The organism is Vibrio sp. 03_296, assembly GCF_002265885.1.
Map to the genome: position 1 here is coordinate 1 of NZ_NPKW01000007.1, position 57,671 is coordinate 57,671.

The 57,671-nt window shown below is 46.3% G+C and carries 53 protein-coding genes and 1 pseudogene (1 of these 54 running past the window's edge); 37 read left to right on the forward strand and 17 right to left on the reverse strand.

Annotated elements, in window-relative coordinates; translation table 11 throughout:
* Positions 1-254: pseudogene (locus CIK04_RS00195) on the forward strand (IS4 family transposase); the annotation flags it as partial.
* Positions 255-294: 40 nt separating this feature from the next.
* On the opposite strand, the gene CIK04_RS00200 reads toward CIK04_RS00195, so the two are convergent.
* The 3 genes from CIK04_RS00200 to nagA form a co-directional block, all read right to left on the reverse strand.
* Complete coding sequence (locus CIK04_RS00200) at positions 295-1,887, reverse strand: cation:proton antiporter family protein (protein ID WP_039541617.1); 1,593 nt, start codon at positions 1,885-1,887, stop codon at positions 295-297.
* Positions 1,888-1,976: 89 nt separating this feature from the next.
* Complete coding sequence (locus CIK04_RS00205; protein ID WP_011149784.1) at positions 1,977-3,191, reverse strand: ROK family protein; 1,215 nt, start codon at positions 3,189-3,191, stop codon at positions 1,977-1,979.
* Between the two features lie 2 nt (positions 3,192-3,193).
* Entirely contained in the window at positions 3,194-4,330 is a 1,137-nt protein-coding gene (gene nagA, locus CIK04_RS00210; RefSeq protein ID WP_039548883.1) for an N-acetylglucosamine-6-phosphate deacetylase, read from the reverse strand.
* Positions 4,331-4,821: 491 nt separating this feature from the next.
* Here nagA and nagE point away from each other — a divergent pair, with 491 nt between their 5' ends.
* Both nagE and glnS read left to right on the forward strand, forming a co-directional pair.
* Positions 4,822-6,393 (forward strand): N-acetylglucosamine-specific PTS transporter subunit IIBC, encoded by a 1,572-nt coding sequence (nagE, locus tag CIK04_RS00215; RefSeq protein WP_017421027.1) that lies wholly within the window; start codon positions 4,822-4,824, stop codon positions 6,391-6,393.
* 224 nt (positions 6,394-6,617) lie between these two features.
* Complete coding sequence (glnS, locus tag CIK04_RS00220; protein WP_045629213.1) at positions 6,618-8,288, forward strand: glutamine--tRNA ligase; 1,671 nt, start codon at positions 6,618-6,620, stop codon at positions 8,286-8,288.
* Positions 8,289-8,394: 106 nt separating this feature from the next.
* On the opposite strand, the gene fcrX is transcribed toward glnS, so the two are convergent.
* Positions 8,395-8,844: a ferric iron uptake transcriptional regulator FcrX gene (gene fcrX / locus CIK04_RS00225; RefSeq protein ID WP_026050458.1), complete on the reverse strand. Its 450-nt coding sequence runs from the start codon at positions 8,842-8,844 to the stop codon at positions 8,395-8,397.
* A 195-nt stretch (positions 8,845-9,039) separates the two neighbouring features.
* On the opposite strand from fcrX, the gene CIK04_RS00230 reads away from it, so the two are divergent.
* A complete protein-coding gene (locus CIK04_RS00230; protein ID WP_011078291.1) occupies positions 9,040-9,537 on the forward strand; it encodes a DUF4442 domain-containing protein in 498 nt (165 codons plus the stop codon).
* 28 nt (positions 9,538-9,565) lie between these two features.
* Here CIK04_RS00230 and fldA read toward each other — a convergent pair whose 3' ends face one another.
* From fldA to CIK04_RS00245, 3 genes are all read right to left on the reverse strand, one after another.
* Positions 9,566-10,099 carry a flavodoxin FldA gene (gene fldA / locus CIK04_RS00235; RefSeq protein ID WP_011149787.1) on the reverse strand — a complete coding sequence of 178 codons (534 nt, stop codon included), beginning with the start codon at positions 10,097-10,099 and terminating at the stop codon, positions 9,566-9,568.
* Positions 10,100-10,147: 48 nt separating this feature from the next.
* Positions 10,148-10,369: a DUF2788 domain-containing protein gene (locus CIK04_RS00240; RefSeq protein ID WP_011078289.1), complete on the reverse strand. Its 222-nt coding sequence runs from the start codon at positions 10,367-10,369 to the stop codon at positions 10,148-10,150.
* Positions 10,370-10,482: 113 nt separating this feature from the next.
* Entirely contained in the window at positions 10,483-11,250 is a 768-nt protein-coding gene (locus CIK04_RS00245) for an alpha/beta fold hydrolase (RefSeq protein ID WP_097353218.1), read from the reverse strand.
* 92 nt (positions 11,251-11,342) lie between these two features.
* On the opposite strand from CIK04_RS00245, the gene seqA reads away from it, so the two are divergent.
* From seqA to CIK04_RS00275, 6 genes are all read left to right on the forward strand, one after another.
* Positions 11,343-11,876, forward strand: coding sequence for a replication initiation negative regulator SeqA (seqA, locus tag CIK04_RS00250; protein ID WP_017421023.1), 534 nt, complete (start codon positions 11,343-11,345; stop codon positions 11,874-11,876).
* A gap of 90 nt (positions 11,877-11,966) precedes the next feature.
* Positions 11,967-13,613, forward strand: coding sequence for a phosphoglucomutase (alpha-D-glucose-1,6-bisphosphate-dependent) (gene pgm / locus CIK04_RS00255; protein ID WP_026050457.1), 1,647 nt, complete (start codon positions 11,967-11,969; stop codon positions 13,611-13,613).
* A 409-nt stretch (positions 13,614-14,022) separates the two neighbouring features.
* Entirely contained in the window at positions 14,023-14,691 is a 669-nt protein-coding gene (locus CIK04_RS00260) for a transcriptional regulator (RefSeq protein ID WP_045608473.1), read from the forward strand.
* 22 nt (positions 14,692-14,713) lie between these two features.
* Positions 14,714-15,097: a RidA family protein gene (locus CIK04_RS00265; protein WP_017788841.1), complete on the forward strand. Its 384-nt coding sequence runs from the start codon at positions 14,714-14,716 to the stop codon at positions 15,095-15,097.
* Positions 15,098-15,136: 39 nt separating this feature from the next.
* On the forward strand, positions 15,137-16,543 hold the full coding sequence (locus CIK04_RS00270) for a cation:dicarboxylate symporter family transporter (RefSeq protein ID WP_017421019.1): 1,407 nt from the start codon (positions 15,137-15,139) through the stop codon (positions 16,541-16,543).
* 76 nt (positions 16,544-16,619) lie between these two features.
* Positions 16,620-17,942, forward strand: coding sequence for a CoA-disulfide reductase (locus CIK04_RS00275; RefSeq protein WP_039541607.1), 1,323 nt, complete (start codon positions 16,620-16,622; stop codon positions 17,940-17,942).
* 35 nt (positions 17,943-17,977) lie between these two features.
* Here the strand turns inward: CIK04_RS00275 and CIK04_RS00280 are convergent, their stop codons facing one another.
* Positions 17,978-18,739: a DUF1853 family protein gene (locus tag CIK04_RS00280; protein ID WP_080721844.1), complete on the reverse strand. Its 762-nt coding sequence runs from the start codon at positions 18,737-18,739 to the stop codon at positions 17,978-17,980.
* Positions 18,740-18,821: 82 nt separating this feature from the next.
* Here CIK04_RS00280 and CIK04_RS00285 point away from each other — a divergent pair, with 82 nt between their 5' ends.
* Positions 18,822-19,580: a Nif3-like dinuclear metal center hexameric protein gene (locus CIK04_RS00285; protein WP_026130428.1), complete on the forward strand. Its 759-nt coding sequence runs from the start codon at positions 18,822-18,824 to the stop codon at positions 19,578-19,580.
* 77 nt (positions 19,581-19,657) lie between these two features.
* Here CIK04_RS00285 and CIK04_RS00290 read toward each other — a convergent pair whose 3' ends face one another.
* Positions 19,658-20,947 (reverse strand): citrate synthase, encoded by a 1,290-nt coding sequence (locus CIK04_RS00290; RefSeq protein WP_017421015.1) that lies wholly within the window; start codon positions 20,945-20,947, stop codon positions 19,658-19,660.
* Between the two features lie 395 nt (positions 20,948-21,342).
* On the opposite strand from CIK04_RS00290, the gene sdhC reads away from it, so the two are divergent.
* From sdhC to sucD, 8 genes are all read left to right on the forward strand, one after another.
* Positions 21,343-21,735: a succinate dehydrogenase cytochrome b556 subunit gene (sdhC, locus tag CIK04_RS00295; RefSeq protein WP_011078278.1), complete on the forward strand. Its 393-nt coding sequence runs from the start codon at positions 21,343-21,345 to the stop codon at positions 21,733-21,735.
* The gene (sdhD, locus tag CIK04_RS00300; protein ID WP_011078277.1) at positions 21,729-22,073 is read left to right on the forward strand and encodes a succinate dehydrogenase, hydrophobic membrane anchor protein; all 345 of its coding nucleotides are present in this window, start codon (positions 21,729-21,731) and stop codon (positions 22,071-22,073) included. Before sdhC ends, sdhD begins: the two co-directional genes overlap by 7 nt.
* On the forward strand, positions 22,074-23,840 hold the full coding sequence (sdhA, locus tag CIK04_RS00305; protein ID WP_011078276.1) for a succinate dehydrogenase flavoprotein subunit: 1,767 nt from the start codon (positions 22,074-22,076) through the stop codon (positions 23,838-23,840).
* Positions 23,841-23,854: 14 nt separating this feature from the next.
* Positions 23,855-24,565, forward strand: a complete 711-nt coding sequence (locus CIK04_RS00310; RefSeq protein ID WP_011078275.1) for a succinate dehydrogenase iron-sulfur subunit — start codon at positions 23,855-23,857, stop codon at positions 24,563-24,565.
* 101 nt (positions 24,566-24,666) lie between these two features.
* Complete coding sequence (gene sucA, locus CIK04_RS00315) at positions 24,667-27,492, forward strand: 2-oxoglutarate dehydrogenase E1 component (RefSeq protein WP_039447756.1); 2,826 nt, start codon at positions 24,667-24,669, stop codon at positions 27,490-27,492.
* 28 nt (positions 27,493-27,520) lie between these two features.
* Entirely contained in the window at positions 27,521-28,732 is a 1,212-nt protein-coding gene (gene odhB / locus CIK04_RS00320) for a 2-oxoglutarate dehydrogenase complex dihydrolipoyllysine-residue succinyltransferase (RefSeq protein WP_038939419.1), read from the forward strand.
* A 190-nt stretch (positions 28,733-28,922) separates the two neighbouring features.
* Positions 28,923-30,089, forward strand: a complete 1,167-nt coding sequence (sucC, locus tag CIK04_RS00325; protein ID WP_017421012.1) for an ADP-forming succinate--CoA ligase subunit beta — start codon at positions 28,923-28,925, stop codon at positions 30,087-30,089.
* Positions 30,089-30,961 (forward strand): succinate--CoA ligase subunit alpha, encoded by an 873-nt coding sequence (sucD, locus tag CIK04_RS00330; RefSeq protein ID WP_017421011.1) that lies wholly within the window; start codon positions 30,089-30,091, stop codon positions 30,959-30,961. The genes sucC and sucD overlap by 1 nt, the downstream gene beginning before the upstream one ends.
* A gap of 81 nt (positions 30,962-31,042) precedes the next feature.
* On the opposite strand, the gene znuB is transcribed toward sucD, so the two are convergent.
* Complete coding sequence (gene znuB, locus CIK04_RS00335; RefSeq protein ID WP_017421010.1) at positions 31,043-31,828, reverse strand: zinc ABC transporter permease subunit ZnuB; 786 nt, start codon at positions 31,826-31,828, stop codon at positions 31,043-31,045.
* On the reverse strand, positions 31,821-32,606 hold the full coding sequence (znuC, locus tag CIK04_RS00340; protein ID WP_097353219.1) for a zinc ABC transporter ATP-binding protein ZnuC: 786 nt from the start codon (positions 32,604-32,606) through the stop codon (positions 31,821-31,823). The genes znuB and znuC overlap by 8 nt, the downstream gene beginning before the upstream one ends.
* 81 nt (positions 32,607-32,687) lie before the next feature.
* On the opposite strand from znuC, the gene znuA reads away from it, so the two are divergent.
* The 5 genes from znuA to CIK04_RS00365 all read left to right on the forward strand — a co-directional run bounded on the left by znuA (position 32,688) and on the right by CIK04_RS00365 (position 40,653).
* Positions 32,688-33,563, forward strand: coding sequence for a zinc ABC transporter substrate-binding protein ZnuA (znuA, locus tag CIK04_RS00345; protein ID WP_097353220.1), 876 nt, complete (start codon positions 32,688-32,690; stop codon positions 33,561-33,563).
* 170 nt (positions 33,564-33,733) lie between these two features.
* On the forward strand, positions 33,734-37,138 hold the full coding sequence (locus CIK04_RS00350) for an AraC family transcriptional regulator (RefSeq protein ID WP_097353221.1): 3,405 nt from the start codon (positions 33,734-33,736) through the stop codon (positions 37,136-37,138).
* 784 nt (positions 37,139-37,922) lie between these two features.
* The gene (locus tag CIK04_RS00355) at positions 37,923-38,150 is read left to right on the forward strand and encodes a FeoA family protein (protein ID WP_017421006.1); all 228 of its coding nucleotides are present in this window, start codon (positions 37,923-37,925) and stop codon (positions 38,148-38,150) included.
* Positions 38,150-40,426 carry a Fe(2+) transporter permease subunit FeoB gene (gene feoB / locus CIK04_RS00360; RefSeq protein ID WP_097353222.1) on the forward strand — a complete coding sequence of 759 codons (2,277 nt, stop codon included), beginning with the start codon at positions 38,150-38,152 and terminating at the stop codon, positions 40,424-40,426. Before CIK04_RS00355 ends, feoB begins: the two co-directional genes overlap by 1 nt.
* The gene (locus tag CIK04_RS00365) at positions 40,423-40,653 is read left to right on the forward strand and encodes a FeoC-like transcriptional regulator (protein WP_011149800.1); all 231 of its coding nucleotides are present in this window, start codon (positions 40,423-40,425) and stop codon (positions 40,651-40,653) included. The genes feoB and CIK04_RS00365 overlap by 4 nt, the downstream gene beginning before the upstream one ends.
* A 108-nt stretch (positions 40,654-40,761) precedes the next feature.
* Here CIK04_RS00365 and CIK04_RS00370 read toward each other — a convergent pair whose 3' ends face one another.
* Positions 40,762-41,190, reverse strand: a complete 429-nt coding sequence (locus CIK04_RS00370; RefSeq protein WP_038968899.1) for an HIT domain-containing protein — start codon at positions 41,188-41,190, stop codon at positions 40,762-40,764.
* Between the two features lie 169 nt (positions 41,191-41,359).
* A complete protein-coding gene (argS, locus tag CIK04_RS00375) occupies positions 41,360-43,093 on the reverse strand; it encodes an arginine--tRNA ligase (protein ID WP_045594585.1) in 1,734 nt (577 codons plus the stop codon).
* A 220-nt stretch (positions 43,094-43,313) separates the two neighbouring features.
* Here argS and CIK04_RS00380 point away from each other — a divergent pair, with 220 nt between their 5' ends.
* Positions 43,314-43,910 carry a VOC family protein gene (locus CIK04_RS00380; RefSeq protein ID WP_039447776.1) on the forward strand — a complete coding sequence of 199 codons (597 nt, stop codon included), beginning with the start codon at positions 43,314-43,316 and terminating at the stop codon, positions 43,908-43,910.
* A 61-nt stretch (positions 43,911-43,971) separates the two neighbouring features.
* Here CIK04_RS00380 and purU read toward each other — a convergent pair whose 3' ends face one another.
* A complete protein-coding gene (gene purU / locus CIK04_RS00385; protein ID WP_017421001.1) occupies positions 43,972-44,805 on the reverse strand; it encodes a formyltetrahydrofolate deformylase in 834 nt (277 codons plus the stop codon).
* Positions 44,806-45,000: 195 nt separating this feature from the next.
* Between purU and CIK04_RS00390 the strand changes: the two genes are divergently transcribed.
* The 8 genes from CIK04_RS00390 to rnd all read left to right on the forward strand — a co-directional run bounded on the left by CIK04_RS00390 (position 45,001) and on the right by rnd (position 52,723).
* Positions 45,001-45,201 (forward strand): hypothetical protein, encoded by a 201-nt coding sequence (locus CIK04_RS00390; RefSeq protein WP_026050452.1) that lies wholly within the window; start codon positions 45,001-45,003, stop codon positions 45,199-45,201.
* 97 nt (positions 45,202-45,298) lie between these two features.
* Positions 45,299-47,218 carry an ATP-dependent DNA helicase gene (locus tag CIK04_RS00395; protein WP_097353223.1) on the forward strand — a complete coding sequence of 640 codons (1,920 nt, stop codon included), beginning with the start codon at positions 45,299-45,301 and terminating at the stop codon, positions 47,216-47,218.
* A complete protein-coding gene (tsaB, locus tag CIK04_RS00400; protein WP_038939428.1) occupies positions 47,219-47,920 on the forward strand; it encodes a tRNA (adenosine(37)-N6)-threonylcarbamoyltransferase complex dimerization subunit type 1 TsaB in 702 nt (233 codons plus the stop codon). It abuts the gene before it with no gap.
* A 25-nt stretch (positions 47,921-47,945) separates the two neighbouring features.
* The gene (locus tag CIK04_RS00405) at positions 47,946-48,251 is read left to right on the forward strand and encodes a hypothetical protein (RefSeq protein ID WP_011149807.1); all 306 of its coding nucleotides are present in this window, start codon (positions 47,946-47,948) and stop codon (positions 48,249-48,251) included.
* A 41-nt stretch (positions 48,252-48,292) separates the two neighbouring features.
* Positions 48,293-48,847, forward strand: coding sequence for a Slp family lipoprotein (locus CIK04_RS00410; RefSeq protein WP_011078255.1), 555 nt, complete (start codon positions 48,293-48,295; stop codon positions 48,845-48,847).
* Complete coding sequence (locus CIK04_RS00415) at positions 48,847-49,701, forward strand: alpha/beta fold hydrolase (RefSeq protein WP_097353224.1); 855 nt, start codon at positions 48,847-48,849, stop codon at positions 49,699-49,701. Before CIK04_RS00410 ends, CIK04_RS00415 begins: the two co-directional genes overlap by 1 nt.
* A 121-nt stretch (positions 49,702-49,822) precedes the next feature.
* Positions 49,823-51,520 (forward strand): long-chain-fatty-acid--CoA ligase FadD, encoded by a 1,698-nt coding sequence (fadD, locus tag CIK04_RS00420; RefSeq protein ID WP_097353225.1) that lies wholly within the window; start codon positions 49,823-49,825, stop codon positions 51,518-51,520.
* Between the two features lie 87 nt (positions 51,521-51,607).
* Positions 51,608-52,723, forward strand: coding sequence for a ribonuclease D (gene rnd / locus CIK04_RS00425; protein ID WP_127891379.1), 1,116 nt, complete (start codon positions 51,608-51,610; stop codon positions 52,721-52,723).
* Between the two features lie 82 nt (positions 52,724-52,805).
* Here the strand turns inward: rnd and minE are convergent, their stop codons facing one another.
* From minE to minC, 3 genes are read right to left on the reverse strand one after another with little or no spacing between them, the layout of a single operon-like run.
* Complete coding sequence (gene minE, locus CIK04_RS00430) at positions 52,806-53,069, reverse strand: cell division topological specificity factor MinE (RefSeq protein WP_017420993.1); 264 nt, start codon at positions 53,067-53,069, stop codon at positions 52,806-52,808.
* A gap of 2 nt (positions 53,070-53,071) precedes the next feature.
* Positions 53,072-53,884 carry a septum site-determining protein MinD gene (minD, locus tag CIK04_RS00435; protein WP_011149811.1) on the reverse strand — a complete coding sequence of 271 codons (813 nt, stop codon included), beginning with the start codon at positions 53,882-53,884 and terminating at the stop codon, positions 53,072-53,074.
* Between the two features lie 22 nt (positions 53,885-53,906).
* Positions 53,907-54,569 carry a septum site-determining protein MinC gene (gene minC, locus CIK04_RS00440; RefSeq protein WP_097353226.1) on the reverse strand — a complete coding sequence of 221 codons (663 nt, stop codon included), beginning with the start codon at positions 54,567-54,569 and terminating at the stop codon, positions 53,907-53,909.
* A gap of 175 nt (positions 54,570-54,744) precedes the next feature.
* On the opposite strand from minC, the gene CIK04_RS00445 reads away from it, so the two are divergent.
* From CIK04_RS00445 to CIK04_RS00460, 4 genes are all read left to right on the forward strand, one after another.
* Complete coding sequence (locus CIK04_RS00445) at positions 54,745-55,026, forward strand: YcgL domain-containing protein (protein WP_017420991.1); 282 nt, start codon at positions 54,745-54,747, stop codon at positions 55,024-55,026.
* A gap of 51 nt (positions 55,027-55,077) precedes the next feature.
* On the forward strand, positions 55,078-56,049 hold the full coding sequence (locus tag CIK04_RS00450) for a lytic transglycosylase domain-containing protein (RefSeq protein ID WP_017420990.1): 972 nt from the start codon (positions 55,078-55,080) through the stop codon (positions 56,047-56,049).
* A gap of 45 nt (positions 56,050-56,094) precedes the next feature.
* Positions 56,095-57,039, forward strand: a complete 945-nt coding sequence (locus tag CIK04_RS00455; RefSeq protein WP_017420989.1) for a LysR family transcriptional regulator — start codon at positions 56,095-56,097, stop codon at positions 57,037-57,039.
* A 224-nt stretch (positions 57,040-57,263) separates the two neighbouring features.
* Positions 57,264-57,671 carry the start of a NupC/NupG family nucleoside CNT transporter gene (locus tag CIK04_RS00460; RefSeq protein WP_017420988.1) on the forward strand. Its footprint extends 792 nt past the window's final position, so only the first 408 of its 1,200 coding nucleotides appear in the window; it begins with the start codon at positions 57,264-57,266; the stop codon falls past the right edge of the window.

Genomic DNA, 57,671 nt, shown 5'->3' on the forward strand with positions numbered 1-57,671 from the left:
GTCAAGCGGCCGTAGCACATGGTCGAATGGCCAATGAAATCAGTTTTAAATACGCTTGTCAGTTCATCGCTAGTCAACTGAAAGTAATGAGCAAAGCGGTATCTCCAGGTAATACACCGAAGCGTCTAAAAAGTCTGCGCGGAGACTTATCCATCCTTTTTATAGACAAACGCCCTAAGCCAAATCGGCCTAGGGCGGTAAAAATATCAAAGACCCGATATCCTGTTAATCGCAAGGCAGCTCCTCTTAAGTGAACTACATTGCAGGTTTGTGGGCCTTTAATGGGGGATATGCTTAATTTGAGGGGGGAGCAAACTGAGGTCGAAGTTGTTCACACACATGGCGCGCAAAGCCGCTGCCCGCTTCGTTATAAATATTAAAGGCAGCGTGTACGCCACTGTTAGTGAGCATCTCTAATTGGTCAGTGTATTCGGCAATCGCGGCAATTTGTCCTTGGTAGTTGCGACGTTTGAGCTGCTCAAGCGCGGTTTGATTACCTTGGTGGTGAGGCATGGCTAGTAAAACCAGCTTCACATTCGCGGTATCAAGAATGCGCTCCCAAAAGTCAGGGTCAGTGGCATCTCCTGCAATAACGTTTCTACCTTCTTCTCGATGATGCTGCGCAGCTTCTTCTCTCACTTCTACGCCTAAGCTGATTTTGCCGTAACGAGCGCGCAGTTCATCATAAGCCCCTGTTCCGATACGGCCCATACCTAGGATCAAGACTTGCGCGTTGCCTGGGTTGATCAACTGATCACGCTGATTGAGCTTTTCTGCGGCGGTTTCTTGCAGCCACTTTCCAGAGTGTTGATAGATTTGGTGGCCCATCTTGCTCAATGGCGCCGCAAGAATAAAAGAAAGTGAGACCGCAACAGCAAGGGCGACCAAAATATCACTCGGCATCCATCCCATTTTATAAGCTAAGCCGCCAACAATAAGGCCAAACTCACTGTAGTTAAACAGTGTCAACGATGCGAGCAAGGACGTGCGCACACGAAACTTAAAGTGATTGATGGTTAGGAAGTAAAGAAGGCCTTTCAGTGGCAGTAAGAGCAGGATGAGTAGTGCCAAAGAGACGCCAGTTAAACTGAGCGAGGCCGATAAACCGATATTGAGGAAGAAGCAGACGAGGAAAAGCTCCTTCATGTTAAATAGGGATTTGGCGAGCTCCGAGGATTTGCGGTGACCAGCTAATAACATACCCAGCACGAGCGCGCCAAGGTCTGGTTTCATACCGACAAGTTCAAATAACCCTGCCCCTGCGACAAGTGCGAAGAAGATACCAAACAGAACCAGCATTTCTCCGTGACCAACCCAGTCAAGAATCTTGTAGAAAAGAGGGCGTAACAAGGGCAAGGCGAATAGAGCAATGGCGTACCAATGGGGCAATTTCCCGGTTGAGGCGGTGAGGAATACCACGGCGAAGATATCTTGCATGATCAAAATACCAATCGCTAACGTGCCGTAAGTGGCGTTCATTTCGCCTTTTTCTTGTAATGATTTCACGGCAAAAACGGTACTGGAGAAGGAGAGTGCGAAGGCAAGCAAGACTAGGTGGCCAGTTTCCATCTCTGCCAGAGAAGAAATCCCGAGAAATTTTAGTCCAACAAACGCTGCGGTAAACAGTAATGTCGACAGAAGGTTATGAGCGGTCGCTCCTGCCCATATCTCTTTAGAGAGTAGGGTTTTGATTTCCAGTTTTAAACCAATGGTAAAGAGCAGTAGTGTCACCCCAAGATCGGCGAGTGTGGTGATCGTTAGATTACTTTCAAAACCAAATGCATGCAGCGCAAAACCCGCAAGCAGAAAACCGACAAGTGGAGGTAAGTTGCACTTTAGTGCTAAAAAGCCCGCCACAAAAGCGGTGGTTATCAAAATTATTTCCATGGTGCGCGCGTGACTTCCTTCAGATGTAAAAAGGGCTGTGTAAACACAGCCCAATTGTAACCTATGTAACTGGTTGATTGACAGGTGCTTTATTCACCCAACAACTTTTGTAACAAAACACCATTGAGCATAGCGCGTTTAATCATGGCAAACGCGCCCATCGTTGGCTGTTTATCGATCTGCGATGCGACAATAGGCAGTTGATTATGGAAGGTTTTTAGTGATTGGTTTTCAACATTACGTTGAATCGCAGGGAAAACAATGTCTTTTGCTGCAGTAATATCACCAGCGATGACAATTTTTTGTGGGTTAAACAAGTTAATGGTGATCGCAATCGCTTTGCCTAGCTGGTTGCCCACTCGAACTAAGCTTTGTTGCGCCAGTTCATCGCCTTCGAGAGCGTGGTTACAGACGTCCTGGATGGTAATGTGGTCCAGTTTTGCTAGTGATGACTCATAACCTTGCGCGATCAGTTTTTTCACACGCTGAATAATTGCTGGGTTTGCTGCTACGGTTTCAAGGCAGCCGAAATTACCACATTGGCATTGTTCACCAAGAGGATCGATTTGAATGTGGCCAATCTCACCAACGTTGCGGTTGAAGCCAAGGAATACTTGACCATTGACGATGATGCCGGCACCGGTACCGCGGTGAACACTGACGAGAATCGAGTCTTGGCAATCTTGACTTGCTCCAAAATAGTGTTCAGCTAACGCCATGCCACGCACGTCGTTACCAACGAAACATTCAATACCAAATTTTTCACGAATGATTTCGCCTAAAGCGAGTTTATCGATATCCGTGTTAGGCATGTACTCGACCACACCAGTTGTCGGGTTAACAAGGCCTGGGAGCGTAATGCCGATAGCGATAAGTTGATCAATTTTATCTTGGCTGCGACTAATAAAGTCTTTCAGCAAAGCAGTCAGACCTTGCTGCAGATCGGATTGGTTGGTGTAACGAAAATCGTGCTGATCTTGTGCTAACGCCGTTCCACCTAAATCGTAGAGGCAAAATTGCACGTAGTCGCGACCAAGACGCACAGCAACAGAGTGGAAGGGTTTGACCTCTGTTGTTAACGAGATTGCACGGCGACCGCCTGTGGAAGCTTGTTGTGCAACCTCTTTGATCAATCCCCGTTCAAGGAGTTGGCGGGTGATTTTTGTGACACTGGCAGGTGCCAGTTGACTGACATCTGCCACTTGTATGCGGGAGATAGGTCCTTGTTGATCAATCAATCTGTATACAGCTGCGCTGTTCAGTTGCTTTACTAAGTCTACGTTGCCTATCTGTCCGCCATTCATTCTTAATTTTGCTCGTATTGTCCGTTAACAACCGTCGCTTTAACATTGAAGTCTCGATCGAAAATGGTCAGGTTAGCGATGTAACCTTTCTTAATTCGGCCTAGGTAACCATCCACACCAATTGCTTTAGCAGGGTAGAGTGTTGCCATACGCAGAGCTTCGTCTAAAGCGATTCCGACATGTTCAACCGTATTTTCGACCGCTTCGATCATCGTCAACGCTGAACCGCCCAATGTGCCATTCTCATCAACACATTTGCCATCACGGTAATATACTTTCTTACCAACAAAAATAAAGTAATCCATGTTAGCGCCTGCAGGAGCTGTGGCATCGGTCACTAATACTAGCTTCTCGCCTTTGATCTTGTGCGCAATTCTGATGTTTGCATAATCAACATGGAAACCATCAGCAATGATCCCAGCATAAACATCAGGAGTGTCATAAATTGCACCCACGACACCTGGCTCGCGACCAACCATTGGTGTCATCGCATTGAAAAGGTGAGTGGCAAAGGTGATGCCCGCTTCAAAGCCTTTTCTTGCCTCTGCGTAAGTCGCGTTCGTGTGGCCGATAGACACAACGATGCCCGCATTACGCAGCTTTTCAATATGTTCAGGAGCGTTCAACTCTGGAGCCAGTGTCACTTTGGCTACGACGTCCGCGTTTTCGCAGATAAAGTCAACCATGCTGGTGTCAGAAGGACGGATATAGTCGACACTGTGAATGCCTTTTTTCATCACATTCAGATAGGGACCTTCGAGATGCAAGCCAAGTGATTGGTTTTTGTACTTAGCATGGTACTCGCGTGCTGCCGTGATTGCGGCACGCATGTCGGCATCAGAAGAAGTGATCAGAGTTGGCAGAAAGCTTGTACAGCCTGATTTCAAGTTGGCTTCATGCATAATTTGCATCGTTTCTGCAGTGATTTCGTCGTTCAGCATCACGCCACCACAGCCATTCAACTGTAGGTCGATAAAACCAGGGCTAACGTTAGCGCCTGCAAGATCTTTTACTTCGATTCCTGAAGGTAGATCCGCTGCAGGTACAATCGATGTGATCAAATCATTTTCGATGATGAGAGCGTGTTCAGAAAGAACATCACTTCCTGTATAAATTTTACAGTTAGTTAGCGCGTACATGTTCAGCTAATCCTTATCAAATGAGATTTAAATTCGTTTCATTTACGGATCCTTAGACAGCAATTCATCCAAAATATTGGATACTTAGTTTGTGTCGCTGAATTAGACCGTAAAGGCGGTACAGCAAGCATTGGCAAGATAAACTCTAAGCAACGTAAGATGCTGAAAATTATTTGTTTTTATAGTTAATTAAGTGATCTTAAAAGCCCTTTTAGCGTTTTACTTCAATCAACAAGGGCAAAAAACGTTATTCATTTATCACTAAAAGTCTGAGAATTTTATCGCCAATTCACCATTTTTTTGAATGATAAAATAAGTTTTATGATCTCGCTAGCAAAAACCTTTGGGAAGGGCAAAATCTGGTGATTATGATCACAAACAAAGAGCTTTTAATTTGCGGAGCAAAATTAATGTCATAAACTGGAAAAGACTAAATTGGACGACTAAAAAAAGTCTTCCGAAAAATGAAAATCCTATAGGGGGAACTTAAGGTGAATATTCTTGGATACGCGCAAAAGTTAGGTAAAGCACTTATGCTTCCTATCGCAACGCTACCAGTTGCGGCGCTCTTACTACGTTTGGGTCAAGGTGACCTGTTGGATATCCCATTCATGGCGCAAGCTGGTGGTGCTATCTTTGGTCAACTTCCTCTTCTTTTCGGTCTTGGTATTGCGATTGGTCTTTCTAAAGACGGTCAAGGTGCTGCAGGTCTAGCAGGTGCAGTGGCGTACTTTGTACTAACTGCAACGGCAACAACAATTGATGCTTCTATCAACATGTCGTTCTTCGGCGGTATCATCGGTGGTATCATTGCTGGTCACTCATACAACGCTTTCCATGCTACACGTCTTCCTGAGTGGTTGGCATTCTTCTCTGGCAAACGTCTAGTGCCTATTATGGCAGGTCTATTCTCACTGGTTGCTGGTGCAGTTGCTGGTGTGGTTTGGCCTTCAATCCAAGGCGGTCTTGATGCTCTAGCACACGCTGTATCGACTTCTGGTGCTGTAGGTCAATTCGTTTACGGTACTCTAAACCGTGCACTAATTCCTGTTGGTCTTCACCACGTTCTTAACTCATACTTCTGGTTTGGTATGGGTACGTGTCAAGAGATCCTAGTAACAGGTGCTCAATCAGCTGGTCAAGCTCTACCGGCTCTACAACAGCTTTGTGTAGACCCAGCACTAGCGAAAACTCTTGTTGCTGGTCAAACTCACACATTTGAGTTTGCTAACGCTGTAACTCCTGAAATCACAGCAACAGTGAAAGAAGTAACTGAAACAGTGAAATCTGGTGACCTACACCGCTTCTTCGGTGGTGACAAAGGCGCTGGCGTATTCATGAACGGCTTCTTCCCTGTGATGATGTTTGGTCTACCTGGTGCTGCTCTAGCGATGTACCTAGCAGCTCCAGCAGAAAAACGTAGCCAAGTTGGTGGTGCACTGTTCTCTGTAGCGTTCTGTTCATTCCTAACCGGTATCACAGAGCCACTAGAATTCATGTTCGTGTTCCTAGCTCCAGCACTATACGCTCTACACGCTGTGTTCACTGGTCTAGCACTAGTTGTAGCAAACATGTTCGGCACACTACATGGCTTTGGTTTCTCAGCAGGTCTAATCGACTTCCTATTGAACTGGGGTCTAGCAACTAAGCCATTCGTACTGCTACTAATCGGTCTAGCTTTCGGTGCTCTATACTTCTTCACTTTCTTCTTCGCAATCCGCGCATTCAACCTGAAATCGCCAGGTCGTGAAGATGATGATTCTGAAACAACTGCGCCTTCTGGTGATGCAAAGAGTGGTGATCTAGCTCGTCAATACCTAAAAGCACTAGGCGGTCATGAGAATCTTACATCAATCGATGCATGTATAACTCGCCTACGTCTAACGCTTAAAGACCGCTCTGTTGCTGACGAAGCAGTACTTAAGAAACTGGGTGCTAAAGGTGTGGTTAAGCTTGGCGAAAACAACCTACAAGTTATCCTTGGTCCTCTAGCTGAAATCGTTGCTGGTGAAATGAAAGCAATTGGTGTCAACGAAGACCTATCAGAAGTGAAACTGCCTTAATAGCCATCACTCTGAATGATATGAAAGCCTCCTTCGGGAGGCTTTTTCTGTTTTGGCACTCTATCTTGGTCTTTTCAGACAAATAATCCCATTTAAACGCGAGATCTTATTGTCTAATGGTACAGAATTGTGGATCATTAACGACAGTTTGCTCTGAAGTCGCGTTGACGTTTCAGAGCTAAGTTTTCTCTGAACAATACTAAAACAAACTTGAGGTGCTTTAGATGAGTGAAGCTGATGCTCGTCCATCAAACTTTATTCGTCAGATCATTGATAAAGATCTGGCGGATGGCAAACACACGAGTGTGCATACACGATTCCCACCGGAGCCAAACGGCTACCTACACATCGGCCATGCAAAATCGATCTGTTTGAACTTTGGTATTGCTCAGGACTATCAGGGTAAGTGTAATCTTCGTTTCGACGATACCAACCCTGAGAAAGAAGACATCGAATACGTTGAGTCGATCAAAAATGATGTGAGCTGGTTAGGCTTTGAATGGGATGATGAGATCTGTTACTCATCGAACTATTTCGACAAGCTTTACGAGTATGCAGTGGAACTGATTAACAAAGGCTTAGCGTACGTTGATGAGCTAAGTCCAGAGCAGATCCGTGAGTACCGTGGTACGTTGACTGCGCCAGGTAAGCCTAGCCCTTATCGCGATCGTTCTGCGGAAGAAAACCTTGCGCTGTTTGAAAAAATGCGCGATGGCGGTTTTGAAGAAGGTAAAGCGTGTCTTCGTGCGAAGATTGACATGGCGTCGTCGTTCATTGTTATGCGCGATCCTGTTCTTTACCGCGTGCGTTTTGCGTCTCACCACCAGACTGGTGACAAATGGTGCATTTACCCAATGTACGACTTTACGCACTGTATTTCAGATGCGTTAGAAGGCATTACGCACTCAATTTGTACTCTTGAGTTTATGGACAACCGTCGCTTGTACGATTGGGTTCTCGACAACATCACTATTGATTGTCGTCCTCATCAATACGAGTTTAGCCGTCTGAACCTTGAATACACGGTGATGTCTAAGCGTAAGCTCAACCAGTTGGTGACTGAGAAGTTGGTTAATGGTTGGGATGACCCACGTATGCCGACTATCTCTGGTTTACGCCGTCGCGGTTTTACACCAGCATCAATTCGCGAGTTTTGTAAGCGTATCGGTGTGACGAAGCAAGAAAACATGATCGAGTTTAGTTCATTGGAATCTTGCATCCGTGATGATTTGAATGAAAATGCCCCTCGCGCGATGGCGGTGTTGGATCCGGTTAAGCTAGTGATTGAAAACTTCCCGGCAGGCGAACTAGAAAATCTGACGGTTGCTAACCATCCAAATAAACCAGAAATGGGTGAGCGTGAAGTGCCGTTTAGCCGTGAAATCTGGATCGAGCGTGAAGATTTCCGCGAAGAAGCAAACAAGAAGTACAAACGCTTGGTTCTTGGCAGCGAAGTGCGTCTGCGTGGCGCGTATGTGATTAAAGCTGAGCGTGTTGAGAAAGACGACGAAGGTAATATCACGACCATCTTCTGTACTTACGATTCAGAGACTTTGGGTGTTAACCCTGCGGATGGCCGTAAAGTACGTGGTGTGATTCATTGGGTATCGGCGGATAAAGGTGTTCCTGCTGAAATTCGTCTATACGATCGTCTGTTCACGGTACCAAATCCAGCAGCGGCAGATGACTTTGCTTCAACCATCAATCCGGAATCTTTGACGGTGATGAATGGCTTTGTTGAGCCAAGCTTAGTGGAAGCAGAAGCTGAAAAAGGCTATCAGTTTGAGCGTATGGGTTACTTCTGTGCGGATTCTAAAGACTCCTCTAAAGAGCATTTGGTTTTCAACCGCACTGTAGGTCTACGTGATACTTGGGCGAAGATTGAAGCGAAATAAGCGCTATTAAGCTAAGAAAAAACCCAACTCATTGAGTTGGGTTTTTTTATTGGCGCAACAAAAAGCCAGCAATATGCTGGCCTTTAAAAACTATCGAGCGTCGATATCAGCTCTTACGTTTATGCGCGTCTGGATTACCTTTGCATGAGCCATCGCCACACTTGCCGTAAAGGTAGAGGCTGTGGTTTGTCAGTTGAACATTATAAGCGGCGGCGATTTCTTTTTGGCGCTCTTCAATAATGTCATCCGAAAACTCAATAACTTCACCGCAGTCGAGACAAACTAGGTGATCATGGTGATGTTGAGTTGAAAGTTCAAATACCGATTTACCGCCTTCAAAGTGGTGGCGAGTAACAATACCGGCATCATCAAACTGGTTCAACACTCGATATACTGTCGCAAGGCCAATCTCTTCGCCAAGATCAATCAGCTTCTTATAAAGGTCTTCAGCACTGATGTGTTGGCAATCCGGTTGCTGTAGTACTTCTAAAATTTTCAGCCTTGGAAGGGTAACTTTAAGACCAGCATCCTTTAGCGCTTGGTTATTGTCTGACATATACTTTCCCGTTGATGATCTGCCGCGATTAACAGAATTCAATATTCTGAACATTATAGGTTAACCAGAGATAACAATAAACCACGAACTTCAAAGGGTTACTATATTCTTTTTGTAAATTCGCGTTAGGTCGCTTATATTGCTCATCTGACCAGTTACAATTTAATAACAATTTGCAAAGAGAGCTAGGAAGGCATGAACAAGCAACTCGCGAAGATCTACAAACCGGGAATGGTTAAGTTCGCTTTAAACATTTGGCCTCCATTTTGGGGGGCGGGAATTCGCATTTTACGTATAAGTGATGATTTCCGTACGGTTGAAATGAGACTGAAATTGCGCTGGTGGAACAAAAACGCCAATCGTACTCAGTATGGCGGGAGTATTTTCTCTTTAACGGATCCAGTTTATTCATTAATGCTGATGGGGATCTTGGGGGAGGAGTACTATGTCTGGGACAAGGAAGCCAGCATTAACTTTATTCAACCTGGAAAAAGTGATCTCTTTGCTAAGTTTGAGATCTGCCAATCGGTGTTAGATGAGATTTACTCCGTGACAAAGAGAGGGGAGAAGTGCTTTCCTGAGTTTGTCATCCATGTCAAAGATGCACAAGGGAATGTGGTTTCGGAAGTTCAGCGTAAGTTGTATGTACGCAAAAAACCGCAATATCGAGAAGAAGTCATCGTGACAAACTAAAAAAACCTCCCGAAGGAGGTTTTCATCATTAGTCTTCAAGCTCTGCTAGGCACATTTCTTCGTAGATTTGTTCAACCCAGTTTTTCACACGCTCTTCAGTGAGTTCTGGTTGGCGATCTTCATCAATGCATAAACCGACGAATAGGCTGTCATCACCAGCAACTAAGGCTTTTGACGCTTCGAACTCATAGCTCTCAGTTGAAGTGTGACCTAGGATGGTGCCACCTTTTGCTTCTACGATATCGCGAACTGTGCCCATTGCGTCACAGAAATATTCTGCGTAGTCCTCTTGGTCGCCACAACCAAAAATGGCCACTAGTTTAGTCGAGAAATCGATTTTCTCTAACTCTGGGAAAAAGTCATCCCAATCACACTGAGCTTCACCGTAGTACCAAGTTGGGATGCCTAAAAGCAGCAGGTCGAAGTTGTCGATATCTTCTTTACTACTTTTTGCGATGTCTTGTACGTGAACGAGTTTTTTACCTAGTTGCTTTTGAATCATCTTAGCAACGGCTTCGGTGTTGCCTGTGTCGCTGCCGAAGAAGATACCTACACTTGCCATAGAGTTTATACCTTTAATAATGTCTGTTGTTGGCACGGATGCTGTGGTTTAACCCAGCCCTGTGCCTTCCCAGCTAAGCTGAATAATACCTTTTGCGATAAAACCGGCACAGCCAAGGAAGAGCACTAGCCACACAATACGACGACCAAATACCGGAACATTTCCCTGGTTTAATACGTCTTTTATCGCCATACCAATAAGAAAGAAGATAGACGCAAAAAGAAGATCGAGTCCAATCGATTCCAGCATGTTCATGTAGTCGTAGAGCATAGTGTTCCTTTCATGCCAATTTAGCTTGCGCGCACTATATCACTCTTACGCCATAAAGTTAATGCACACAAAGTGGGGATATCCCAATAAAACTTGGCGATTTTTCGTATTTGTTAACTAGAAATGAATTTTCTGATCGCACGAAGAACTTCTGCTGGTTTTTCAGCGTGTAGCCAATGCCCAGTACCAGCGATAACGTGCGCTTTTACTCGACTAAACTGCTGCTGAACCAAGCTTTGATGCTCTGTCGTCAAATAGTCAGAATCGCCTCCTTTGACAAACAAGGTGGGAATGTTGGTCTGCTCTATCGGTATCCAACCTAATATTGAATCGTAGTTAGCGATCAGGGCGTCGACATTGAATCGCCATGCCAAATGATTGCCTTCTTTGTGCAACGACTTGGCAAGAAACTGTCGTACGCCATCGAGTTCAATGTGGTGCGCGAGTAATTGCAACGCCTCAAGGCGTGATGTTGGCTTCTGTTCCATCACCGCGTGCAGTCCGTTAAAAACATTATCATGACGCCTTTGTTGGTACGCGACGGGGGCCATGTCTAACACGATCAACTGAGTGACGAGATTAGGCGCGAGATTGGCCATTTTCATCGCGACTTTTCCACCCATTGAATGGCCGATGACAATCGCTTTATCGATACCTAATGTGCTTAGCGTGTCGATAACATCTTGAGCCATGAGCTTGTAATCGTGTTGTTGAGACTTAAAAGATAAGCCATGGTTACGGAGGTCTAAGCTGATGACACGATGATCTTGTGAGAGATCTCGTGCGAGTAGACCTAAGTTACTTAAACTGCCGAACAAGCCGTGTAGCAAAACAATGGCTTGACCGTCACCTTCGAGTTTGTAATTGAGCAATGCTGACATTTTATCTTGTTCGTGATGGGTTTAACGTGGAGTATCCGCGAGGATCTCGTTATAATCCCCCAGAGTTTAAACATTGAGATTGTGAAAAGCGAATGAAAACAATTGAGGTTGATGAGGATCTATACCGTTACATTGCTAGTCAAACCCAGCATATTGGCGAAAGTGCATCGGATATTTTGCGCCGCCTATTGAATGTGGATGGACGTCAGACTGTTGCCCCTATTACGATAGAACCGAAAGGCATCGTAGTAAGCAAAGATGCAGGCAAAGACACTCAACTTGATGGCGTAAAAGAGATGCGCTCACTATTAATTTCTGATGAGTTTGCCTCATTAAAGAAAGCCATCGATCGATTTATGCTTGTGCTGAGCACGCTACATCGCATCAACCCTGAGTCGTTTACTCAAGCGACAAAAGTGAAAGGTCGTAAGCGTGTTTATTTCGCTGACAATGAGGCGACATTGCTAGAAAATGGCAATACGACGAAACCAAAATCCATTCCAGGCACGGGTTTTTGGGTCATCACCAATAACAACACTAGCCGTAAGAGGCAAATGGTCGAGCAAGTGATGGTACATATGGAATTCCAGCCTGATTTAATTGAAAAAGTAACAGGTTCAATTTAAGAAACCTGATAGAAGCCTCATAATGCGCAAGATTATGCCGATATTATGAGGCTTTTTTGTTTGAGTATATTTTAAGAAAGGATGTCATTAATGGCTATGCACCCTCGTGCAGGGCAGAAAGCTCTGCAAGAAGATCTTCACAATATCCCAGCACTCGTTGCTAATTATTTCCTCCTTCAACCCGATCCGACAAACTCAGCACACAAAGTAGAGTTTGGTACGTCAGGGCATCGCGGTTGTGCGGATAAATCCACTTTTAACGAACATCATATTTTAGCGATTGCTCAAGCGGTGGCTGAAGTACGTGCGGAGCAAGGTACAACGGGTCCTCTTTTTGTGGGTAAGGATACGCATGCGTTGTCTGAGCCAGCGTTTTCTACCGTTGTTGAAGTGCTGATTGCCAATGGTGTGACGGTGATTGTACAAGAACAAAATGGCTATACCCCAACTCCGGGTATTTCCCATGCGATCCTGACATACAACTTACAACACGAAGAAAAAGCAGACGGTATTGTGATCACTCCGTCTCATAACCCACCACAAGATGGCGGTATCAAATACAACCCGACTCATGGTGGCCCCGCTGAAGGTGAGCTAACTCAGCGAATTGAGAATCGTGCAAACGTACTCATCGCAGAGGGGTTGCAAGGTGTTAAGCGTATGCCGTTGGCGCAAGCGAAAGCGTCATCGCTATTTGTAGAGCAAGATCTGGTCAAACCTTATGTTGATGATTTGGTGAATGTGATCGATATGGCTGCCATCCAAAAAGCAGGCCTGAAACTGGGTGTCGATCCTCTCGGCGGCAGTGGCATTGATTATTGGCGTCAGATTGGTAAAGCATACAATTTAGATCTTACTTTAGTGAGTGAAGCCATTGACCCTTCTTTCCAGTTTATGTCATTGGATAAAGATGGTGTGGTTCGTATGGACTGTTCTTCTCCCTATGCAATGGCAGGATTGCTGGCGCTAAAAGATCAGTATGATCTCGCGTTTGGTAATGACCCAGATTACGATCGCCATGGTATTGTCACGCCAAAAGGCTTGATGAATCCGAACCACTTTTTAGCTGTTTGCATTGATTACCTATACCGTCATCGTCAAGGTTGGGCTGCGGATGTGGCTGTGGGTAAAACCCTAGTTTCTAGCGCCATGATTGACCGAGTGGTAGCCGATCTTGGTCGTGAGCTATGTGAAGTACCGGTTGGCTTCAAATGGTTTGTGGATGGGTTGTACAACGGTAAGTTTGGCTTTGGTGGTGAAGAGAGTGCTGGAGCCTCATTCTTGCGCCAAGATGGTACACCATGGTCGACAGACAAAGATGGCATCATTCTTTGTTTACTGGCTGCGGAAATCACCGCAGTGACCGGTAAAAACCCGCAGCAATATTACGACGAGCTGGCGGCTAAACATGGTGAGTCTCAGTACAGCCGAATCCAAGCGGTTGCCAATGGTCCTCAGAAAGAGGTACTGAAGAAGCTCTCTGCTGAAATGGTTAAGGCAGAAACCTTGGCTGGTGATGAGATTACCGCGAGACTGACCCATGCGCCTGGTAATGGCGCAGCGATTGGTGGTCTAAAAGTGACAACAGCGAACGGTTGGTTTGCTGCGCGTCCATCGGGTACTGAAGATATCTACAAGATCTATTGTGAGAGCTTCAAAGGCGCAGAACACCTCAAACAAATCGAGTTGGAAGCGCAAGAGATTGTCAATCAAGTCTTCGCCGAAGCAGGTCTATAATTCTTTACTGCTGATAATCGATTTCTAATGATAATTAAAATCCCAAACACAGCGTTTGGGATTTTTTATTGTCGGAATAAAATTAAATTCATATAGCGAATGCATTTGTTTTATTTATTCTCGCTGTTTATTTTAATGATTTTGTCGAAATTGAGTTAGATCATTAAATAATGAAACTCTGCTCTGTTTCGATTAAAATTTTTAAACCATGATTAAGTTTAAAAAATTAAACGACTATTGGTTGTAATTGGTGATTTTGCTCGAGAATAATCCACGTTAATTCAGATTAAATTTGATTCAGATCGCTTTTAATTTGTCCAACTTAAGTTTAAAAATGTCTACTCATACTTGTTGGAGTAACTCTAAAGGAGTATTTTTTTGTCATTGAGTTTAAATATGTAAACTGACGATGATGAGTGTAAAACAAGTACGATTTACTAACGAAGACAGAGAAGCGCTGAAAAGCTACTACCGCCTTGCTGATACGATTGCAGATCTCATCGGTCCTCACTGTGAAGTGGTTATTCATTCTTTTGAAAGTCTTGAAAACTCTGTGGTTAAAATCGTCAATGGTCATCATACAGGACGAAAAATCGGTTCACCAATTACCGACCTTGGGCTTCGTATGTGGAGTCGTTTTGAAAAAACGGGAGAAGTGTCACCAAAGAGTTATTTCACCAACTCGGCGGACGGTTCGTTACTAAAATCGACAACATGTGTGCTTGATGGGCCAAATAAAAAACCTATTGGTATGTTATGTATCAATATGAATCTTTCTTTTCCGTTTCCTGAGATCATCAAAACCTTACTTCCTCAATGTACGTCGGCTAATTCGTTGGTTCATGAAAATTTCAGTAATAACGCGAATGACGTTATTCAACAAGCACTCGCGTCAGCAATAAGTGAAATCGAGAGCAACACATCCGTTACGGCAAAAGGTCGTAATAAAGCCATTGTTCGTCATCTTTTTGAAAATGGTATTTTTGAACTAAAAGAGACGACGACACAGATATCAGAAAGCTTGGGGATTAGTCGCCAAGCTATTTATAAATTTATTCGAGAATTCAAATCAGAGTAGTTCGTTAATTAAGGAGTTTAACGTGAAAGAAATTATATCTACATCAGCGGCACCAGCGGCCATTGGCCCATATTCGCAAGGAACTATTTATGGAGATTTGGTTTACACCTCAGGCCAGCTTCCATTAGTACCAGAAACAATGCAATTTGTTGAAGGTGGGATTAAGGAACAAGCAAAACAGTCTCTGGATAACCTGAAAGCGGTATTGGAAGCCAGTGGTGCAGGGCTCGATAGCGTACTGAAAACCACTTGTTTTCTTTCCGATATGGAAAACTTCGCTGCATTTAATGAGGTGTACACCGAGGTGTTTGGTACTGAGAATGCACCAGCGCGCTCGTGCGTCGAAGCGGCACGACTGCCAAAAGACGCTTTAGTTGAAATTGAAGCCATTGCCTACAAAAAGTAACGGCCATCCGGAAACCATGAGCATCAATAGGAGACTCTCATGAGCTTATCATTCATCGCATTAAGCGTATTGTTCTTCGGGTTCTATGCGTTACTTGCGAACTTTAAAAAACAAAAGAAAAGCTTTAACTTCCGCGTACTGAGTGCGCTTGCTGCTGGTCTGTTATTCGGCGGTGCGATTCAACTCGTATTCGGTGTTGGCAACGTTGCAACGGCAGGCTTTGCTGAACTGATTTCTGTGTTCGGTAAAGGCTACATAAAGCTTCTACAAATGATCGTGATTCCACTGGTCTTCGTGGCCATGATTTCGTCAATCATGAACGTAGAGGGCGGTGGCGCACTATCTCGTATCGCGCCCAAAATCATCGGTATCCTACTTTTCACTTGTGCTATCTCCGCCGCTGTGGGCATCGCAAGTATTTACCTATTCGGTATCGATGCCAATGCACTCGTGAGTTCAATTGGTACCAACAGCGCCATTGAAGCGCGCGGTAATGCTTTGGTTGCAACCCAGAGTGCGATGGCAAGCAGTGGCCTATCTGGCATGGCGTTATCCATTATCCCAACCAATATTTTCGACATGCTAACGGGCTCTCAGCGCACTTCAACACTATCGACGGTACTGTTCGGTATGTTCCTTGGCTACTGTATCCTGCAAGTGAAAAACCGTAAGCCGGAGAAAGTGCAAAACTTCGTTGATTTCATCAATGCTGCCAAAGAAGTGGTGCTTTCAATGGTACGTGAGATTCTCAAGCTGACGCCTTACGGTGTGTTCGCTCTGATGACCACGTTTATGATGACCAACGATTTGTTCGCGCTGGCGGAAATGGGGCGCTTCCTACTCGCAAGCTATGTGGCCATTGGAGTGATGTTTGCGATCCACTTCGTGATGGTGTCTATGTTTGGCCTATCGCCTGCGAAGTTCATGAAGAAGACTTGGCCTGTACTCGTCTTTGGTTTTGGATCTCGTTCAAGTATGGCAGCTATTCCACTCAACGTAGAAACGCAAACTCAGCGTTTGGGCGTGGATGAAGAAACGGCGAATATGTCAGCAACATTTGGTACCAGTATCGGCCAGAATGGGTGTGCGGGTATCTACCCTGCAATGCTTGCAATCATGGCGTCTCAAGTGATGGGCATTCCAGTTGATTTAAGTTTTGTACTACAGCTGATCGCCGTTATCGCGATTGCGTCATTCGGCATTGCCGGTGTGGGTGGCGGTGCAACGTTCGCTGCAGTGGCGGTACTAACCATTATGGGCCTTGATATCACGGTAGTAGCGATTCTAGTTTCGATCGAAGCATTAATCGATATGGCTCGTACTGCGCTTAACATCTCTGGCTCAATGCTCTCTGGTGTGCTTACCGCGAAGAAAAATGGCTCGTTAAATCTTGAGCAATACAACGCAGAGAATGGCGCAGCCGCGACCAAAGAAGCGGCAGTGTAATGTGTAAATGAAATGGAGAGCACCCATGAAGGGTGCTCTTCGGTTTTCCTAAGTTCAGTTTATTTAGGTAGTAAATATGAAAGTTGTTGTCGTAGGCGGTAGCGCCGCTGGGATGAGTTTTGCCGCAAAGTACAAGCGTAATCAGCCATCGGATGAAGTGATTGTGCTGGAGAAGCGAGATTACATCTCATTTGGTGCGTGTGGCTTACCTTACTTTGCTGGTGGCATGTTTGATGACACCGAGCGTATGATTTCGCGTACGCCAGAACAAGCGATTAAATCTGGTTTGGATGTGCGCATTGAAACCGAAATGGTGGCATTAGATCGCATTGAAAAGCGGATCACGATTCGTCATCAAGGTGAAGAAACCACTTTAGATTACGATATGATGGTGATTGCCACTGGTGCTCGCCCTATCGTCCCTTCGTTTGGTGAGTTCAACTCAGAGCACGTATACACACTAACCAGCATGGAAGATGGCTTGGCGGTAAAACAAGCGCTTAAGGACAGCAACAAACAACGTGTTTGCGTGATTGGCGGTGGTTTTATTGGCCTTGAAGTGTTTGATGCCGCTCACTTGCTCGGTAAGCATGTCACCATCATTGAACGCGAGCAACATGTCATGAGTCGTCAATTCAGCGCTGAAATGATCGAAGTTGTGGAAGGCGCGATTCGCGAATCGGGAGCAGAGCTTAAAACCAGTTGCAGCGTATCAGCCATTCGCGACGCGGAGCAGGGCGGTTACATCGTAGAAACCGACAACGGCAATGTAGAAGCAGACGTTGTGATCATGTCACTTGGTTTTAAACCAAATACAGAAGCATTCGAGTTACCAAAAGCAGCGAACGGCGCATTGCTAGTGGATGAGTTTGGCGCAACTGAAGATGCACACATTTACGCTGTTGGCGACTGTGCCGTGGTTCACCACATGGCGCTAGGCAAATCAGTGTATGTTCCACTGGCGACGACAGCCAACAAACAAGCGCGCATGATGGCGGATAAGCTTGCTGGCAAAGACACTTACATGAATGGTTTCCTAGGCTCATCTTGCTTAAAAGTGTTGGACTACGAACTAGCATGCACTGGCGTATCTGAACTGCTCGCGAAAGAGCATGGCTTAGATGTGAGGGTTTCCACTATTTCAGATAAGAACCAAACCGATTACTACCCAGGCCAAGAAGACATCAAAGTGAAGCTGGTTTACCACCCAGAGACTAAGGTTCTACTTGGCGGTGAGATTGTTGGTAAAAAAGGTGCAGTGGGTCGAATCAACGCGCTAGCGGTTGCGATTACGGCCAAAATGACCACACAACAGCTAGGTTACATGGACTTTTGCTACGCACCGCCATTTGCACGCACATGGGATGCATTAAATGTGGCTGGCAACGTCGCGAAATAATGGCACAGTACGAAGGGAAGCGATGCTTCCCTTTTTTACATTCCATTGTGTGGCCAATTATCCGGCACGATAAACCAGAATTGGCCACTTTTACTTTGTGCGTGAACAAACCTATCCTGTGGTTCCTGGACTGGCGTGTCAAACTCGCTGGTTCCCACGGCCCAATGGTGTTTATCCAACGCATAGAGCGGTTCAGGTATTTGAGACCATTGATGGGCAAAACACCAATATCCTTTGATTACCTGCGCGTTGAGGGAATACCCCAAGCACTTTTGAGGGATGACTTGATCTAAAAAGGGATTAATGTAGAGCCGCCCTTGCATGAGAAGGTGTTCGCTGCAATTGCGGTATTGGGGATGCGATGCTAAGAATGCCTCGTTTGAGCTCATCTTCAATTGGTGGTTGAGCATATGGTTTAACTTTTTGTCGAGGCGATCTTTCGCATTCGGGCCATACCACAAACCATCGTGCAACAAGTAGAACTTGATCGCCACCTCCCAATGCTGGTAGTTCGAGTCAGCAGTATTGCGCAACATAAAGTCGATGGCGCCGAGTGTGCGCTGGTGATCTTTTAGCTGCAGTTCTTCTTCAACCAAATCAATCGTCTTGGTGTTTTGAAATAGAGTGCTGCATAGGTGTTGATATAAGAAGCCCAATCTCTTGTTGCCTTGATAGGGAGGTAAGGTTGATGGCACAGAGGCATCGAGTGACTGTAACTGAGCAAAAGGTGGTTTCAGTTCAAACAGAGAGGGAGAATGTAATATCCAGTGTAGAAAGCGCTGTTGTGATTCCATCATTGTGCTCGAGGTTGGATCCGATATTGTATTGCTGACAAGCTTGAGTATACACTTTGCGGGTAACTTTAGTCTGGAATCTAAGATGAACAACCTCGAATTAGAAAAAATCTTAAATGAGAAACTGACCCCCCAGTTGATTAAGGATTACTGCCCAAACGGCCTGCAAATCGAAGGCAGTGAGACGATAAAAAAAATCATCACCGGAGTGACCGCTTCTCAAGCGTTAATCGATAAAGCGGTTGAACTCAATGCTGATGCACTGCTTGTGCACCATGGCTATTTTTGGAAAGGTGAAGCTGAGCCTATCCGTGGAATGAAAGGAAAACGCGTCCGCACTCTGATCAAAAATGATCTCAACTTATTTGCTTATCACTTGCCTCTCGATATTCACCCAGAGCTCGGTAACAACGCTGAGCTGGCACGTTTGCTTGAGATAAAGGTTGAGGGTGGTTTAGAAGGGCATCCTCAATCCGTGGCCATGTTTGGGCGCCTCAAACAGCCGCTTACAGGGGCTGAATTTGCCCAAAAACTGGCATCTGCGCTTCACCGCGAACCTTTGCACATTGCCCCAGAAAATCGCCATAAAATGATTGAAACGGTAGGTTGGTGTACTGGTGGTGGACAAGATTACATTGAGCTTGCTGCACAACATGGCCTAGATGCTTTTATCTCTGGCGAAATTTCTGAGCGAACCACTTACAGTGCCCGAGAGTTAGATATCCATTACTATGCCGCTGGCCATCATGCTACTGAGCGGTACGGAATTAAGGCGCTTGGAGAATGGTTGGTACAACAACACCAATTGGATGTTGAATTTATTGATATCGATAATCCGGTATAGGCGAAATATCATAAAGTCGCAAAACAAAAAGGGTTGAGACCATGTCTCAACCCTTTTCAATTTTAACACTGTGCGTATTACTCGCGTTCGTGCATAGGTTGGAAATCGCGTTGAACTTCCCCTGTGTATAACTGACGAGGGCGACCGATACGGTTCAGTGGATCACTGTGCATTTCGTTCCAGTGAGCAATCCAACCGATGGTGCGTGAAATTGCGAAGATAACGGTAAACATTGAGACTGGAATGCCAATCGCTTTCAGAATGATGCCTGAGTAGAAATCAACGTTCGGGTACAGTTTCTTCGAGACAAAGTACTCGTCTGAAAGAGCAATGCGCTCAAGTTCCATTGCAACATCAAGCAGTGGATCTTGAATGTTGAGCTCTTTAAGCACTTCGTGACAGGTTTCACGCATAACGGTTGCGCGTGGATCGTAGTTCTTGTAAACACGGTGACCAAAGCCCATCAAACGGAATGGGTCATCTTTGTCTTTCGCTCGATCCACGTACTCAGGAATGTTGTCGACTGAACCAATCTCTTCCAACATCTTCAGACACGCTTCATTTGCACCGCCATGAGCTGGACCCCAAAGCGATGCAATACCTGCCGCAATACAAGCAAACGGGTTTGCACCAGAAGAACCCGCCAAACGTACCGTTGACGTTGACGCATTCTGTTCGTGGTCGGCATGTAGAGTAAAGATCTTGTCCATCGCACGTGCAACGACAGGGTTCACTTCATATTCTTCACATGGTGTAGCAAACATCATGTGTAGGAAGTTTTCTGCGTAGCTCAAATCATTGCGAGGGTAGATGAACGGTTGGCCTGTTGAGTACTTGTAACACATAGACGCAAGCGTTGGCATTTTAGACAACAGACGATACGCAGTGATCTCACGATGCACGTCGTTGTTGATGTCTAAAGAATCATGGTAAAACGCAGCAAGTGCGCCAACAACGCCACACATTACTGCCATAGGGTGTGCATCACGACGGAAGCCATGGAAGAAGCTGGCAATTTGTTCGTGCACCATAGTGTGGCGAGTAACAGTTGTTTTGAATTTCTCGTATTGCTCACGAGTAGGGGCTTCACCGTAAAGTAGAATATAACAAACCTCTAGATAATCAGCGTTGTTTGCAAGCTGATCAATAGGGTATCCACGGTGAAGCAGGATGCCTTTTCCGCCGTCGATGTATGTTATTTGCGATTCACAAGATGCAGTGGCAAGAAAACCCGGGTCGAAAGTGAAGTAGCCGTTCGCTCCTAGCTTACGAACATCAATTACGGGCGTTCCTAAAGAACCTTCCATAATTGGCAATTCGATCGGCGCTTTACCTTCAACATGAAGGGTCGCTTTCTTATCCGCCATAACAATCTCCTTTGTTTATTATTTAATCCGTCCAGGATGTTTATATGCCTTTTTTGTACTGGTGTTAAAGATTAAAGTCAATTCTTCTCCCTTTTTGTGTGCACTTGTTATTATTTTTTGCATTAAAATCGTTAAAAATCTGTTCTGTGTAGCATAATTTGTTACATCAATTGTATTAGAATGTTGCCAGCCGTATAGTGGCGCAGAAATTTTTGGTTAACTCCTTATAAATTCGGGGCTAGAAACAATTGTGAGGTGTTTCTTTTAGCTTTTTTGTTAACAAGTTTTTTACAATTTAATGGAATCATTTGCCGGAATGTTGTTAATTAAATGTTAACTTTTGTGGGGTTGGGAGCCAAAATTCGTTCATAACAATAAATGCTCAATGGAGCTGAGTGAGCAAGCCCGTGAAAGAAAGAAAGTCAAGACCTGTTAATTTAGATTTACAGACCATTCGCTTTCCTATCACAGCAATCGCGTCCATCCTGCACCGTGTGTCAGGTGTGATTACGTTTGTTGCGGTGGGAATTTTGCTTTGGTTACTATCCATTTCTCTGTCATCCCCAGTAGGCTTTATGGAAGCAAGCGACATCGTCGATAGCTTCTTTGTGAAGTTTATTCTATGGGGCATTTTAACTGCGTTGGCATACCACATCGCTGGTGGTATTCGTCACCTGATGATGGACTTAGGCCATTTTGAAGAGCTTGAGTCTGGCGCAATGAGTGCCAAAGTTGCATTTGCTGCCACCGCTGTCTTATCACTATTGGCGGGGATTTTGGTATGGTAAAACACGTTTCCTCTGTTGGTCGTAACGGTGTGCACGATTTCTTATTGATTCGTGCAACGGCCATCATCATGACTCTTTACACCATTTATCTTGTTAGCTTCTGTGCGTTCACAGATATCAACTATGCATCCTGGACTCAGTTTTTTGGTGGCACTTTTACTAAAGTCTTCACCATGCTTGCTCTCGCTTCTGTCCTGATTCATGCCTGGATTGGATTATGGCAAGTGCTGACTGACTACATCAAGTGCGCCAAATTGCGTGGCGGTTTACAACTGGGTGTGATCGCACTGCTGTTCGGGTATTTCTTCTCTGGTCTGTTTGTATTGTGGGGTGCATAAGTGTCTATTCCAGTTCGCGAATTTGATGCCGTAGTAATCGGCGCTGGTGGTGCAGGCATGCGTGCTGCACTACAAATTTCTGAGCAAGGCCTTTCTTGTGCATTGCTATCTAAAGTATTTCCAACACGCTCACACACTGTATCGGCTCAAGGTGGTATTACCGTTGCTCTCGGTAACTCACACAAAGACGATTGGCAGTGGCATATGTATGACACCGTTAAAGGTTCCGATTACATTGGTGACCAAAACGCCATTGAGTACATGTGTAAGAATGGTCCTGAGTCAGTGATCGAGCTTGAAAAAATGGGCCTGCCTTTCTCTCGTTTTGATAACGGCAGTATCTACCAGCGTCCATTTGGTGGTCAGTCAAAAGAGTTTGGTGGCGAGCAAGCGGCGCGTACCGCTGCAGCGGCAGACCGTACTGGTCACGCACTGCTCCACACTCTGTATCAGCAAAACGTAAAACACAAAACCATGATCTTCTCTGAGTGGTATGCACTTGACCTGGTGAAAAACCAAGATGGTGCGGTTGTGGGTTGTACAGCGGTATGCATGGAAACGGGTGAAATTTGCTACTTCAAGTCGAAGGCGACCATTTTAGCAACCGGTGGTGCTGGCCGTATCTACGCTTCGACAACCAATGCACACATCAATACAGGTGATGGCGTTGGTATGGCACTGCGTGCGGGTGTTCCAATGCAAGATATGGAAATGTGGCAGTTCCACCCAACGGGTATTGCCGGTGCTGGTGTTCTTGTCACGGAAGGCTGTCGTGGTGAAGGTGGTTATCTTCTTAACAAAGATGGCGAGCGTTTCATGGAGCGTTATGCGCCGAATGCGAAAGATTTGGCTGGTCGCGACGTTGTTGCACGTTCAATGATGATCGAAATCCGTGAAGGTCGTGGTTGCGATGGTCCTTGGGGTCCACACATTAAACTCAAGTTGGATCACCTAGGTAAAGATGTGCTTGAATCGCGTCTACCAGGTATCTGTGAGTTGTCGCGTACCTTCGCTCACGTTGATCCAGTAAAAGAGCCAATCCCAGTTATCCCAACTTGTCACTACATGATGGGTGGTGTACCGACGCAAGTTTCTGGTCAAGCGATCAAACAAACTGCCGATGGCAAAGACGTCGAAGTTCAAGGTCTATTCGCGTGTGGTGAAATTGCGTCTGTATCAGTACATGGCGCAAACCGTCTAGGTGGTAACTCACTGCTTGACCTCGTGGTATTCGGTCGTGCAACGGGTCTTCACCTTGGTGAAACTTTGGCGGCACAAGCGGAAGCTCGCGATGCATCAGCATCGGACATTGAAGCCTCACTTTCTCGCTACATGCGCTGGGAAAACAGCAAAGGTGGTGAGGATCCAGTTCAGATTCGTAAAGATCTACAACGTTGTATGCAGAACAGCTTCTCGGTATTCCGTGAAGGTGACGCTATGGCGACAGGTCTGGAAGAGCTGAAAGTGATTCGTGAGCGCCTGAAAGATGCACATCTTTCTGACAAATCAACTGAGTTCAATACTCAGCGTATCGAGTGTCTAGAGCTAGACAACTTGATGGAAACGGCATTCTCAACAGCAGTTGCGGCCAACTATCGCACAGAAAGTCGCGGTGCTCACGCCCGCTTTGACTTCCCAGATCGTGACGATGAAAACTGGCTATGCCACTCTATCTACAACCCGGAAACGGAGCAAATGAGCAAGCGTGATGTCAATATGACGCCTGTTCATCGTGATGCGTTCCCACCAAAAGTACGTACATACTAAGGGAGGACTGAACTATGAAACTGAACTTCTCTGTATATCGTTACAATCCGGATGTAGATACCAAACCATACATGAAAGACTATGTGCTGGAAGTGGAAGACGGCTCTGACATGATGGTGTTGGATGCACTGATTCTACTCAAAGAGCAAGACGCTACGATCTCTTTCCGTCGTTCCTGTCGTGAAGGTGTGTGTGGTTCGGATGGTCTTAACATGAATGGTAAGAACGGTTTGGCGTGTATTACACCGCTGTCTGCGCTGAAAGCGGACAAAATTGTGATTCGTCCACTACCTGGGTTACCTGTGATTCGCGATCTTATCGTTGACATGACACAGTTCTACGATAACTATGCGAAAGTTAAGCCTTTCTTGATTTCAGATGGTGCTCTTCCGCCTTCTCGAGAAAACTTACAATCACCAGATGAGCGTGCACATTTGGATGGTTTGTACGAATGTATTATGTGTGCATGTTGTACAACCTCGTGCCCATCATTCTGGTGGAATCCGGACAAGTTTATCGGGCCAGCAGGCCTTCTGGCTGCGTATCGTTGGCTGATTGACAGCCGTGATACTGCAACAGATGAACGTTTGTCTAATCTTGATGACGCATTTAGCGTTTTTCGTTGCCACGGCATTATGAATTGTGTAAGTGTTTGTCCTAAGGGGCTAAATCCTACAAAAGCTATTGGCCACATCAAGAGTATGCTGGTCAATCGTTCGGTGTAACAAACAACAAAATTGCCGACAGTGTTCTAACCAACCTGTCGGCTCTATAGTAGCTCGGCGAAGACCGCAGCAAACGTGAAAACTACTGGTTAAGGGAAAATATGCACAACGGCGTGATGAAGGCATGGCTCGAGTCTTCACACTTGGCTGGCGCCAATGCAACTTACGTAGAGGATCTCTACGAACTGTATCTAAGTGACCCCGATCTGGTAAGTGAGGAGTGGAAACGTGTTTTTGAAGGCTTGCCTAAGCCAACAAAAGAAGTGGCCGAACAGCCGCATTCACGGGTCCGTGACTACTTCCGACGACTAGCTCAAGAAACAAAGCATTATAGTGTCCAGGTAAGTGATCCTGATGTCGATGCTAAGCAAGTTAAGGTACTACAGCTGATTAATGCTTACCGCTTCCGCGGACATGAAGCAGCAGAATTGGATCCACTCGGTTTATGGCAACGCCCAACAGTGGCTGAGCTAGACCCTGCATTCCACAATCTCACCGAAGATGACTTCGAAGAAACATTCAACGTAGGTTCTTTTGCTGTTGGTCAAGAGACCATGCCGCTTAAAGATATCTACACCGCACTTAAGAAAACCTACTGTGGTTCGATTGGTGCAGAATACATGCACATGACAGACACAGAGCAAAAGCGTTGGATCCAACAACGTTTAGAATCTGTGGTTGGTCAACCTTCCTTTGATAAAGATGAAAAACGTACATTCCTTGCTGAACTAACGGCAGCAGAAGGTCTTGAGCGCTATCTTGGTGCAAAATTCCCAGGAGCGAAGCGTTTCTCTCTCGAAGGTGGCGACGCGATGATTCCGATGATGAAAGAGTTGATTCGTCATGCGGGTCGCAGCGGGATGCGTGAAGTGGTTATCGGCATGGCTCACCGTGGCCGTCTCAATATGCTGGTTAACGTCTTGGGCAAAAAGCCTCAAGATCTGTTTGATGAGTTTGCTGGTAAGCATGGCGAGAGTTGGGGTACGGGTGATGTGAAATATCACCAAGGTTTCTCGGCGGACTTCGCAACACCAGGTGGCGACGTTCACTTAGCCCTTGCGTTTAACCCATCTCACTTAGAGATTGTTAACCCAGTCGTTATGGGTTCTGTGCGTGCACGTCAAGACCGCTTGGGCGATGATGACGGTAGTAAAGTGTTGCCGATTACCATCCATGGTGACTCTGCGATCGCGGGTCAAGGGGTTGTTGCTGAAACATTCAACATGTCTCAAGCGCGTGGCTTCTGCGTTGGTGGTACGGTACGTGTTGTCGTCAACAACCAAGTAGGTTTTACGACGTCTAACCCACGCGATACCCGCTCAACAATGTACTGTACTGATATTGCGAAGATGGTACAGGCACCGATTTTCCACGTAAATGCAGATGACCCTGAAGCGGTTGCTTTCGTTACTCGTATTGCGTTGGATTACCGTAACGAATTTAAACGTGATGTGGTGATTGACTTGGTTTGTTACCGTCGTCATGGCCACAACGAAGCGGATGAGCCAAATGCAACTCAGCCGTTGATGTATCAGAAGATCAAAAAACATCCTACACCACGTAAGTTGTATGCTGATGTGTTGATCGACAAAAATGAATGCGACATCGAAACCGCAACGCAAATGGTCAACGAGTATCGTGATGCACTTGATCACGGCGAAGTGGTTGTTAAAGAATGGCGCCCAATGGCACTCCATTCTGTTGATTGGTCCCCATATCTGGGCCATGACTGGGATACGTCTTGGAACAATACCTACGATAAACAACGCCTAGTCGAGCTAGGTAAGCGTTTATGCCAATACCCAGAAAGTCACACGCTTCACAGCCGAGTGAGCAAGCTTTATAACGACCGTGTAGCAATGACTAATGGTGAAAAAGAGCTAGATTGGGGTATGGCAGAAACTTTGGCCTACGCCACACTGGTGGATGATGGCAAGCGTATTCGTATCTCGGGTCAGGATTCTGGACGTGGTACCTTCTTCCATCGTCATGCTGTACTGCACAACCAAAACGATGCCAGTACTTATGTTCCTCTTGCCAATATTCATGATAAGCAAGGTCCTTTTGAAGTATTCGATTCGGTTCTTTCTGAAGAAGCGGTACTTGCCTTTGAATACGGTTACGCAACGGCAGAGCCAAGTGGCTTGACGCTTTGGGAAGCGCAATTTGGTGACTTTGCTAACGGCGCACAAGTGGTTATTGACCAGTTCATCTCTTCGGGTGAGCAGAAGTGGGCTCGACTATGTGGGTTAACCATGTTGTTGCCTCACGGCTATGAAGGTCAAGGCCCAGAGCATTCATCTGCGCGTCTTGAGCGTTATCTACAACTGTGTGCTGAACAAAACATGCAAGTGGTTGTGCCATCAACCCCTGCGCAGGTTTATCACATGATCCGTCGTCAAGTTGTGCGTCCAATGCGTCGTCCACTGATTGTGATGTCACCTAAATCATTGCTACGTCACCCATTATGCACATCGTCACTCGATGACTTGGCAAATGGTACCTTTATGCCAGCGATTCCAGAAATCGATGAACTGGATCCGGTAAAAGTGAAACGTGTTGTGTTCTGTTCAGGAAAGGTCTACTTCGACCTTCTAGAGCAGCGTCGCAATAACGAACAAGATGATGTCGCGATTGTACGTATTGAACAGCTGTATCCATTCCCGATGGATGACGTGAAAGCGGCAATAGCACCTTATGTGAATGTTGAAGATTTTGTTTGGTGTCAGGAAGAGCCACAAAACCAAGGGGCTTGGTACTGTAGCCAACATAACTTCCGAGCAGCTATCCCGGCAGGAACTGAGTTGAAATACGCTGGTCGTCCAGCATCAGCTTCTCCAGCCGTTGGTTATATGTCGGTGCACTTGAAACAGCAGAAAGCGCTGATTGATGACGCGCTAAACGTGAACGAAAAGACTTCGGATTAAGAACTAGAAGTAAAAGGAAGAAACAGATATGACTATTGAAATTCTGGTTCCAGATTTACCTGAATCAGTGGCCGATGCAACAGTTGCAACTTGGCACAAGAAACCAGGCGACAGAGTTGAGCGCGATGAAGTGCTGGTTGATATTGAAACAGACAAAGTAGTGTTAGAAGTACCGGCTTCAGAAGCGGGTATTCTCGAAGCGATTGTTGAAGAAGAAGGCGCAACAGTACTTTCTAAGCAACTGATTGGTCGCATTAAATTGGCGGCAGTCGCGGGTGAACCTACGGCTGATACGACAGAAGAGTCACAGCCATCTCCAGATAAGCGTCATACTGCAAGCTTATCAGAAGAGAGCAATGATGCCCTTAGCCCAGCAGTGCGTCGTCTCCTTGCAGAGCATGGTTTAGAAGCAAACCAAGTGAAAGGTACGGGTGTAGGTGGTCGCATTACACGTGAAGATATTGAAGCGCACCTTGCAGCGGCCAAAAAAGCACCAGCAGTGGCAGAATCAGCTGCTGCGCCAGTAGCACCTGTTGCGGCTCGTAGTCAAAAACGAGTACCGATGACGCGTCTACGTAAAACTGTGGCTAACCGTCTGCTAGAAGCGAAAAACAGCACTGCAATGCTGACGACGTTTAACGAAGTCAACATGAAGCCAATCATGGATCTTCGTAAGCAGTATGGTGATCAGTTTGAAGCGCGTCATGGTATTCGTCTTGGCTTTATGTCTTTCTACGTGAAAGCGGTGACTGAAGCACTGAAGCGTTATCCTGAAATCAACGCATCGATCGATGGTGATGACATTGTTTACCACAACTATTTTGACATCAGTATGGCGGTTTCTACGCCACGTGGTCTAGTGACTCCAGTCCTAAAAGACTGCGATACGCTAGGTTTTGCGGATGTTGAAAAGGGCATTAAAGAGCTTGCCATCAAAGGTCGTGACGGAAAACTAACCGTTGACGAGCTAATTGGCGGTAACTTTACCATCACCAATGGTGGTGTGTTTGGTTCGTTGATGTCGACACCAATCATCAACCCACCACAATCTGCGATTTTGGGTATGCATAAGATTCAAGATCGTCCGATGGCGGTAGATGGCAAAGTTGAAATTCTGCCAATGATGTACCTAGCACTGTCTTACGACCACCGCTTGATTGATGGTCGCGAGTCGGTTGGCTTCCTAGTGACTGTGAAAGAGTTACTGGAAGATCCAGCACGTCTGTTGTTAGACGTTTAATATCGCTAAAACGTCTAGTTGTCGTTGATGGCTAGACGTTAAAAATCCCTAAGGCTAGACTGGCTCAGCGTCTGGCCTTCACTTGAACTGTTAGCAGTTTATTTGAGAAGACCCTACAGGCGTCGCACTGTTAATCGTGACGTTATGGAAATAATAAATCCCTTAAGGGAAGAACAAACGGAATATCAAAATGAATTTGCATGAATACCAAGCCAAACAGCTGTTTGCAGAATTCGGTTTGCCGGTACCAGAAGGTTATGCTTGTGATACACCTCAAGAAGCATTTGAAGCCGCTGGCCGCATTAGCACCGCTAAGAAAGTTGTAAAATGTCAGGTTCACGCAGGTGGCCGCGGTAAAGCGGGCGGCGTAGAGCTTCACGATACGAAAGAAGGCGTGAAAGAGTTTGCACAAAAATGGCTTGGCAAAAATCTGGTTACTTATCAGACAGATGCGAATGGTCAGCCAGTAACAAAAATTTTGGTTGAAGAAGCGTCCAATATCGCTAACGAGCTATACTTGGGTGCTGTCGTTGACCGTGCAACACGCAAAGTCGTTTTCATGGCCTCAACGGAAGGCGGTGTGGAAATCGAAAAAGTTGCAGAAGAAACTCCTGAACTGATTCACAAAGCGGCTATTGACCCGCTGGTAGGCCCTCAGGCTTATCAAGGTCGTGAGCTTGCTTTTAAACTTGGTCTTCAAGGCGATCAAATTAAGCAGTTTGTTAAAATCTTCATGGGTTTGGGTGAAATGTTCACTCGATACGATCTCGCTCTTCTTGAAATCAACCCACTTGTGATTACCGGCGAAGGCAACCTACTTTGCCTAGATGGTAAGATCAACATCGACTCAAATGCGCTTTACCGTCAGCCAAAACTGCGTGAAATGCACGATCCTTCTCAAGAAGATAAGCGTGAAGCTCATGCGGCGCAGTGGGAACTGAACTACGTGGCACTTGATGGTAACGTTGGCTGTATGGTTAACGGTGCTGGCCTCGCAATGGGTACCATGGATATCGTAAACCTCCACGGTGGCAAACCTGCAAACTTCCTAGATGTAGGTGGTGGCGCAACAAAAGAACGTGTTGCTGAAGCATTCAAGATCATCTTATCTGATGACAATGTAAAAGCAGTACTTGTGAATATCTTCGGCGGTATCGTTCGTTGTGACATGATCGCGGAAGGCATCATCGGTGCAGTGAAAGAAGTGGGTGTAAGCGTACCCGTTGTTGTACGTCTTGAAGGTACTAACGCGGATCTTGGCCGCAAAGTACTGGCAGAGTCAGGTTTGGATATCATTGCAGCAGAATCACTAACAGATGCTGCTCAGAAAGTTGTTGCTGCGGCGGAGGGCAAATAATGTCTGTATTAATTAACAAAGACACCAAAGTAATCTGTCAAGGTTTCACAGGCGGTCAGGGTACTTTCCACTCAGAGCAAGCTCTTGCTTACGGCACGCAAATGGTTGGTGGCGTTTCTCCGGGCAAAGGTGGTCAGACGCATCTTGGTCTTCCTGTATTTAATACAGTGCGTGAAGCAGTGGAAACGACTGGCGCAACCGCAACCGTTATCTACGTTCCAGCCCCTTTCTGTAAAGACGCAATTTTGGAAGCAATTGATGCTGGTATTCAGCTGATAGTCACCATCACAGAAGGCATTCCTACGACGGACATGATCGATGTGAAAGTGAAACTGGAGCAGACTGGCGTTCGTATGATTGGTCCAAACTGTCCAGGTGTTATCACTCCTGATGAGTGTAAGATTGGCATCATGCCAGGTCATATCCATAAGAAGGGTAAAGTGGGTATCGTTTCACGCTCTGGTACTTTGACCTACGAAGCTGTTAAACAAACCACGGATGAAGGTTTCGGTCAGTCTACTTGTGTTGGTATCGGTGGCGACCCAATCCCAGGTTCTAACTTCATCGATATTCTGAAATTGTTCCAAGAAGACCCAGAAACGGAAGCGATCGTGATGATCGGTGAGATTGGCGGTACGGCGGAAGAAGAAGCGGCAGCGTTCATTAAAGAGAATGTAACTAAGCCAGTCGTTTCTTACATCGCTGGTGTAACTGCGCCTCCGGGTAAACGTATGGGCCATGCTGGTGCTATCATTTCTGGTGGTAAAGGAACGGCGGACGAGAAATTTGCAGCACTTGAATCTGCTGGTGTGAAAACTGTTAAGTCTTTGGCTGACATTGGTCAAGCACTTCGTGAAGTGACGGGTTGGTAATAGACAACAGCGTCAACCTCTAAGTAAAAGCCGAGCAATCAATGCTCGGCTTTTTCATTATAGTTTGCTTGTTCTGCCACTTTAGCTTGTTTGTGGCTTTAGTTGAGCCAGCATAAAGATAGCGGTTGCGCTAATGACCACCGAGGGGCCCGCTGGGGTATCGAAATGCCAAGAGAGCGTTAATCCACCGAGGACGGCAAGAACACCGATCAGAGACGCAAACCCGGCCATTTGCTCTGGTGACTGAGCAAAGCGCCTTGCCGCTGCTGCAGGAATGATCAGCAGAGACGTCATAATCAGTGCGCCGACAAATTTCATCCCCACTGCGATAACGATACCGACCATCAACATCAAAATTAAGCGAATCAAATCGATATTGGTGCCTTCCACTGCAGCCAATTCTTCATTAACCGTGGTGGACAAAAGCGGACGCCAAAAAAGATACAACGTTGCGCCAACCGCAGCGACTCCTGCGTATATGAAGAGCAAATCTTGTGGAGAGACAGCCAAAAGATCACCAAATAAGTAACTCATCAGATCCACACGGACGTTATCGAGAAAGCTTACCGCGACCAAACCGATGGACAATGCACTGTGAGCTAAGATGCCGAGCAGTGTATCCGACGCAACGAGTTGCTGTTTTTGCAGTGTCACGAGTATCACCGCTAAAGCGAGGCAACATACAATGAGCGCAAGGTACAAGTTCACATCGAGCAGAAAGCCAAGTGCCAGCCCCATTAATGATGCATGAGCTAGGGTATCGCCGAAGTAGGCCATCTTGCGCCAAACAACAAATGATCCCAAAGGCCCCGCGATCAGTGCAATTCCTAAGCCGGCTAAAAGAGAAGGAAGAAGAAACTCAATCATGATGATGTCCATGGTGATGATGGTTACACTGAGTTGGATCACCAGAAACAGGTTGGCCTGATAAATCGTGGTGGTGGTGGTCATGTTGGTGATGATAAATCGCTAATGAGTCTCTTGCCGCACTACCAAATAATGCAATGTAAGACGGGTGCTGAGTAATGTCTTCTGGCGTGCCAGAACAGCAAACGTGATGTTGAAGACAAATGACTTCATCGGTTTTTGCCATAACAAGGTGTAAGTCATGCGACACCATAAACACGGCACAATCGAAACGATGGCGGATGCTTTCAATTAAATCGTAGAGATCAATTTGTCCTTGAATGTCGACGCCTTGAGCGGGTTCATCAAGTACAAGTAAGTCGGGTCGTTGCAAAAGCGCGCGAGCCAACAGCACGCGTTGAGTCTCACCGCCAGAGAGTTTGTGCATGTTGTATTTATATAGGTGCTCAGCACCAACAAGTCGAAGTGCTTCCATCGTTTCTTGCTGGCTGTACTTTCCTGATAGATTTAGGAAACGGATAACACTAAGTGGCAATGTGTCATTGAGTTTTAGCTTTTGCGGAACATAGCCGATAGTGAGCTTTGCTTGACGTTGAACTTGACCTGAAGTGGGTTTGAGTAAACCGATGATGATTTTGACTAAGGTTGACTTGCCGGCGCCATTTGGACCGATCAGTGTCGTGATTTTACCTTTGTGCAAATCCAAACTAATACTGTCTAAAACTTTCTTATCGTCAAAGGTGACGGAAAGCGCCTTTAGGCTAATTAACGCTGACATGAATAGAACTCATTTGCAATTGGTGAGTGTTATAATGTAACATTTTATCCTAATGAACGCTACTTACCAACTTGGATTATTATGATTCGCTTTTTATTGTGTACTTTTACGTTATTTTTGCCGTTACAAGCGCTTGCCGTTGAGGTTTTAACCAGCATTAAACCAATACAGCTGATCGTCAATGAGCTTACGCAAGAGGTAACGACCCCCAAGTTACTCGTGGCTGCCAATGCATCGCCTCACGATTACGCTTTGAAACCTTCTGACGTGAAAAAAGTAAGGCAAGCGGATCTGATAGTGTGGTTTGGCTCATCCTTAGAGCCTTTTATGACAAAGTTGGTGTCAGATCATTCCAATGTGCTAACGATCAGCGAGATCCCTTCTCTTAAGTTACGTGAACACCAAGAGGCTCATCAGCATGATGGCCATGATCACGGTAGCCATGACCCCCATTTTTGGATGGGCATCGACACAGTCAAACAAGTTGCTCCAGCGATAACGGCGCGTCTGATCGAAATCGACGCGCAGCACGAAGCACAGTACCAAGCTAACTTAAAGCGTTTCATGCAGGGATTGGATGAAACGGATACGCGTTTAAGTAAGTTGCTACAAGGAGTGAAAGAGCGCGGCTACTATGTGTTCCATGATGCTTATGGCTACTTTGAACAGCAGTATCAACTTAGCAACCTTGGGCACTTTACGGTTAGCCCAGAGAAAAAGCCTGGAGCGAAAACGTTGATTGAAATCCGTAACCGTTTAGCAAAAGGCGATGTTGTGTGTGTGTTTGCTGAGCCACAATTTACACCAGCGGTTATCGAAAGCGTCATGAGAGGCAGCTCGGCGAAAAAAGGGGTTTTAGACCCTATTGGTACAGAAGTGACACTTGAATCTGGTGGCTACTTTAATTTTCTCCTATCAATGGGGAATGATTTCTACCAATGTTTACATGATAAGTAGCGCCAACTTCTCCCAATTTACGTGATCCAATTGGTGATATTGGCAACCCTTGCTAAGTTGATATTTTTATCATGCAGCAATTTCGCTATGATATTTAGCGCCCCAAAATAATGCTCTAAAGCGTTGAAAATAATCAAGGGCGTAGAATTGACTTTACAGGGAAATCTGACTTGCTGCGTATTCTTGCCTGGCTTCTACTCGCTGGGCTTACACTACCGTTCAAAGCGCTAGCTTTGGACGGAAACTCTGCCATATTTTACCCACTGCCTGGACAGGAGCAGGGAACCTTTGTTGCTGCTAAAAATCTCTTTGTTGGCGGTGATGGTGGTTTATGGATACATGACGTGCACGGCAAAGTGCAATATTTCGATGGTAATACCTTGTTGCCGAAACGTGGCAGCCTTCTAGAGTTTCCTTCCGAGCAAGTAGCCTTTCACCAAGGCAGTTTTTGGACTTTTGTCGCGAACGAAGTCTTCCAAACGTACCCCAATCAGAAACGTCAGTTAGCGTTTAGCTTAAATCCGGGGGCAGAAATCAGAAAAATTGGTAGCTCAGATGGTCACATTTGGGTGAGTGATGGCATCAATTTTTATGACTACGATATTGAATCAAAAGAATTAAAAACTTATTCCTTACTCTCGTTGTATCAAAATAATCAGAGTAGTTACGTCTACATCAATGATGCAAAGAGGGTTTTAAGCAAATGGGTACTTGGTACCACATCGGGAGCTTATCTATCACAAGGTGAGCAATTTACTCATATCAAAGCGTCAGCGAAGCATTTCGTTGCCAAACTGTACTTTTCTCCCACTCGTCGTGAGTTACTGGTGGGGACGCTAAATGGCGCTGCGCTCATTGATATTTTAAAGCCGACTCAAAAAAACATCATGATTGGAGAGTCTCATGTGCTTTCGATGACAGAAACCAATCAAGAATATTGGATTGGCACAGAACATGGTCTGTACAGTTACTCGTTTTTAAATGGACAAGTGGCCAAAGTGAAAGCCGCAGGTGCGCAAGATGTCTCTCCTGATAATCGAAAAATTTACTCGCTGGTGAATGATGAACAAGGGGGCATTTGGGTTGCGACGAACAGTGGCATTCTCTACTACTCTCTGTTTGGCCGAAAATTTGAACGTCTTAATAACATCACCGAAGAAAAAGCCAGCCGTTTTAATGGCAACATCACCAAAATTGTCTATGCATCAGATGAAACGATTTGGTTTAAAGATGCAAACAATCTTTACCGGGCCATTGGGGTTAATAAACAATACAGCCGCGTGCGTTTGCCGATAAAGGTAAATGACTTTGCCCTTGAAGATGGAAACATCTGGATTGCTTCCGAGCAAGGTTTGTATATTTACGACACGAATCAGTACAAACTTCGATCGTTCGATTTACCGAGTTACCTTAAAGGTAAAGAGATTGATTTTGTTTCGGTCAGCCCTCAAGGCAAGGTTTGGATCAGTTCGGGTTATCGATTAGCCGCCATTGGCGTTGCCGATGGGCGCTTCCAAGATTATGGCGATCGGTGGATTGCCAGCCAAAATTTGCCCGCTCGAATTTTGGGTCTAGAAGTGGATCAAAAAGTCCCGTTAATCGTAAGAACCGATCACGGGGCTTATGTGCTAGAAAACGACAAGATCCGTTTTGAGCGAAACACGCAGTCTTTTGGCGAAAGTGTCGATATTGCAGAAGCGAAAGATGGGTCGCTATGGTTTGCAGGGACTCACGGCATCTATCGTAAAGATCCCACAGAAAAAACGTTAGGAGAGCTGGCACTTCCTCAGGAAAACGTGAAGCCTATTTGCCTAATCACCGATGCTAGTGGCATTTGGATGGTAAGTTCAATTGGCCTCAGTTTTTACAATTTTGACGGAGCACTGCGTAAGCACTTTGGGTCTCGCTCGGGCATTATGAGTAACGAGTTCGTTGAAGGCTCATGTGCGGCTTCATTTGGAGAAGCGCAATCCGGCTCGGTGTTAGTACTGGGTTCAAAGCATGGCTTGGTATTTGCGGACCGTGATGACCTAATGGTATCCAAACTACCTGAACCTAGAGTGGTCATCAGCCAAGTTCGTATTGATGATCAGGTTGCAAATGTCGGACAAAAAGAGTGGCAATTACCCGAGTTAGCGTATGGTTCTGCGATCAGTTTTGGCCTCGGCGTGATGCCCAATGCTTACGGTGAAACGCTCTATTACCGTTTAAACCAGGAACACTGGCAAACCACAGAAGCCGGACAAGTCTCTTTTGAACACCTTGCGGCAGGTGATTACTTGTTAAGTGTTAAAACCAGTTTAGTCGCAGGGGATTCCGTGCAAGTTCGCTTTACGGTGTTACACCCGTGGTATCAAACTACGATGGCGATGGCGATTTTTGTTCTGCTTATCGTAGCGTTAGGCGGCTTAGTTGTTTTCTGGCGTTCTCGTTACGTCAGTGTTCAAAACCGTGAGTTAACGGCATTGGTGGCATTGAAAACCAATCAATTACGTCATCAGAGTCGAGTGTTGCTCACCAGTAACCAACAACTTCGCAAACAGATCCAAGTTAGAAATTTGCTGGTTGACAATGTTGCCCGTTCATTACGTCAAAGTGTGGATGCATTACTGAGCAAGCCATCGGTTGAACCTGTCTCAGAGTATCAGGAACATCAAATGCGCATAGCAATGCTTTTGGAAGAGTTAAAAAGCTCGCCCAGCGATGGAACTGACGGGTATCTGCAAAACTTTAACGTCAGCCATATCATTCAGTCGGTTGTCGACGTTTGGGAAGATGAACTCAGTAAAATCGGTGTTCAGGTGCACATTTCTAGCGCATCGGATGACTATCGTGTCGCAGTAGGGCAGTTTAATCTAGATGTCATTTTTAATAGTGTTTTTGCAAGTGTGTTGAAACGCGCCTATCGTGGCCAAATGCTTGATATTGTGATCAGAGAGCAAAACGATTTTGTCGAAGTGTCATTTATTGATTTTGGCCAGCCCTTTAGTACGAATACGGACGCCGAGGATAGCGCTGGTGTTGAGCCAGCAAAAGTCGATACTGCAATTGAGAAGCTACCTGCTTTAGTCGAACAAAGTGGCGGACGCTTAAGCTTGTTCAGTAGCGCTGAGCGAAACAAGATCGAAATACTGTGGCCGAAAGCGGTTGAGTCTCTGATAAATGACGAAGAGCCAAGCGTTTTTGTTGATTCAGTCGATCCCTCTCCAGTTACGGAAGTCTCATCCGAAGGCGCTCCATCGCCAGAGCAGTTGTGGCTGGCGAAGGTCGAGGCTATGGTGGCAGAGCATTATACAAACCCAGAATTTGGCACGGCAATGGCGGCCAAGATGCTCTATGTTTCTGAGCGCAGCCTACAGAGACGGTTTAAATCAGCGAGCTCTCGTACATTTACGGATTACCTCACCGAAGTTCGTTTAGAAAAAGCATGTGAAAGTTTGTTGGCCGGTGAAAAAGTGGTTGATGTGGCTTTCGCATCGGGATTTAACGATCCTTCCTATTTTAGTCAACGTTTTAAACTGTACTTTGGCGTGCCCCCTTCAAAATTTGCCAGTGATGCTCTAGAGTCCGAATAACATCGCCGTCTACCTAGCTACCCAGTGTGCTCAGCTTGCCTCAAAGCTTGATTTGCCTTGTCTATAGCCTTTACTCATTAACGGCATTATCTCTTCCGCTTAACTTGCGTCTAGCTTATTTCTACTAAAAGCCTAATACGACATGGATGCTTTCTATCATCCTTGTTCATGAATCGACCCATTGGCTGTTCTATGGCTGAGGTAGTCAGTTAATTGAACGGCGTGATCGAAAATAGGTAGAGTAACGGATGGGGCTTATTTATTGGTTGCCAGGTGTGCGGTTGAAAGCGAGCGTAATTAAAGTAAAGAGTTTAATAAGAGAGGAAAACGATAGAAAAAAATATCGTGGTATAGCCGGGGGGACTATACCACGGGTGTCAATGACACCTTCGCTTGCTGCCGGAGTGACGCGACATAGTCACGTCACCTCTGGAATTCTTGAGAGGAGTGCCTCTCGATGTGTTCACTATAAGTTAATCGACTTATTTTCCTTATAAAAATAACGCCATTGATACCTTACAAAAACGACAATATACTCATCTTAACTTAAGTTGTTGTAATTTAATGGTTATTTGTTTCTCTCTTTGTTTTTGTAAACGAAGTGTTAAGCTCGATGTTGATTTGAATTTTGGATTTTGACGTAAATGACGTGTCTAAAATTGACGAAAGTTACGAACGCAGTTCTGCAATCTTTGATTTCAGACAATAAAAATCAGCTTGTTGAGGCGTAGAATTGCATCATTAATAAAAATATTTCTCATTTACACTTTCTTTTCGGGCAAGTATGAAATTATCAGAATTAAAACAAGGCCAGATCGCGACGGTTGTGGCTATTCATGGACTCACTAGCGACGTGAGAAAGAAACTTATGGTGATGGGCATTTTGCCAAACACGTCTGTACGACTTATTCGTCGAGCACCAATGGGTGATCCGCTACAAATTGAAGCTCGCGGTGTATCGTTAGCGGTGCGAGAAAAAATTGCGGAAGCCATCGAAGTGGAGTGCCAATAATGCAGTATCAAATTCTGACGGTCGGCAATCCTAACAGCGGAAAGACGACATTATTTAACGGTTTGACCGGAGCAAAACAGCAAGTGGGCAACTGGGCTGGTGTTACGGTAGAAAAGAAGACCGGTCGTTACCATCACGCTGGCGATGAATTTTTGCTGACAGACCTTCCGGGTATCTACTCGTTGGATAGTGGTAACGACAGCAACAGTATTGATGAATCCATTGCTTCCCGCGCGGTCTTAACTCACCCAGCCGATATGATCATCAATGTGGTGGACGCAACGAGCCTTGAGCGCAGTTTATACATGACACTGCAATTACGCGAACTTGGTCGTCCGATGATTGTTGTGTTGAACAAAATGGATGCGCTTAAACGTGAGCGTCAGATCATCAATGTGGCTGAGTTAGAAAAAAGCCTCGGTTGTCCCGTGATCAGTTTATCCGCAACGAACAAAGCACAAGTCGCGGAGTTCAAAGAGAAACTGCACAAATCTGTGGTTCAAGGTGTGGCACTAAAAGAGATCGCTTTGAACTATGGTCAGGCGATGGAAGCGGCGATTGACAACATTTCAACGCTATTTAACGATCAAACGGTTTCCCACCGGGCGCTCGCCGTTCGTGCTCTTGAGAAAGACGCTCTGGTACTAAACAGTATGTCAGATGTGGATCGCCTTCGTGTTGAAGACGTCGTTACGGAACTTAATCTGGATGTGGACTTACACGTTGCTGACGTCAAATATACGCATCTTCATCAGGAGTGCAAAAAGGTTCGTCGTAGCGAAGGTAAGTTAAGCCGCAGTGTTACTGAAAAACTGGATCAATTTATTCTCAACAAATGGGTCGGTATTCCGTTCTTCTTCGTTGTGATGTACCTGATGTTCATGTTCTCTATCAACATTGGTAGTGCCTTTATTGACTTCTTTGATATCGGTGTCGGCGCGCTACTGGTTGATGGCGGCCATCATTTGTTAGACGGACACTTGCCGGTGTGGTTGGCGACGGTACTGGCCGATGGACTCGGTGGTGGTATCCAGACGGTGGCGACTTTCATTCCGGTTATCGCCTGTTTGTACCTTTTCCTCGCTGTGCTTGAAAGCTCAGGCTACATGGCTCGCGCCGCCTTTGTGCTTGATAAAGTGATGCAGAAGATCGGCCTGCCAGGTAAAGCTTTTGTTCCACTGGTTTTAGGTTTCGGTTGTAACGTGCCATCCATTATGGCCACGCGTACACTAGATCAAGAGCGAGAACGTAAACTGGCAGCATCAATGGCGCCATTTATGTCTTGTGGTGCTCGCCTGCCTGTGTATGCGCTATTTGCTGCTGCCTTCTTTCCTGGTGCTGGGCAAAATATTGTGTTTGCGCTTTACCTACTTGGTATCGTCGCGGCGATTTTCACGGGTCTCTTCCTTAAGCACACGCTGTACCCTGGTAGCAGTGACAGCCTAGTGATGGAAATGCCCGATTACGAACTGCCAACACTGCAAAACGTGGTGATTAAAACATGGCAAAAACTGAAGCGTTTCGTTTTGGGAGCAGGCAAAACCATCGTTGTTGTGGTTGCGATCCTAAGCTTCTTGAACTCGCTTGGTACTGATGGCAGCTTCGGCAACGAAGACAGCGAAAACTCGGTTCTGTCAAAAGCCGCACAAGTGGTGACGCCAGTGTTTGCTCCGATTGGTATTGAGAAAGACAACTGGCCAGCGACAGTGGGTATCATCACGGGTATCTTCGCCAAAGAGGCGGTAGTTGGTACACTCAATAGCCTGTACACCACACCAAGTGATGGAGAAGAAGCGGAGTTTGATCTGATGGCCAGCCTAGAAGAGGCCGTGATGAGCATCCCTGAAAACTTAGCGGGTTTGAGCTATTCAGATCCATTAGGCATCGAGGTGGGAGATCTAACGGATTCAAATGCTGTGGCAGAGGAACAAGATGTCGATGCTTCTATCTTTGGTAATCTTAAAGCGCAGTTTGCGTCTGGTCATGCGGCTTTTGCCTACCTAATTTTTATTTTGTTGTACACCCCATGTGTGGCAGCGATGGGGGCATACGTTCGCGAATTCGGTCATAAGTTTGCACGTTTTATTGCTGTTTGGACGATGGCTCTGGCCTACCTTTGTGCGACCTTCTACAACCAGTTGACACACTTTGCGGATAGCCCTGTCACCAGTGGTGTTTGGATCGCAGCGATTGTCGCCATTTTCTTCGCCACGTATCGTGTGTTTAAGCGTGTAGGTGATAAGCAACGCGGCGTATTTGAGGCGCAGGTAGCATGATATTAAAAGAGCTTTATCAGTATATTGCAGACAAAGGAACCGTCTCCCAGTCAGACCTGGCTAAGCAGTTTGGGATGAGTGAAGATGGCGCTGATGCGATGTTAAGCGTGTGGATCAAGAAAGGTAAAATCAGCCGTTTAGTCGACACCAATAAAGCTCATAGTGTCACTCGCGTTCGCTACGCTGTGACCAAACAAGACGGTTTATCGCTGACCGTAACCATGTAGGCTCTGACTCAAAATGGGATAAAAACGATAAAGCCGCATCAGCAATGATGCGGCTTTTTTATCGTGCCCTAGCACTCTTTCAGCTCCGCGATAAACAAGCGCTTTGACTTAGGCTTTTTGGAAGAGAGAGCTCAGTGATAGTACGTTTTTAATGCGAATAAGCAGTTCGTTTTGTTCTTCTTCGCTGCGAAACTCGCCGTTGGTATTGCCCCAAACCGGTCCCGGCCATGCTACGTCGCCTTTAAAGCGCGCGATATGGTGAATGTGCAGTTGTGGCACCATGTTACCAAGCGCGCCAAGGTTTAATTTGTCTGGACGGAATGTCGCTTCGAGTGCTTGGCTTACCGCTTGAGACTCGAGCAAAAACTGTTGTTGCTCTTGCATTGGCAAGTGGTGTAGCTCTTTTAGGTTTGCCCGTTTCGGTACCAAAATCACCCACGGTACGGCATTGTCTTTATGCAGCAATGCCACACACAGCGGGAAGTGGCCAATCACCGTGGTGTCTTTGGCCAATTGAGGGTGCAGTTCAAAACTCATTGTTGTTGTCCGATTGAATGGAATGACATCAGTATACGTCAGATAAAACAAAAGGTTGACGCTTTCACGCCAACCTTTCTTATAATTTTCTCGAACCTCGAACCTCGAACCTCGAACCTCGAACCTCGAACCTCGAACCTCGAACCTCGAACCTCGAACCTCGAACCTATTACATACGCTCTAACGTATCGATACCGAGCAGAGAAAGACCTTGCTTGATGGTCTTCGCTGTTAGCGCAGCGAGTTTCAAACGGCTTTGTTTCACTGCTTCGTCTTCAGCCACTAGGATAGGGCACGCTTCGTAGAAGCTAGAGAACTGACCTGCTAGTTCGAATAGGTAGCTACACATGATGTGTGGTTGACCTTCACGAGCAACAGATTGAACCGCTTCTTCGAACTGCATCAGCTTGGCGATAAGCGCTTTTTCTTTCTCGTCAGTGATTTTGATTTCACCTTGTAGATCATCCATAGAAACGCCAGCTTTAGCGAATACAGAGGCTACGCGAGTGTAAGCGTATTGCATGTACGGTGCCGTGTTACCTTCAAACGCTAGCATGTTGTCCCAATCGAACACGTAGTCCGTGGTACGGTGCTTAGAAAGGTCTGCGTATTTAACCGCTGCCATTGCAACTGTGTTCGCGATCGCTTTCTTCTCGTCTTCAGCTAATTCTGGGTTCTTAGATTCGATCAGCTGCGCTGCACGCACTTCTGCTTCATCAAGAAGATCAGCAAGACGAACCGTACCGCCTGCACGAGTCTTGAATGGCTTACCATCTTTACCTAGCATCATACCAAACGCGTGGTGCTCAAGAGATACTGACTCTGGCACGTAACCCGCTTTACGAACGATCGTCCAAGCTTGCATTAGGTGCTGGTGCTGACGAGAGTCGATGAAGTAAAGCACACGATCTGCACCTAGCTCTTCGTAACGGTACTTCGCACATGCGATATCTGTTGTTGTGTATAGGAAGCCGCCGTCACGTTTCTGAACGATAACGCCCATAGGCTCGCCGTCTTTGTTCTTGAACTCTTCAAGGAACACAACTTGCGCGCCGCCATCTTCAACCGCAAGACCTTGTGCTTTCAGGTCTGCTACGATCTTAGGTAGCATGTCGTTGTACATACTCTCGCCCATGACGTCATCACGAGTTAGAGAGACGTTGAGACGGTCGTAGTTGCGTTGGTTTTGGATCATGGTGACGTCAACCAGCTTCTTCCACATTTCTGCGCAGAACTCGTCGCCGCTTTGCAGTTTAACGACGTAGCCGCGAGCTTTTACCGCAAACTCTTCGTCTTCGTCGTACAGCTTTTTAGATTCACGGTAGAAACCTTCAAGATCAGCCAGTTCCATAGAAATTTCGCCAGACTCTTGCTGTACGCGCTCAAGGTTGGCGATAAGCATACCGAACTGAGTACCCCAGTCACCGATATGGTTCGCACGGATCACTTTGTGACCTAGAAACTCAAGGGTACGTACAACCGCATCACCAATGATGGTTGAACGTAGGTGACCAACGTGCATTTCTTTAGCAACGTTTGGCGCAGAATAGTCAGCAACGATAGTTTGTGCTTCTTCTGCAGCAACGCCAAGGCGCGCATCCGCCAGTGCCGCTTCAGCTTGCTTCGCGAGGAACTCTTCGCTTAGGAAAATATTGATGAAACCAGGGCCTGCGATTTCGGTTTTGCTTGCGATGCCGTCTAGCTCAAGAACATCCAATACTTTTTGCGCAAATTCTCGAGGGTTAGTACCCAACTGTTTTGCTACGCCCATTACGCCGTTTGCTTGGTAGTCACCAAATTGTGGCTTAGCGGATTGGCGAACCGCTGCAGGGCTGCCTGCAGGAGCGCCAGCAGCTTCAAGAGCCTGAGATACTTTGTCGTTAATAAGTGCTTGGATATTCACACGCGTTTCCTTCAATTCAAGGACGAAAAACCCGGAAATAGAGAGGCCGGGTTCTGTTTGAGTTCACAAAAATGGGGCTAATGATAGCAATTATATTGCCTTTCATACAGAGCCGATTTAGTGAAATTTTGACTTTTTATTAAAGTACTCGCAGGACTGCCAATTTTGCCTGAAGTTGTTACTATGACGCCCAGAAATAAAAAGTGTGAAGAGAACGAAAATGAGTAATTTGCTGGCAGAAAAACGCCTTACACCCCAACAGATGCTAGAGGATTTACCCGGTTTCATGCAGAAAATCGAGTCGCTGGCCGATTTGTTGCAACTGGATTTGAGTTTTGCTCAAGCGGATCATATTGCGATGCGCGTAAACGAGAATCAAACCGCGCAGTTGTCTCAGCAAATGTGGAGTGAACAAGGCAAAGTGATCTCACAGGCGAACATCAATGGTCGTCCGATCATTGTGATCGTGTTTGATACGCCACTCGCCAGTCGCGGTTGGAAAATCGAATGCTTAGAGCTGCCTTATCCGGCAGAAGGAAAAGCGTATCCCCATGAAGGTTGGGAACATGTGGAGTTTGTCGTCCCATCTCATGCTCAGACGGCTGAAGACTATTTGGCAGATTTGAAACACACCTATCCAGCGTTTGGCGCTCAGTTGAGCAAACTCGAGGAACTGGGGGTTAAGGTGAAGCTGTCGAGTCCGAAGGGAGAGGGTGAACGGTTGAACAATCCGACGGTTGCGTTCAAATACCAAGGCATTTGCATCAAGCTGCACCCACATTCTTTAAAACGTATTGTTGAGTCTGAGCAAGCCTAGCTGCGCAGAAAAATAAAGGGTTGCAATTGTCGCAACCCTTTTAGTTCGTCCCATTCTATGTTTAAAGGATGACGGTTTTGTTGCCATACACAAAAACGTGGTCATTCAGTACTTTATTGAGCGCCTTGCTCAACACATTCTTCTCAACATCGCGACCCGCTTGCGCCATGTCCTGCGCGCTGAAGTTGTGATCAACCGGAATCACGTCTTGTTTGATGATTGGGCCTTCATCTAAATCATTGGTGACAAAGTGCGCCGTGGCGCCGATGATTTTTACACCGCGATCAAAAGCTTGCTGATAAGGTTTCGCCCCAATAAAGGCAGGCAAGAAGCTGTGGTGGATGTTGATGATCTTATGGTGATATTTCTCAACAAAACCTGGCGTGAGCACACGCATGTATTTCGCTAGCACCAAATAATCTGGCTGATACTGACCAATTACTTCAAGCATTTTCTGTTCGTGACTTTCACGATCGAGCCCTTCATGACAAACATGGTGATAAGGGATGTCAAATTTTTCCGTGAGGCTTTGCAGTTTGTCGTAGTTACCTACCACAGCCGCAATGTCCACATCCAAACTGCCGTCGTAATTCTTCATCAGAATATCACCTAAGCAGTGCGCTTCTTTGGTGACCAAAATCACGATGCGCTTGCGCTCAGAGCTCATCAACTTGCGCTTAGCTCCCGGTGGCAAAGCTTGGTCGAGATCGGCAAGAAAAGTGTGGTCGTTAAAGTATCCCTCCAGCTCGGTTCGCATAAAAAAGTGACCGCTGGAATTATCTACAAACTCATTGTTGTGAATAATGTTCAGTTGATGCTTGTAACAAATGTTGGTGATTTTAGAGATCAGACCCGGCGCGTCTGAGCAATGAGTCAGTAGTGTTTTCTTTTCCATATTAGAGATACTTCCGTGATTTATTTTTTTTATGGTACGAATAATTGTTTGGGCGTCGAACGGTGAACTAAACCGCAATACAGGCCTAATAGATAATCTATTATTAAGATGGTTTCAAACAAATTCTCCAGTAAAACGTTTGGCTGGAGACGTTGTCTGAATTGAGCCTTCATAAGAATCATAGAGGTGGTGTATATGGACAAAGATCTACTGGCTCGAAAACTGTATGTAGAGAGAGTGAGCTCTCTGATCGGTAACCATGAAATAGATGAGGATCGCATTACTGAACTTTGGGAAAATCGAGCTTCTCCAGCCGAAGCGGCCAAGGCCATCTTAGGGGAAGAGGATCAATTTACCGGCCCAGCGTGGCTTGCACGCTATTTAAACCGCAAATAACCGACCAAATACCTGCCGAGGCGAAGACAATTGGGATTCGCCTCAAAAAGACAAACCTGACATAATCTGTGCCACTGACCCCTCAGCAGAACACAGAATGATAGCAAAAACGTTTTCTTCCAAAGGCGCTTTAGGCAAGGCCATTCCGGGCTTTCAAGCTCGTCAACCTCAGGTCGATATGGCCGAAGCGGTCGCCGAGGCGATCCAACAGCAAACACAGCTCGTGGTTGAAGCGGGGACCGGAACCGGCAAAACCTTCGCCTATCTGGTGCCAGCTCTTCTGAGTGGTAAAAAGGTCATCATTTCTACTGGTTCGAAAAACTTGCAAGAACAGCTTTTTCATCGTGATTTGCCATTGATGACCGATGCGTTGGGCTTTTTTGGACAAGTTGCGTTACTGAAAGGCCGCTCCAACTATTTGTGTTTAGAGCGTTTAAGTCGACAAATGGTCGAAGTGCATCACAATGAAGCGGATTCCACTTCATTAAGCCAATTGGTCAAAGTGCGCAGTTGGTCTTCGGAAACCAAAACGGGCGACTTGGGTGATTGTGAAGAGTTGCCAGAAGACAGCATGATCATTCCTACCATCACGTCAACCAATGACAACTGCTTAGGTAAAGATTGTCCAAGTTACCAAGATTGCTTTGTGTTAAAAGCGCGAAAAAAAGCGCTAGATGCCGATGTGGTGGTGGTGAACCATCACCTTTTTCTTGCCGATCTGGCGATCAAAGAGACAGGTTTTGGTGAGCTGATCCCAGAAGCGGATGTGTTTATTTTTGATGAGGCGCATCAACTGCCTGATATTGCGAGCGAATATTTTGGTCAGTCACTCTCCAGCCGCCAGATTCTCGATTTGGCCAAAGACATTGAAATTGCCTATCGCACGGAAGTGAAAGACATGCGTCAGCTGCAAAAAGTAGGGGAAAAATTAGCCCAAACCGCAATGGATATACGCATTGTGCTGGGTGAGCCCGGCTTTCGTGGCAATTGGCGTGATGCCTTACAATCGCCATCCATCAAGCGCGAAGTGGATCGCTTGGTGGATGCGTTGGATTTGACCATCGACGTACTCAAGCTCGCGTTAGGTCGTTGCCAATTGCTTGATGTGGCGTTTGAGCGCGCTAACCTTATTAAAGGTCGTTTAGAACGAGTGTGTGACACTAGCATCACGGGCTATTCATACTGGTTTGATACCTCGCCGCGCCATTTTACATTGCACATCACACCGCTCTCTGTTGCAGACAAATTTCATGAGCAAATAGAGATCAAACAGGGCGCGTGGATCTTCACCTCTGCCACGTTGGCGGTGGGGGACGATTTTAGTCATTTTACCGACCGCTTAGGCTTAAAGCCGCTAAAGCAATTCTCATTGCCAAGTCCATTTGATTATGCCGAGCAGGCGCGATTGTGCGTCCCTCGCTATCTACCAGAGCCCAATAGCCCAGGTTTGGCGCAAAAACTGGTGAGCATGTTGGCACCGGTGATTGAATCCAACCAAGGGCGCTGTTTCTTCCTCTGTACTTCACATTCGATGATGCGTGAATTAGGCGAGCGTTTTCGCGAGGTTTTAGGCTTGCCCGTTTTATTGCAAGGTGAGATGAGCAAACAGCGCACGCTCGCTGAATTTATGGAGTTGGGGAATGCCTTGCTGGTGGCCACTGGCGCTTTTTGGGAAGGAATCGATGTTAGAGGTGACGCCTTAAGCTGTGTTATCATCGACAAACTTCCTTTTACATCACCAGATGACCCGCTACTCAAAGCTCGTATCGAAGATTGTCGATTGCGAGGAGGAGAGCCGTTTGAGCAAGTACAACTGCCTGATGCAGTCATTACGCTTAAACAAGGGGTAGGGCGTCTGATTCGAGATCAAAAAGATCGTGGGGCGTTAATCATCTGTGACAACCGCTTGGTCACAAGAGAGTACGGCGGCATTTTTCTTGCCAGTTTACCTCCGATCCCAAGAACCCGTGATTTGGATTTGATTCAACAATTTCTAACAGAACAAACAGAGAACTGAATGAGCGCTAAAATTCTTGCTATCGACACCGCAACCGAAAACTGTTCAGTCGCCCTTTTAGTCGGCGACCAAGTCTTTTCACGTAGCGAAGTGGCCCCGCGTGACCACACCAAAAAAGTGCTCCCTATGGTGGAAGAGGTGTTGCAACAAGCTGGATTGAAACTGACCGATTTAGATGCGCTTGCTTTTGGTCGTGGTCCTGGCAGTTTTACGGGCGTGCGAATTGGCATCGGTATTGCACAAGGTTTAGCATTCGGTGCGGATTTGCCAATGATTGGCATTTCAACACTGGCAGCGATGGCGCAAGGTTCATTCCGTGTACACGGAGCGACATCGGTGGTGGCGGCGATTGATGCGCGCATGGATGAAGTCTATTGGGGACGCTACCAGCGTCAGCAAGATGGCAGTTGGCTTGCCGTGGATGCGGAATGCGTCATTCCTCCGGCGCAATTAGCACAAAATATCACGGCCGATCAACAGAGCTGGACAAGCGCGGGTACAGGATGGGATGCTTACGCTGAAAGCTTAGCCAATTTGCCGTTGAACATCGAAGCGGGTGAGGTGCTTTACCCTGATGCTCAAGATATTGTTGTCCTTGCTAAGTATGAGCTTGCGGCGGGCAATACGGTCGCCGTGGAAGAGTCTAGCCCAGTTTATCTGCGCGATAACGTGGCTTGGAAAAAATTACCAGGGCGTGAATAACGCCCCCTTAAAGTGATGGAACGCGATGGCTTCAATTAACGGTTTACCTCCTGCGATTATTCCCGGTACGCAACGGACGAATAAAAGCAGCAACAAGCGTAAGGTGGCGAAAAACCAACAGCAACAAGCGGTTGGTCAAACGTCCAAGGTAGCCAATGCTGTTGCCCATAGCATCCAAAATGTCAAAGAATCTGACATTCATAAAGCGCAAATTCAGTATGATCTTCCCGAAGGTCATGCTCGACGCGCAATGCAAGAATACATGGACGTAATGAATCAAGCCAAAAGAGAGGAACTTGCCCAGTTGCTCGGTGTCGATATCTACATTTGACCCTTTTGTTGCTTTGATGACTGAAGACAGGCAGGTAAATAATGAAGAAAACGGTTCGCTCTCTTTTCGCAATGATCGCTTTGCTCGGCTTGGCGGCGTGTAGTTCTCTCCCACAAGAGCTGACGGCGCAAAACCAAGAAGTGCTAACGGATTATAAAATCTTTGCAGAAAGCCAAGGCGTGGTGACGCAAGATGTTCGTTTGGGTGGCGTGATTGCTAAAGTGGACAATCTCAAAGACAAAACGCGCATTGAAATTGTTAACTTGCCGATCGATAAAAACGGAAAGCCCGACATTAGCCAAGAACCCAATGGACGTTTTGTTGCCTACCTTGAAGGCTACTTAGAGCCCGTTGCGTTTAGTCAAGGGCGTTTGATTACCGTTGTCGGCACTGCTGCAGGGGAAGAGCAAGGCAAAATCGGCGAGTATGATTACGTATTTCCTGTGGTGAAGAGCTACGGTTATCGCCTTTGGACTATCGAAGAGCGAGTGAGAGTGTATGACACTTCAAGCTACCTCTACCCGTGTTATTCGATTACTTGCCGACAAATGCGCGACTTCCCGCGTGACGGAAAAATCATTCAAGATGTAAAATAATGTGTGAGACGCGTTATGCTATCGCCAGTGGAACGCTGGCTGCAATCGAGTATGGTGATTCGAAAACGGCTGATTTATCAGTCGTTTTTCTTCATGGCTGGTTAGATAACGCCGCCAGTTTCCAGTCTGTCATCGAGCATCTCCACCAAAGAGCACCAGAGCTTCACCTCTGTGCATTTGATTTGCCGGGGCATGGATACTCATCTCACAAATCCGTGGACAACTTTTATCCATTCCACGATTACATCGATGACGTTTATCAGTTTTTGCGTGTTTTATCGCCAAATAAACTGCTACTAGTAGGCCATTCACTTGGTGCTTTGATTGCAAGTTGTTATAGTGCGGCCTTTCCTGAACAAGTGACAGCTCTGGTTCAGATAGAAGGTTACGGGCCTTTGGCTGAAGCCCCGCAAAAGGCGGTTGAAAGGCTCAGGCAAGGGGTACTCAGCCGTAATCGTTTGCGTGTGAAACCCTCCCGTAATCTTAATAGTTTGGAAGAAGCATTAACGCTTCGTTCAACCGCTAATCAGCTTTCTGCGGATTTATTGAGACCGATTGTCGAGCGTGGTGTTGTTCAGCAGCACGGTGTGTGGCAATGGCGACATGATGTGAAACTTAAGTGTGATTCGCTCTATCGATTGTCTCAGAAACATGCCGAAACGATTTTAGACCAAATTTCCTGTTTTCATCTGATCATATTAGGCGAGAATGGATTTCGTGAGCTTAAGGATATCAGTCACTTAAATGCGAAAAATCCAGCCCAAATTGAGACAGTGCAAGGCGGTCATCACTGTCACTTAGAGCAATCACTCGAGGTCGCAATGCGAATTCTTGGAGTAGTTAACAAAATTTAAACAAGTGTTTGAGAGTTTCGTGCTCAAGCATGCCTGCTGTGCTGTAATAGTGAACAAATAAAAAGGACGCTATCTCGCAAGCTTCTCTTGCGTAGGCCAGCTTTAAACGAGGAGTAACATCGTGGAAAAACCATGGCTTTCACGTTATCCATCTGACGTACCTGAAACCATCAACCCTGATCAGTATGAATCACTGGTCGAAATGTTTGAGCAATCAGTACAGAAATACGCCGACCAACCTGCATTTATGAACATGGGTTCGGTGATGACCTTTCGCAAGTTGGAAGAGCGTAGCCGTGCGTTTGCTGCGTATCTACAAAATGATCTTAAGCTGAAAAAAGGCGACAGAGTGGCACTCATGATGCCAAACCTGCTGCAATATCCAGTGGCGCTGTTTGGCGTGTTGCGCGCGGGCTGTATCGCGGTAAACGTTAACCCGCTCTACACGCCACGTGAACTAGAACATCAGTTGAATGACTCTGGTGCTGCTGCGATTGTTATTGTGTCAAACTTTGCCAATACGCTAGAGCAAATTGTTGAAAACACGCCAGTGAAACACGTGGTGCTCACCAGCCTAGGTCAAATGCTGCCTCGTGCGAAAGGCACCATCGTTGATTTCGTCGTGAAGTACGTCAAAGGCATGGTACCAAAGTACGATCTGCCTGGGGCCATCTCGATGCGTAAAGCCTTGCACAAAGGCCGTCGTCTTCAGTACGTCAAACCCTTTATGACTGGCGATGACATTGCGTTCTTGCAATACACCGGTGGTACCACGGGCGTCGCGAAAGGTGCAATCCTTACTCACCGCAATATGATTGCTAACGTGATGCAAGCTAAAGGCATGTATGGCCCGGTTCTTCAGCCTGGCCGTGAGCTTGTGGTGACTGCGCTGCCGCTGTATCACGTATTTGCGTTGACGGTGAACTGCTTGCTGTTCATTGAAATGGGTGGCCGCAACCTATTGATCACCAACCCTCGCGATATTCCAGGGTTTGTTAAAGAGTTGCAAAAATACCCATTCACCGCCATTACCGGGGTAAACACGCTGTTTAACGCGCTGGTCAATAATGAAGATTTCCATGAGCTGAACTTCAGCCATCTTAAACTGGCGGTTGGCGGTGGTATGGCTGTTCAACGTGCGGTGGCGGATAAATGGAAGAAAACCACAGGTTGTTACCTTCTCGAAGGTTACGGTTTAACCGAGTGTTCTCCTCTCGTTGCTGCGTATCCACATGACCTTGTCGATTACAATGGTTCAATTGGTCTGCCAGTACCTTCAACCGAAGTTCGTATTATCAACGATGAAGGTGAAGCGTTAGCTAACACGGAAACGGGTGAGCTGCAGGTGCGTGGTCCTCAGGTGATGCAAGGCTATTGGCAGCGTCCTGAAGCGACCAAAGAAGTGATCAACAGCGAGGGCTGGTTGTCGACTGGCGATATCGTCAAATTCGATGAAGATGGTTTCTTGCACATTGTTGATCGCAAGAAAGATATGATTCTGGTGTCTGGTTTCAACGTTTATCCTAACGAGATCGAAGATGTGGTTGCGCTGCACGGCAAAGTCCTTGAAGTGGCGGCCATCGGTCAGCCACACGAAGTGTCTGGTGAACTGGTTAAGATTTATGTGGTTAAGCGTGACCCAAGTCTAACCAAAGAAGAAATCATCAGCCACTGTCGTCAGCACTTGACGGGCTATAAAGTGCCGAAGTTGATTGAGTTCCGTGAAGATCTGCCGAAAACCAACGTTGGTAAGATTTTGCGTCGCGTATTACGCGATGAAAATGATGCTAAGCTTGGCAAAGAGAATGAGGCAGCGTAAGCCGCGCAAAGTGTCACGAAGAGTGTTAAAATGCCAGCCGAATTCCAAGGCTGGCATTTTTATTTTCAAAGCGATAGCGAGAGACGAGTGAATTACCAAATTATTACCGAAAACCAAGACCTAGTTAGGGTATGCAGTAAAGCGCGAGAAGCAGACGTTGTGATGTTGGATACTGAGTTTGTCCGCACCCGAACGTATTACCCACAATTGGGCTTAATTCAGCTTTTTGATGGTGACACCCTCTCGCTGATTGATCCGACGGTTCTGACTGATATGAGTGCGTTCGCTGAGTTACTTAACGATGCCTCGGTAATGAAAGTTCTGCATGCATGTGGCGAAGATCTGGAAGTGTTTCATAATGCATTTGGCACGATTCCGGCGCCGATGGTGGACACGCAAATCATGGCTGCGTTTTTGGGGCACGGTCTATCGACGGGCTTTGCCGCGTTGGTAGAGCAGTACCTTAACGTGGAACTGGATAAGAGTGAGTCGCGTACGGACTGGTTGGCTCGTCCTCTGAGTGACAAACAGCTTGAATACGCCGCGGCAGACGTTCACTACTTGCTGCCGCTGTACGACATCTTGTTGGAAAAAGTGATGGCAGCGGGCTGGTGGCAAGCGGCTCAACAAGAGAGCGAACTGCAAGCAAGCAAGCGCGTAAAAACGCCGAATGTCGAAGAGGCGTACCTCGATATAAAAGGGGCTTGGCAGCTTAAGCCAAGAGAGCTTGCAATACTCAAACCGCTTGCGACTTGGCGTATGCAAGAGGCGATTCGTCGCGACTTAGCGTTGAACTTTGTTTTCAAAGAACACGACTTACTCACGGTGGCTCGTTTAGGGTTAACCAGTTTTAAGCGCATGGAAGAAGAGGGGATGGATGTTCGCTCAGTACAGCGTCATGGCAATCGAATTGCTGCGATGGTGAAGTCGGCGCGTGAGACGGACCCTGAAGATTATCCCGCGCCAATTGAACGCTTGATGGATTTGCCGGGCTATAAACAGTTGTTCAAAAAACTCAAAGATGAAGTCACTCGCGCGTCAAAAGCGACAGGTTTAGCGAGCGAGTTTTTAGCGTCGAAGAAGCAGACTAATCACTTGATCAGTTGGGTATGGAAACATCAGCGCGATCAAAATCGCCTGCCAGATTTGATGCAAGGTTGGCGCTTAGACATTCTGGGCGAAAAAATGAACAAACTAATTTAGAGCACGCTAGAAGCATTTGCTTTATGGATAAATAAAAACAGACGGTCTCAGCCGTCTGTTTTTCTATCCGATGAAAGAAAGGTTACTTCTCTTCGTCTGGTAGTTTCACGTTCAATTCCAAGACGGAAATGTCGTCATCTTTATGCTCAAATGTGAGATCGACCATCGACGGATCAATCGCAACGTATTTGCTGATTACCTTAAGAATGTCTTCTTTCAGCTGTGGCAAGTATGAAGGCGCAGGATCATTTTGGCTGCGGCGCTCGGCGACGATGATCTGTAAACGCTCTTTAGCGAGGCTTGCAGAGGTCTTTTTTTGTGGGCGGAAAAACTCAAGCAGTGACATATTTAGCCTCCAAACAGTCGTTTAAACAGTCCTTTCTTCTCCTCAGTAAGGAAACGAAAATCCACTTGATTACCCAGTAGGCGATCAACTGTGTCTGAATAGGCCATGCCAGCATCGGTGTTTTCATCAAAAATCACGGGCACGCCTTTGTTCGAGGCATTCAGTACCGCTTGGCTCTCAGGAATGACACCAAGCAGAGAAATATGCAGAATTTCTTCGACGTCTTCAACGCTCAGCATTTCGCCAAGATTCACGCGAGCAGGATTGTAACGGGTCAACAAGAGATGCTGCTTGACCGGCTCAAGTCCTTGTTCTGCACGCAGAGATTTCGAATCCAAAATCCCCAAGATACGGTCTGAATCTCGCACAGAAGAGACTTCTGGGTTAGTGGTGACAATTGCTTCATCTGCAAAGTATAGCGCCATTAACGCACCTTGCTCGATGCCTGCGGGTGAATCACAGATGACAAAATCAAAGCCCATCTCATCGAGCTCATCCAACACACGTTTGACCCCTTCTTTGGTCAACGCATCTTTATCGCGCGTTTGAGAAGCGGGCAAAATGAATAAGTTGTCGACGCGTTTGTCTTTGATCATCGCCTGATTGAGCGTCGCTTCGCCATTAATCACGTTAACAAAGTCATAGACCACACGACGTTCACAGCCCATGATCAAATCTAGGTTACGTAGGCCGATATCAAAATCGATAACCGCTGTCTTTTTTCCTTTCAGCGCAAGGCCTGAAGCAATCGCGGCGCTGGACGTGGTTTTGCCAACCCCGCCTTTACCCGAAGTAACAACAATAATGCGTGCCATTGTGTGATTTCCTTTTAATTCTTTACTGAGTGAGCGCTTCGAGATGGAGTGATTCGTCCACCAAGCTCAACATCACTTTTTGCTGCCAAAATTGGCGTTCAATTTGGTCACTGAGCCAGTAGTTGCCCGCAATTGAGATCAGCTCTGCTTGCAAGTCATGGCAAATAATTCGTGCTTCCTTTTGGCCGCTTGCCCCGGCAATCGCTCGGCCACGTAAGGTGCCGTGAATATGGATCGAGCCATCGGCGATAACTTCGGCCCCCGCACTGACGTGACTAAGAATGACCAAATCCCCGTCTTTAGCGTAAATTTGCTGGCCAGAACGAATAGGGGTGCGAACAATTTTGGTCGGTGCCATCTTTGCAGGAGCCTGCGTTGGCGATTTGCTGGTCGACATGATGGCAAACCCAGCATCGGAAGCCAGATTCTGGGTTCGTTTATCTTTAGCTCCAGTAATGCCAACAGGAATAAAACCGGCTTGTGATATGCCTTGTTTTAGCGCGACAAAATCGAGGTCGCCTTCAACGTTGGCGATATTGATCACAACAGGTGCAGCCGCGAAAAAAGCGGGCGCTTGCTCAACTTTTTCTTGGACAAATTCGATAGCCGTGTCGACCGAGTTGTTGCAAAGGTGCAGAACCGATAACGTAAAGCTGCTACCTTTTAGGTCTGGAGAGTGAGACATTAGATACTTCTTGCCTTTGTTGAAAGAGCGTTGTCTTTTACTAAGGCTGTCATGTTATATTTCATCCCAATACGCAGCAAGTTCTCTTGCTGTCAAATAAGTGATTTCGTCTAAAAAATTAGGTTTAAATTAAATTTCGCGTGTCAAACGCGAAAATCAGCACAAAAGGCTTGTCATGCTTTGTTCTATCTATAAAAGTTCTAAGAAAGAAGGCACATATCTTTACATCCCCAAAAAAGATGATTTTTCACAGGTTCCTGACACATTAATGCAGATGTTCGGTAAGCCTTCTCATGTGATGACGGTGAATCTTGAAGGGCGTAGTTTGGCATTAGTGAACATTGAAAAAGTAAAAGAATCGCTCAACAACGAGGGCTTTTTCTTGCAACTGCCACCTCCGCCAGAAAATCTATTACAACAACATAAAGAGCGTAAAGCGCAGCAGAAAGAAGACTAAGGTTTAAACGCCTTGTGAAGTAGGTCAGCTCGATTGCTCAAGGAGGACTATTTGAAAAAATTGGTAACCGCGATACTCAGCATCGGACTTTGTTCATCGGCGTGGGCGAACACCGAAAGCTTTGAGCAGTATCTTGAGCGTTTAAAAGCCCAAGCGGCAGAAGAAGGTATTTCGGCTCAAACCATAGAGCAAGCCTTTCGCGATGTGCAATTTAAGCCACGAGCGGTGAAAGCCGATCGCAACCAACCGGAGAAAAAGCAAACGCTGGATGAATATCTTCCTCGTGCGGTGCCGGATTGGAAAGTGAAACAAGCCAAAGATCTCTATGAAAAACACTACACCGAATTAAGCCAGATTGCGGATCGCTATGGCGTACAAGCACGCTTTATCGTCGCGCTTTGGGGCGTCGAAAGTAACTTTGGTAAGTTCACCGGCAATTTCCCTGTGGTTGATGCTTTATCAACCATGGCCTATGAAGGGCGTCGGGAAGCTTTCTTTCGTGCCGAAACCATGGCCGCGCTGAAAATCTTAGACCAAGGCCATATAGAGTTTGAAAACTTCAAAGGCTCTTGGGCAGGCGCGATGGGGCAGTGTCAGTTTATGCCAAGCTCTTTCCTTGCCTATGCGGCAGACGGCAACGGTGATGGCAAGAAAGACATCTGGAACACCAAAGCCGATGTGTTTGCTTCAACAGCCAGTTACCTCAGCCAATCTGGTTGGGATGACAAATACACTTGGGGTCGCCAAGTGCGCGTACCTAAAGGGTTTGATCTTGAGCTGGAAGGGCGAGAAGAGGCGAAAGGCAAATACCTGCAGGAATGGAAAAAACTGGGTATTACCAGCATCAATGGCCGCCCGTTACCTAAGCTAAACGAAGACATTAAAGCTTGGTTAGTGATGCCTGATGATGAGAATGGCCGCGCTTATCTGGTCTACAACAACTACAATGTGTTGATGAAGTGGAATCGCTCGCATTACTTTGCACTGGCAGTGAGCCATTTGGCTGACCGCATCAAAAATTAATTCAATTCGGCTTGTGGCGTTAGCCACAAGCCAACAGCGATAAACATGTTATCTGAACGCGCAGCACAAATGGTGGTTTTTGCCGCCCTCGTCAAACATCAAAACTTCACTTCTGCAGCTAAGAGCTTAGCGGTGTCGGTTTCTCATGTCAGTAAGCAACTGGCGCAACTCGAAGCATCATTGGGGATCAAGTTGATCCAACGCACCACGCGCAGCTTTACACCGACTGAAGCCGGACTGGCCTTCTATCACCATTGCCAGCAAGTGGTGCAGGCGGTGAATAACGCGCAATATGAAATGGAGAGCCAGCGCGATGAAATTGCCGGTTTAGTACGAATTGGCTTGTCGCAATCCTTTGGTACTTTGCATATTCTCCCGGCCATTGATGAACTGCGGCAGAAATACCCGCTACTGCAAGTGGAAATGCACTTGTTTGATTACAAAGTCGACATGCTGCAAGAAGGGTTAGACTTGTGGATCACCAACCATGAGCATTTACCAGAAGGCTACATTGCTCAGCGCTTAGCGGATTGTCAGTTCGTTGTCGCGGCGTCTCCGGACTATTTGTTGCAGCATGATGCACCGAAAGAGCCCAACGATCTCGCCAATCACAACTGCCTGATTTACCGAAGCTGGGAGCGTGACTACACCAGTTGGGCGTTTCGTCGCCAAGGAGAGCACCTTAGCGTTAAGGTGTCGGGTAATTATTCGGTCGATCTGGCTGAGGCGGTTCGGGATGCGGCGATCTCTGGGTGGGGAATTGGCTATCTGGCGACCTACTTGCTCGGTGATGAATTTAGAACGGGGAAACTGATTCAACTGTTGCCAGATTGGCGCGCGAATCAGGAAATGCCATTTTACGCTGTGTATCCTAGCCGCCAGCATATGCCGAAAAAAACCTCTGCTGTCATCGATTTCATTAAACAAAAAATCGGTACGCCGTGTCATTGGGACAAACAGCTTGAGCCCTATGTCAGCTTTCCCGATTAGAGTGATTTGAGTCACAAATATTTTCTATTTCCAGAAACATATTTTCCATATGGAAACAATAAAACGAGGCAAACGTTTATCTTGTTTTTATTCAATGAGTTAAGTGCTTTGGTTTTATTGCGTTTTTCTAATGAACCACCTTGTTAACATTCTCGACTTGCATCTTACGAGGCTGGTAATACAATCCGCGCCTTCCTTGTTCCCCCTCTCTGGAAATAATCACTATGAACTCACTCTTGGGTGTCGTAGCCATTTTGCTTTTTGCTTGGCTGCTTTCTACCAATAGAAAAAATATCCGTCTTAAAACGGTAGGATTGGCGTTTGCATTGCAAGTGGCCTTTGCGTTGTTGGTACTGTATGTGCCTGCGGGTAAAAATGCGCTAAATGGCGTGACGGGCGCGGTTTCCAATTTGATTAACTATGGGCAGGAAGGCATCGCTTTTCTGTTCGGCGGTTTGGCAACCGGCGGTTTTACTTTCGCGATTAACGTTCTTGGTATCATCATCTTCTTCTCTGCCTTGATCTCAGGCCTTTACCATATTGGATTGATGCCGAAAGTAATCAACTTGATTGGTGGCGCCCTACAAAAGTTGTTAGGGACTGGCCGCGCTGAATCGCTTTCTGCAACCGCT

Excerpts from the sequence above, each read along its gene's own strand:
- CIK04_RS00310 (WP_011078275.1), top strand. The coding sequence starts at position 23,855 with ATGAAACTGAACTTCTCTGTATATCGTTACAATCCGGATGTAGATACC.
- CIK04_RS00395 (WP_097353223.1), top strand. The coding sequence starts at position 45,299 with ATGATAGCAAAAACGTTTTCTTCCAAAGGCGCTTTAGGCAAGGCCATT.
- minC (WP_097353226.1), bottom strand. The coding sequence starts at position 54,569 with ATGTCTCACTCTCCAGACCTAAAAGGTAGCAGCTTTACGTTATCGGTT.
- znuC (WP_097353219.1), bottom strand. The coding sequence starts at position 32,606 with ATGTCAGCGTTAATTAGCCTAAAGGCGCTTTCCGTCACCTTTGACGAT.
- CIK04_RS00205 (WP_011149784.1), bottom strand. The coding sequence starts at position 3,191 with ATGAATGGCGGACAGATAGGCAACGTAGACTTAGTAAAGCAACTGAAC.
- seqA (WP_017421023.1), top strand. The coding sequence starts at position 11,343 with ATGAAAACAATTGAGGTTGATGAGGATCTATACCGTTACATTGCTAGT.
- CIK04_RS00285 (WP_026130428.1), top strand. The coding sequence starts at position 18,822 with ATGAACAACCTCGAATTAGAAAAAATCTTAAATGAGAAACTGACCCCC.
- CIK04_RS00410 (WP_011078255.1), top strand. The coding sequence starts at position 48,293 with ATGAAGAAAACGGTTCGCTCTCTTTTCGCAATGATCGCTTTGCTCGGC.
- fldA (WP_011149787.1), bottom strand. The coding sequence starts at position 10,099 with ATGGCAAGTGTAGGTATCTTCTTCGGCAGCGACACAGGCAACACCGAA.
- CIK04_RS00405 (WP_011149807.1), top strand. The coding sequence starts at position 47,946 with ATGGCTTCAATTAACGGTTTACCTCCTGCGATTATTCCCGGTACGCAA.
- CIK04_RS00290 (WP_017421015.1), bottom strand. The coding sequence starts at position 20,947 with ATGGCGGATAAGAAAGCGACCCTTCATGTTGAAGGTAAAGCGCCGATC.
- minD (WP_011149811.1), bottom strand. The coding sequence starts at position 53,884 with ATGGCACGCATTATTGTTGTTACTTCGGGTAAAGGCGGGGTTGGCAAA.
- tsaB (WP_038939428.1), top strand. The coding sequence starts at position 47,219 with ATGAGCGCTAAAATTCTTGCTATCGACACCGCAACCGAAAACTGTTCA.
- znuB (WP_017421010.1), bottom strand. The coding sequence starts at position 31,828 with ATGATTGAGTTTCTTCTTCCTTCTCTTTTAGCCGGCTTAGGAATTGCA.
- sucA (WP_039447756.1), top strand. The coding sequence starts at position 24,667 with ATGCACAACGGCGTGATGAAGGCATGGCTCGAGTCTTCACACTTGGCT.
- fcrX (WP_026050458.1), bottom strand. The coding sequence starts at position 8,844 with ATGTCAGACAATAACCAAGCGCTAAAGGATGCTGGTCTTAAAGTTACC.
- glnS (WP_045629213.1), top strand. The coding sequence starts at position 6,618 with ATGAGTGAAGCTGATGCTCGTCCATCAAACTTTATTCGTCAGATCATT.
- pgm (WP_026050457.1), top strand. The coding sequence starts at position 11,967 with ATGGCTATGCACCCTCGTGCAGGGCAGAAAGCTCTGCAAGAAGATCTT.
- CIK04_RS00455 (WP_017420989.1), top strand. The coding sequence starts at position 56,095 with ATGTTATCTGAACGCGCAGCACAAATGGTGGTTTTTGCCGCCCTCGTC.
- CIK04_RS00230 (WP_011078291.1), top strand. The coding sequence starts at position 9,040 with ATGAACAAGCAACTCGCGAAGATCTACAAACCGGGAATGGTTAAGTTC.
- CIK04_RS00275 (WP_039541607.1), top strand. The coding sequence starts at position 16,620 with ATGAAAGTTGTTGTCGTAGGCGGTAGCGCCGCTGGGATGAGTTTTGCC.
- CIK04_RS00390 (WP_026050452.1), top strand. The coding sequence starts at position 45,001 with ATGGACAAAGATCTACTGGCTCGAAAACTGTATGTAGAGAGAGTGAGC.
- znuA (WP_097353220.1), top strand. The coding sequence starts at position 32,688 with ATGATTCGCTTTTTATTGTGTACTTTTACGTTATTTTTGCCGTTACAA.
- minE (WP_017420993.1), bottom strand. The coding sequence starts at position 53,069 with ATGTCACTGCTTGAGTTTTTCCGCCCACAAAAAAAGACCTCTGCAAGC.
- CIK04_RS00365 (WP_011149800.1), top strand. The coding sequence starts at position 40,423 with ATGATATTAAAAGAGCTTTATCAGTATATTGCAGACAAAGGAACCGTC.
- CIK04_RS00445 (WP_017420991.1), top strand. The coding sequence starts at position 54,745 with ATGCTTTGTTCTATCTATAAAAGTTCTAAGAAAGAAGGCACATATCTT.
- sucD (WP_017421011.1), top strand. The coding sequence starts at position 30,089 with ATGTCTGTATTAATTAACAAAGACACCAAAGTAATCTGTCAAGGTTTC.
- CIK04_RS00280 (WP_080721844.1), bottom strand. The coding sequence starts at position 18,739 with ATGATGGAATCACAACAGCGCTTTCTACACTGGATATTACATTCTCCC.
- nagA (WP_039548883.1), bottom strand. The coding sequence starts at position 4,330 with ATGTACGCGCTAACTAACTGTAAAATTTATACAGGAAGTGATGTTCTT.
- CIK04_RS00355 (WP_017421006.1), top strand. The coding sequence starts at position 37,923 with ATGAAATTATCAGAATTAAAACAAGGCCAGATCGCGACGGTTGTGGCT.
- CIK04_RS00415 (WP_097353224.1), top strand. The coding sequence starts at position 48,847 with ATGTGTGAGACGCGTTATGCTATCGCCAGTGGAACGCTGGCTGCAATC.
- odhB (WP_038939419.1), top strand. The coding sequence starts at position 27,521 with ATGACTATTGAAATTCTGGTTCCAGATTTACCTGAATCAGTGGCCGAT.
- sucC (WP_017421012.1), top strand. The coding sequence starts at position 28,923 with ATGAATTTGCATGAATACCAAGCCAAACAGCTGTTTGCAGAATTCGGT.
- CIK04_RS00380 (WP_039447776.1), top strand. The coding sequence starts at position 43,314 with ATGAGTAATTTGCTGGCAGAAAAACGCCTTACACCCCAACAGATGCTA.
- CIK04_RS00370 (WP_038968899.1), bottom strand. The coding sequence starts at position 41,190 with ATGAGTTTTGAACTGCACCCTCAATTGGCCAAAGACACCACGGTGATT.
- feoB (WP_097353222.1), top strand. The coding sequence starts at position 38,150 with ATGCAGTATCAAATTCTGACGGTCGGCAATCCTAACAGCGGAAAGACG.
- CIK04_RS00200 (WP_039541617.1), bottom strand. The coding sequence starts at position 1,887 with ATGGAAATAATTTTGATAACCACCGCTTTTGTGGCGGGCTTTTTAGCA.
- CIK04_RS00245 (WP_097353218.1), bottom strand. The coding sequence starts at position 11,250 with ATGTCAGCATTGCTCAATTACAAACTCGAAGGTGACGGTCAAGCCATT.
- CIK04_RS00260 (WP_045608473.1), top strand. The coding sequence starts at position 14,023 with ATGATGAGTGTAAAACAAGTACGATTTACTAACGAAGACAGAGAAGCG.
- CIK04_RS00240 (WP_011078289.1), bottom strand. The coding sequence starts at position 10,369 with ATGCTCTACGACTACATGAACATGCTGGAATCGATTGGACTCGATCTT.
- CIK04_RS00270 (WP_017421019.1), top strand. The coding sequence starts at position 15,137 with ATGAGCTTATCATTCATCGCATTAAGCGTATTGTTCTTCGGGTTCTAT.
- sdhD (WP_011078277.1), top strand. The coding sequence starts at position 21,729 with ATGGTAAAACACGTTTCCTCTGTTGGTCGTAACGGTGTGCACGATTTC.
- purU (WP_017421001.1), bottom strand. The coding sequence starts at position 44,805 with ATGGAAAAGAAAACACTACTGACTCATTGCTCAGACGCGCCGGGTCTG.